Source organism: Curtobacterium sp. VKM Ac-1395, assembly GCF_015350975.1.
Lineage (GTDB): Bacteria > Actinomycetota > Actinomycetes > Actinomycetales > Microbacteriaceae > Curtobacterium.
The window spans coordinates 907-58,311 of sequence record NZ_JADKRX010000011.1; the positions used below are offsets into that span (position 1 = coordinate 907).

A 57,405-nucleotide genomic window follows, 5' to 3' on the forward strand; every position below is an offset into this window, starting at 1 on the left:
TCGTCCGCGTCGTGATGGGGACCGTCCGTTCAACTCGGATCGTCCGCGTCGTGACGGCGATCGTCCGTTCAACTCGGACCGTCCGCGTCGTGACGGCGATCGTCCGTTCAACTCGGACCGTCCGCGTCGTGACGGCGACCGTCAGGAGCGCGGCCAGTTCAGCACGCGCGGCGGCGACGACCGCAAGCGCTTCGGCGACGGCTCTCGTGCGCCCGGTGCCCGCTTCGGCGAGGCCGCGCGCGACGACTGGGAAGACCGCGACCCGTACGGCACCCGCTCGATCCGCCCGCGCCACGAGGACCCGGAGATCCCCGAGGAGGTCCAGGCGCGCGACCTGCACCCGCAGGCTCGCACGGAGCTGAAGACCCTCAGCAAGGACAACGCCGAGTGGGTGGCGCGGCACCTGGTCACCGCGGCGATGTTCATCGACGACGACCCGGAGCTCGCGAACCAGCACGCCCTCAGCGCTGCCCGTCGTGCCGGTCGGGTCGCGGTCGTCCGGGAGACGGCAGCGATCACCGCCTACCGCCTCGGGGACTTCAGCACCGCCCTTCGTGAGCTGCGCACCTACCGACGCATCTCCGGGCGGAACGACCAGCTCCCGATGATGGTGGACTGCGAACGCGGACTCGGTCGTCCGGAGCGGGCGCTCGAGCTCGGCCGGTCGGTCGAACGCTCGGCGCTCGAACCCGGCGTGCAGGTGGAGCTCGCGATCGCGATGTCCGGCGCGCGTCTTGACCTCGGGAATCCCACAGCTGCCCTCGGTGAGCTGGAGATTCCACAGCTCGACCCGTCCACGGCGTACACGTGGTCGCCCGCGCTTTACAGTGCTTACGCGGCCACGCTCGAGGAGCTCGGCCGCCAGGACGAGGCCGACGAGTGGTGGGCCCGTGTCGATCGTGCGGCAGAGGCCCTCGCCGAAGTCGCCGACGAAGACTCTTGGGAGACAGTTGATGTGGTCGAGGAAACGTTCGAAGTCGACGAGCCCGCTGACGAGCTCGAACAGCCCGGAAACGCCGACGAGCTCGAGCAGCCCGGAGACGTCGACGAACCCGGCGAGCCCGACCAGCTCTCGCCCCTCGGGGACCCCGGCTCCGACGACGACCTCGACGACGAGCCCGACGACGACCTCGGCGAGATCGACGACGACAACCCCCGCGACGTCGACGGGTCCGCAGCCGACTGACACCCCGCGTCCGCCGACGGACGGCGTCGACGTGGTCCTCACCGACCTCGACGGCGTCGTCTACCGCGGCCGCAACGCCATCCCGCACGCGGTGGAGGCCCTGACCCAGGCGTCCCGCACCGCACGGGTGGGTTACATCACGAACAACGCCTCGCGCCGTCCGTCCGACGTCGCCGAGCACCTCGAGGGCTACGGGCTGCAGGTCGGCCCGGAGGACGTCGTCACGTCGTCGCAGGCCGGCGTGCGGCTCCTCGAGACCCTCGTGCCGGCGGGTTCCACGGTCCTGGTCATCGGCGGCATCGGCCTGACCAGCATCGTCGAGCAGGCGGGCTTCACCGTGACCGCGAGCGCTGACGACGCACCGGCGGGCGTCATCCAGGGGTTCTCCCCGGACCTCGGGTGGACGCAGCTCGCTGAGGCGTCGTTCGCCCTCGCGGACCCGCAGATCCCCTGGGTCGCGACGAACATGGACTGGTCGATCCCGGTGGAGCGCGGCATCGCGCCGGGCAACGGCACGCTGGTCGCCGCCGTGCACCAGGCGGTCGGTCGGATGCCGGTCGTGGCCGGAAAGCCCGAACGACCGATCTTCGACGCGGCCCTGGCCAGGTTCGGCGGTGAGCGTCCGCTGTTCATCGGGGACCGACTCGACACCGACATCAAGGGCGCCAACGACGCCGGCATCCCGAGCGTGCTCGTGCTGACCGGCATCGACCAGGCCAAGCAGGTGCTGGCGGCCGACGAGCGCTCCCGCCCGACCTACGTGCTGCAGGACCTCCGTGGGCTCTCGGCGCCGTACCCCGTGACGCACCGGCACACCGCGGACGACGGCACCCGCTACGTCAGCGTGGGTGATGCCACCGTGCGGATGCAGCGGAACGTCGTCGGCGTCGAGCAGGCGGGGTCCGACGCGATGGACCTGCTGCGTGCGGGGGCGACGGCGATCTGGGACTCCGGCCTGGCCATCTACGGCCTCGACGTGGACCCGCAGCTGTACGGCGGCGAGTAGCGTGTCAGACGTGCCAGTCGACCAGCAGGAGCAGCCCAGCGACATCGCCGAGCGTGCCCGAGCGGCCGAGGAACTCCCGCTGACCGACCGCGCCGACGTCTTCGCCGGTCTGCACGACGAGCTGCGCACGCGGCTCGAGAGCGGCGGCACCGCGAGTGCCTGACGCCGACATGACGGCCCCGGACTCGGTGCAGACCGACGGTGCCGCGGACACGGGCGAGCGCACGGCCGCCGCGCCGGTCCGGCTCGACGCCGCCGTCGCCGCACGTGGCCTGGCCAGGTCCCGCACCGCTGCCGCCAAGCTCATCCTGGACGGACGGGTCAGCGTCGACGGCGCTCCGGTCGTCAAGGCGTCGACACCGGTCACCGACGACACCCCAATCGTGGTCGACGCCGGCGACGAGTGGGTGTCCCGTGCGGCGCTCAAGCTCGTCGGCGCGCTCGACACCTTCGGCGTGGACCCGTCGGGCCGCGTCGCGCTGGACGTCGGCGCGAGCACGGGCGGCTTCACGCAGGTGCTCCTGGCCCGCGGAGCACGACGAGTGGTCGCGCTCGACGTCGGGCACGGGCAGCTCGACCCGGTGGTGGGGCTCGACGACCGCGTCACCGTGGTCGAGGGCGTCAACGCCAGGAACCTGACGGCCGCCGACTACCTGGCCCTCGACCCCGCCGCGGGGGAGACCAGCCTGGTCGTCGGGGACCTGTCCTTCATCAGCCTGCGGATCGTCCTGCCCGCACTGGTCGAGGCCGTGCCGGCGGACGAGTACGTCCTGCTCGTCAAGCCGCAGTTCGAGGTCGGTCGTGGTGGTGTCCGTGAGGGCATCGTGCACGACGCCGACCTCCGGAACGACGCCCTGATGAACGTGCTGTGGGCAGCGTGGGACCTCGGCTTCGGGACCGCGGGCATCGCGGCGTCGCCGATCCTCGGCACCCACGGCAACCACGAGTACGTCGCGCGTCTCCAGCGGGGCGCAGGGTCGAACCCGACAGAATGGATCGACCGGGCCACGGAACTGGCGGAAGGAACCCCATGAGCGACGACCGGCACATCCTGCTCGTGTCGCACACGGGTCGGCGGGACTCGATCGACGCCGCGGTCGAGGTCTGCGACCTGCTGCACGCGGCCGGCGTCACCCCGGTGATGCCCTTCGACGAGTACGCCGACATCCGCCGGGCCGAGGCGTCCGTGGGCAAGGTCGACATCCTCGGCGTGGACGTCCAGCTCGAGGACCTCGAGATCGTGATCGTCCTCGGCGGCGACGGCACCATCCTCCGCGCGGCGGAACTCGCACGCGGCACCCACGCCCCGCTCGTCGGCGTGAACCTCGGCCACGTCGGGTTCCTCGCCGAGAGCGAGCGGGACGGCCTCGGCGAGACCGTGCAGCGCGCCCTGTCCGGCGACTACAACGTCGAGGAGCGCGTGGCACTGCAGGTCGACGTCGTCGTCGGCAACGAGGTCGTCTACTCGTCGTGGGCACTCAACGAGGCCACCATCGAGAAGGCCTCCCGCGAGCGCATGCTCGAGGTCGTCACCGAGGTCGACGGTCGTCCGCTGTCGTCCTTCGGCTGCGACGGCGTCGTCGTCTCCACCCCCACCGGCTCCACCGCCTACTCGTTCTCGGGTGGCGGCCCCATCGTCTGGCCGAACGTCGACGCCATCCTCATGGTGCCGCTGAGCGCCCACGCGCTGTTCTCGCGGCCGATCGTCGTCGGGCCGGACTGTGTCCTGGCGATCGAGGTCCTCCGCCGCACGAGCGGTGTCGGCGTGCTGTGGTGCGACGGCCGACGCACGCACGACCTCCCCCCGGGAGCCCGCGTCGAGGTCCGTCGTTCGCCGGAGCCCGTCCGGGTCGCACGGCTCAAGGACGCCCCCTTCACGGACCGCCTCGTGGCGAAGTTCCAGCTCCCGGTCGCCGGCTGGCGCGGCCCGCAGCACGACGACGAGGAGACCGGGGGCGACCGGTGATCGAGGAGATCTCCATCGCCGACCTCGGCGTGATCGGCGAGGCCACCCTCGAGCTCGGCCCCGGCTTCACCGTCGTCACGGGTGAGACCGGCGCCGGCAAGACCATGATCGTCACCGCGCTCGGGCTGCTGCTCGGCGCACGTGCCGACGCCGGCTCGGTCCGCCGTGGTGCCTCGAGCGCCGTGGTCGAGGGCCGCTGGCACGTCCCGGACCACGCCACGGTCGTCGACCGCGTCGAGGACGCCGGCGGCGCGGTGGAGGACGGCGAGCTGATCCTCACGCGCACCGTGTCGGCCGAGGGCCGGAGCCGCGCCACGGTCGGTGGCCGCAGTGCCCCCGTCGCCGTGCTCGGGGAGCTCGCCGACCAGCTCGTCACCGTGCACGGGCAGTCCGACCAGATCCGCCTGACGTCGTCCACCGCCCAGCGTGCGGCGCTCGACGGCTTCGGTGGCGCCACGGTCGAGAAGGCACTGCGGAAGTACGTCACCGCGTACGACGCCTGGCAGGAGCACGCCGCCGAGCTCGAGACCCTGACGCGGGACCGCGACGACCGGCTCGCCGAGGCCGCTCGGCTGCGCGCCGCCTCCGACGAGATCGAGGCCGCGGCACCCCAGCCCGGCGAGGACGCCGAGCTCGCGGAACGCGCCGAGCGCCTCGGCAACCTCGAGGAGCTCCGCCTGTCAGCGGGCCTGGCACACGAAGCCATCTCGTCCGAGTCCCTGGACGGTGCCGCGGACGTGATCGGCCTCGTCGAGGCCGCCCGCCGTGCGGTCGAGCGGGTCGTCAGCGCCGACAGCACCCTGCAGCCGGTCCTCGAGCAGCTCACCGAACTCGGGATCCAGGCCAGCGAGGCCTCGGCCAGCCTGTCGAGCTACCTCGGGTCGCTCGAGCCCGAAGCCGGCCACGACCTCGAACTCATCAACGAACGCCGCGCGGTCCTCGCCGCCCTGGCACGGAAGTACGGCGAGACCGTCGACGACGTCATCGCGTTCGGCGAGCGGGCCTCGAACCGACTGCTCGAACTCGACGGTGACGACGACCGCATCGTCGCCCTGCAGCAGGCCGTCGAGCAGGACGAGCAGACCCTCGCCACGGCGGCCTCCGCGCTGACCTCTGCCCGCACGAAGGCCGCGACCGACCTGGCCAAGCGCGTCACCGCGGAGCTGGGGACGCTGGCGATGGGCGGCGCGACCCTGGTGGTCGAGGTCACCGACGCCGGTGAGTACCGACGCCACGGCCGGGACCAGGTCGCGATCCTGCTCCAGCCGCACTCGGGCACCGACCCGCGACCGATCGGGAAGGGCGCATCCGGCGGCGAGCTCTCCCGCGTCATGCTCGCGATCGAGGTCGTCATGGCCGGCAGCACGACGGTGCCGACCTTCGTGTTCGACGAGGTGGACGCCGGGGTCGGGGGTGCTGCCGCGATCGAGATCGGCCGTCGGCTGGCAGCGCTCGCCGAACGCACCCAGGTCATCGTCGTCACGCACCTGGCCCAGGTCGCGGCGTTCGCGAACAACCACCTCAACGTCGTGAAGGACGCCAGCGGCGCGGTGACGTCGTCGAGCGTGCGGCGCCTGGAGGGCGACGACCGGCTGCAGGAGATGGCCCGGCTGCTCTCCGGCCTCGGCGACAGCGCCAGCGGCATGGATCACGCCCGCGAACTGCTCGAGGTCGCGGGCCGCTCCGCCTGACCAAGGTGAGACGCGCCCGGCGAACGCGAGTCGCGCCTCCCGGCACTTCTGACGTACGATGGAACCCCGTGGCGGACACTCTCAGCAGCGGTACCCAGGCAAGCATCCCGACCCCGAAGGTGACGAAGCAGATCTTCGTGACCGGCGGGGTCGTCTCGTCTCTCGGCAAGGGCCTGACGGCGGCCAGCCTCGGCAACCTCCTCACGGCTCGCGGCCTCCGGGTCGTCATGCAGAAGCTCGACCCGTACCTCAACGTGGACCCGGGCACCATGAACCCGTTCCAGCACGGCGAGGTCTTCGTGACCGACGACGGCGCCGAGACGGACCTCGACATCGGGCACTACGAGCGCTTCCTCGACATCAACCTGTCGCAGTCGGCGAACGTCACGACCGGTCAGGTGTACTCGACGGTCATCGCCAAGGAACGCCGCGGCGAGTACCTCGGCGACACCGTGCAGGTCATCCCGCACATCACCGACGAGATCAAGCGTCGGATGCGCGAGCAGGCCGGCAACGACCCGCAGCCCGACGTCATCATCACCGAGGTCGGTGGGACCGTCGGCGACATCGAGTCCCAGCCGTTCCTCGAGTCCGCGCGCCAGGTGCGTCACGAGCTCGGCCGCAACAACGTGTTCTTCGTGCACGTGTCGCTGGTGCCGTTCATGAACGCGTCCGGTGAGCAGAAGACGAAGCCGACGCAGCACTCCGTCGCCGCGCTCCGCTCGATCGGCATCCAGCCCGACGCCCTCGTGCTCCGCTCGGACCGCCCGGTGTCTGACTCGAACAAGCGCAAGATCGCGCTCATGTGCGACGTGGACGAGGACGCCGTGGTCAACGCCGTGGACGTCCCGTCGATCTACGACCTGCCGACGCTGCTGAACAGCCAGGGCCTTGACCAGGTCATCGTCGACGCCCTGCACCTCGAGGCCGGCGCCGTGGACTGGACCTCGTGGAACCCGGTGCTGCGCGCGGTACACGAGCCGAAGAAGGACGTCACCATCGCCCTGGTCGGCAAGTACATCGACCTGCCGGACGCCTACCTGTCGGTCACCGAGGCGCTCCGTGCGGGTGGCTTCGCGCACAACGCCAAGGTCACGCTGAAGTGGGTCGTGTCCGATGACTGCACCACGCCCGAGGGCGCGGCCAAGCAGCTCGGCGACGTCGACGGCATCTGCGTCCCCGGCGGCTTCGGCGTGCGCGGGATCGAGGGCAAGCTCGGTGCGCTGAAGTTCGCGCGCGAGAACCAGATCCCCACGCTCGGCCTGTGCCTCGGCCTGCAGTGCATGGTCATCGAGTACGCCCGGCACGAGGCCGGCCTGGTCGACGCCTCGAGCTCCGAGTTCGACCCGGAGACCTCGACCCCCGTCATCGCGACGATGGCCGAGCAGGTGGACATCATCGCCGGTGGCGACCTCGGCGGCACGATGCGCCTGGGCCTCTACCCCGCCCACTTCACCGAGGGCTCGCTCGCCGCGTCGCTCTACGGAGCCCCCGAGGCCTCCGAGCGGCACCGCCACCGCTACGAGGTCAACAACACGTACCGCCAGCAGATCGCGGACGCCGGCCTGGTGTTCTCGGGCACCTCGCCCGACGGCACGCTCGTCGAGTACGTCGAGCTGGACCGTGCGGAGCACCCGTTCTACATCGGCACGCAGGCGCACCCCGAGCTGCGCTCGCGGCCGAACAACGCGCACCCGCTCTTCGCCGGCCTGGTCGAGGCCGCGATCGCGCGGAACGAGGCGTCGCGCCTCTTCGACCCGGAGTCGGAGCAGGTCGCGTAGCCAGCGTCACCAGCAGACAGACGGGAGGCTCCCCACCGGACCGGTGGGGAGCCTCCCGTCCGTCGTCTGGTCGGGTCCCGAGAAGCGGTGACGGTGGCCGCTGGTTTGATGGGGCCGTGACCGACGAACCGATCTCTGACGAACCCGCTTCCTTCGACGTGACCGACTCCGCGCTCGTGTACGAGGGCGCCGTGTGGAACGTCCGCCGCGACACCGTGGCGTACGGCGACGGCAGCATGGTGCGCGAGTACATCGACCACACCGGCGCGGTCGCCGTGTACGCCGAGGACGACGAGGGCCGCGTGCTCGTCATCCAGCAGTACCGGCACCCCGTGCACCTGCGCGACTGGGAGCTGCCGGCCGGCCTGCTCGACAAGCCGGGGGAGGACCACCTCGTCGCCGCGCAGCGGGAGCTCGCGGAAGAGGCCGACGTGCAGGCGGAGACGTGGGAGCCGCTGGTGCACTACAACACCTCGTCCGGTGGCAGCAACGAGTTCATCGAGGTCTTCCGGGCCCGTGGCGTCACGGCGACGTCGTCGGCCTTCGAGCGGGAGGCCGAGGAAGCCGACATCGTGGTGCGCTGGGTCCCGCGGGCCGAGGTGCTCGAGGGCATCTTCGACGGCCGCATCCACAACTCGGCGCTGATCGTGGCGGCGCTCGCCGTGGACGCGCTCGAACGCGGTTGACGGGCTGGGCGGGCGCTAGCCTCGTCGGGTGATCCCGCTCGACCGTGCCACCGAGACCTACCTGCGGCACGTCGCAATCGAGCGGGGACTCTCCGAGCACACGCTGTCGGCCTACCGGCGGGACCTGGCGACGTTCGCCGAGTGGATCGCCACGCAGCCGGAGGTGTCGTCGGCGGGTGCTGACCGAGCCGGTGGTGCGTCGGTGGCGACCGACGTGGGGCGCTTGGCTCGGGCGGACCTCGCCGGGTTCGTGACGCACCTGGCGACGCGTGAGCCGGCTCCGCTCGCGCCGCGCTCCGTCGCGCGGATGCTCAGCTCCGTTCGGTCGTTCAGCGCGTTCGCCGCGGGGGAGGGCTGGCTGCCGCTCGATCCCGGCGCTTCCGTCCGTCCGCCGAAGGCCCCGATGCGGCTGCCGAAGGCGATCTCGGTGCACGACATGGAGCGGCTGCTCGGAGCGGTCGACGGCGACGACCCCGTGCAGCTCCGGGACCGGGCGCTGCTCGAGCTCCTCTACGCCACGGGTGCGCGCATCTCCGAGGCCGTCGGGTTGTCCGTGGACGACGTCACGACACTGTCCGGGGTGGACGAGGCCGCGGACGCCGACACCGACGTCTCCGTGGTGCGGGTCACCGGCAAGGGCAACAAGCAGCGCATCGTGCCGCTCGGCAGCTACGCCCGGGCCGCGGTCGAGGCCTACCTGGTGCGGGCGCGGCCGCTGTTCGCCACACGGGGGAGCTCGACGCCGGCGCTCTTCCTCGGAGCCCGGGGTGCGCGGCTGTCCCGCCAGAGCGCCTGGCTCGTGATCCAGGCTGCTGCCGCCGGTGCCGACCTCGCCGAGCACGTGTCGCCGCACACGTTCCGGCACTCGTTCGCGACGCACCTGCTCGAGGGCGGGGCGGACGTGCGCGTGGTCCAGGAGCTCCTGGGGCACGCGAGCGTCGCGACGACGCAGATCTACACGATGGTGACGGCGGACATGCTGCGGGACGTGTACCAGACGGCGCACCCGCGGGCGCGGCGGTAGCGCGGGCGCGACGGACGCGCGGGCGCGACGGTCGCGCGGGGCGCGTGCGCGGCGTCCGCGCTGGTGTGGGGGTGTCGCGTCAGAACATGTGGGACACGGCGACGACGCCCGTCGCCAGCGCCACGACCATCGCCGAGGCCGACAGGCTCCGGGCCACCGGACGCCAACCGCCCGTGGCGTTCGGGTGCACGAGGCCGGCCACGCCAGCCGCGAACCCGAGCACACTGCAGGCGCCCCAGGGGTTCAGCGCCACGGAGACGACCGCCAGCACGACGGCCAGACACGTCATCACGCAGAACCGCTGCGCGGCCCCGGCACCGTAGGCCACCGTGCGGCTGTCGGCCGGGCGGGCGAGCACGGAGAACGCCGGCCCGGTGGGCGTCACGACGATGGGCCGGACCGCCTCGACCGGACGGCTCGGGAGCGGCCTGGTGGCGTCACCCCAGGCGCGGCCGTCCCACCATCGGAGACGGGCGGGTTCCCGGGGGTCCGGGAACCAGCCTGCGGCCGGCAGCGTCACGGGGAGCTCCTGAGAACGGGTGGAAGGTGCTCTCTGACGCTAGGACGACGCTGCCGCCTGCCCCAGTCCCAACCCGGGTGTCGGCAGGAAGGGGGACAGGCGGCGAGCGGGGGTCAGGCCGGGACGGGCGCGGCGTCCACCTCGCGCATGACCGCTGCGACCGCAGCCAGCTGCCGGGCGTTGAAGTCGACGCCGAGCTGGTTCGGCACGGTGACGAGCACCGTGTCCGCGGCCCGCACGGCTGCGTCTGCGGCGAGCTCCGCGACGAGGTCCTCCGGCGACCCGATGTACGAGCGACCGAACCGGGCGAGGCCGCCGTCGAGGTAGCCGACCTGGTCAGCGCCCTCGGCCTGTGCACGGAGGCCGAAGTAGTGCTGCGACTCGTCGTCGATGATCGGGATGATGCTGCGCGAGACCGAGACGCGGGGTGTGCGCTCCCAGCCCGACTCCGCCCAGACGCGACGGAAGCGTTCGATCTGCTCGGCCTGCAGCTCGTCGAACGGCACGCCGGTGTCCTCGGTGAGGAGCGTCGAGGACATCAGGTTCATGCCCTGCTCGGCCGTCCACTCCGCGGTGGCGCGGGTGCCGGCGCCCCACCAGATGCGGTCGCCGAGTCCGTCGGAGAGCGGCAGGACCGGCAGCGAGCCCTCGGCGCCGGTCATCTGCGGGTTCGCGTTCGCCATCGGCTCGCCGGCGATCGCGCGCCGGAAGACGCTGGTGTGCGCTCGGGCCAGGTCGGCGCCGTTCGGGTCGGAGGCCTCGGGCACGTAGCCGAAGGACTGGTACCCGGCCTGCGCGGTCTCGGGTGACCCACGGCTCACGCCGAGCTGCAGTCGGCCGCCGGAGATGAGGTCGGTCGCTGCCGCCTCCTCCGCCATGTAGAGCGGGTTCTCGTAGCGCATGTCGATCACGCCGGTGCCGATCTCGATGCGGCTGGTCCGGGCGGCGATCGCGGACAGGAGCGGGAAGGGCGCCGCCTGCTGCTGGGCGAAGTGGTGGACGCGGAAGTACGCGCCGTCCACGCCGGCCTCCTCGGCAGCCACCGCGAGGTCGATGCCCTGCACCAGGGCCTCACGACCGCTGCGCACCCTCGACCCCGGCACGTCGCGCCAGTGTCCGAACGACAGGAATCCGATCTTGGTCATGTCGATGCGAACGCATCCGCACGGACGGCCATTCCGCACGACTACGGTCGGCTCCATGGAGTTCGACCCGCGGAGCGCGCTGACCGACGAACGGGCACGGTCCGAGAAGCTGCTGGCCGACGTCGAGCGGAGCATGCGGGACGTCAGCGACGCCCGCGACGGCGCGAACACGGACGACGAGCACGACCCCGAGGGCGCGACGCTCGCCTGGGAACGCGGCTCGCTCGGCGCGGTGCGGGACGACGCCCGCCGCCGGATCGGGCTGGTCGACGCGTCGCTGGCCCGGCTCGACGCGGGCACGTACGGCACGTGCGCCGTCGGCGGCGAGCCGATCCCGCAGGCACGGTTGGCGGCGGTCCCGTGGGCCGCGACGTGCGTCGCGCACGCGTGAGGAGCCTCCCGTCCGCCGCCTGGTGACGTGACCCGGCCTGGAGGCTCGGCCACCGTCCACGACGGAGGCGACGGTCACCCGCTGCGCCGGTGATTCTCAGCCGCGGGCCCTACCGTTCCCGCATGGAGACGGACCGGGACCACCTCACTGCGAGCGCAGCGGATGCTGCACGGCCGCAGCGGTTCCGGTGGTTCCACGACATGCGCGCCTGGATCCACGCCCGGCCGCACGTGCACCTGTTCTGGAAGGTGCTGATCGGCATCGTCGGCGGGCTCGTGGTCATCATCGGGCTGATCCTGGTGCCGCTGCCCGGGCCCGGGTGGCTCGTGGTGTTCATCGGGCTGACGATCCTGGCCAGCGAGTTCCACTTCTTCCACCGGATCATCACGTGGCTCCGGGCGCAGCTCCACCGGTTCTGGGACTGGGCGAAGGCCCGCGGTCCTCGGTGGCTGCGCCGGATGGCCGACCGGAACAAGGCGGACGTCGACGCCGCCCACGAGGACGCCCACCGGACCATGGGCCGACAGGCCCGGCCCGGGCACTAGCGCTCGGTCAGTCTGCTGCCGCGGTCCGGATCGAGCCGGTGGCGGTGCGCTCGAGGACCTCGGACGCGTGCTCCTCGACCACGGCGGCGTCCTTCGACACGAGCTGCAGCACGAGGGCGACCCCCGCGGCGAGGACGATGAAGGCGCCGTACCCGGCGATGACCGGTACGAGGCCGACCGTCGGCTCGAGCAGGCCCCCGATCACGGCCGGCACGCCGAACGCCAGGTAGCTGACGACGTAGATCGTCGAGAGCAGACCGGCACGGTGCGTCGGGGCGGCGGTGGCGAGCAGCATCCGGAGCGGCGCCTGGAACCCCGCGCCGAACCCGACGCCGGCGATCGCGCTGCCGACGACGAGCCCCGGCAGGGAGTGCGCGAACACGAAGCCGACCGTGACGACCGGCCCGAGGATCAGTGCGACCAGGCCGATGAGCACGCCGACCCGGGCGTCGAGCCGCTGGATCGCGATGCCCGTCGCTGCACCGACACCCGTGACGACGGCGATGAGGGCCCCGGCGGCGAAGTGGTTGTCGATGCCGAAGACCGCGCCGAGCGCCGAGGGCACGAGCGAGAGGAACAGGCCGCCGAGTGCCCAGCTCGCCACGAGGGAGCCCGCGACGCCGCGGAACAGCCGTCGTGAGGACCGCGGCACGGCGATCGTGGGGCGGAGGGAACGCAGGGCTCCCGGACGTCGGGTGCCCTGCTCGGGGACGACGACGAGCGCGACGAGCATGAGCACGAGGAGCACGCCGAAGAGCAGGTAGACGAACTGCTCGGGCGCTGGGCCCCACTCGACCAGGGCGCCGCTCGACAGGGCGCCGGTGGCGAGCGCGATCGGCGGGACGGCGCCGTTCAGCACGCCGGCGAGGGTGGGGTGGCGCTCGAGCGAGTTGTCGATGAGCGCGGCGCCGAGTGCGCCGATGAGCAGCCCGACGGAGACGCCCTGCAGCACACGGTCGAGGATGAGCGCCCCGAGGCCGTCCGCGACCGCGAACAGCCCGAGTGACACGGCCAGCCCGATGCCGCCGGCCACGAGCACCGGCTTCCGCCCGACGTGGTCGGACAGGCGCCCGGCGACGAGCAGGCTCGCGAGCAGCCCGGCGACGTAGATCGCGAACACCGCGGTGAGCATGAGCGGGGTCAGGTGCCACTCGGCGGCGTACACCGGGTAGATCGGCGACGGGACGGCCGAGGACGCCAGTGACACGAGCAGCAGCGCCGCGATGATCCAGAACCCGGCGACCGAGCGAGTGGACTGCATGAGCGACCCTTCCGTTGTGCGAGGCCCGTCGTACGCGAGCCGCTGTGCCAGACCCGCTGTACGAGTCTGTTCGTACCGCATTGGTACAGCACGATCGTTGTACGACGCAAGTCGTACTGGGAGGGGAACCCTGGTAGCGTCCCGTCCATGCCCGAGCGCGTCGATGCCCCCGAACGGCTGCCGCAGCCGTCCCCGGCCGAGATGGACCTCCCCGTCGTGTTGGACGCCCTGTCGGATCCGATCCGACTCGCGATCCTGCACCGGTACCTCGTCGACGCCGCCGGTGGTGAGCGCTCCTGCGGGTGGGTCGGCATCGACCGGCCGAAGTCCACGTTGACGCACCACTTCCGTGTGCTGCGTGAGGCCGGGCTCCTCGAGCAGCACCTGGAGGGCCTCACCCGGATCAGCCGCGTGCGCGTCGAGGACGTGCAGCAGCGGTTCCCCGGCCTGCTCGACCTGGTCATGGCGTGGCAGGTCCCCGCGGCGCTGATGCGGGCGGACCTGGTCGCATGAGCACTCACACGCTGCCCGAGGTCGTCGCCGACCCGGTCGTCACCTCGGCGCTCGCCGCGGACCTGACGGCCGCGGGCTTCACCGTCGACGGGGTCGACGCACTCTGGGGCGCGGACGCCGCCGAAGCGCTGCACCGCGGCAACCGGGTGCCCGCGCTCCGTGCCCTCGCCGCGCGGGACACGTCCCCGCTCGGCACCCTGGCCACGCTGTTCGTGCTCGGGCTGCCGGTCGCGCGGACCGCGGCCGACGCGGCCTTCCCCTCCGTGCGCGTCGACGAGCTCGTGCGCGCCGGGATCGTGCGTGTGGAGGAGGTCGACGCCCCCGACGTGGACGCGGTCGACGACGCCGACCTGGTGCGGCCCGCGGTGGACCTGCGCCCGTACGCGTTCGTCGACGACGCGGGTGCCGGCAGCTGGTGGATCGTCTCGGACCTCGGGGAGCTCGCACTCGGCGCCGCGCTCGACGAGGAGCACGTGCTCGGCATCGGCGGGGCCACCACCACGCTGAGCGGGCTGCAGGTCCCCGTGCCCGTCCGTCGGGTGCTCGACCTCGGCACCGGCTGCGGCATCCAGGCCATGCACGCCCGACGGTTCGCCGACCAGGTGGTCGCGACCGACATCTCCCGTCGCGCGCTCGACATCGCCCGCTTCAACGCCGAGCTCAACGGCCTGGACGGCATCGAGTTCCGTCTCGGGTCGCTGTTCGAGCCGGTGGCGGGGGAGCGCTTCGACCGCATCGTCTCGAACCCGCCCTTCGTCATCACACCCCGCACCGAGGGTGTGCCGTCCTACGAGTACCGCGACGGCGGCATGGTCGGCGACGCGCTCGTCGAGACCGTGCTGCGCGGTCTCGCCGACCACCTGGAGCCCGGCGGCACCGCGCAGCTGCTCGGCAACTGGGAACACCACTGGGGCGTGGACGGCCTGGACCGCGTCCGCGGGTGGTTCGCCGACACCGACCTGGACGTCTGGGTCGTCGAGCGCGAACGACAGGACCCGAACCGCTACGCCGAGACCTGGATCCGCGACGGCGGCACCAAGCCCGGCACACCGACGTTCGACCGCCTGGTCGGCGCCTGGCTCGACGACTTCCAGGAACGCCGGGTCATCGGGGTCGGCTTCGGCTACGTCGTGGTCCGGAAGCCCCGGACGGGAGGCCCGGCTGCGCTCCGGCGGTTCGAGCGCGTCCCCGAGACGCTCGGCTCCAACCCCGCTGGCCTCGGTGCCACGGTGGCGCGGGTCCTCGACGCGGCCGAGTGGCTGGCCGCGCACGACGACGTCGCGCTCGCGACGGCGCACCTGCGGGTCGCGGGGGACGTCACTGAGGAGCGCTTCTACTGGCCGGGCAACGACGACCCGACCGTGATGACGCTCGTGCAGGGCGGCGGCTTCGGTCGTCGCGTCGACGCCGACACCGCGCTCGCCGCGTTCGTCGGGGCCTGCGACGGGGAGCTGTCCGTGGCCGCGATCGTCGGCGCGCTCGCGCAGATCACCGGCGTGGACGAGCAGGCGCTCGCCGCGGACCTGCTGCCGGCCGCACGCGAACTGGTCCTCGACGGGCTGCTGTCCCCGGCCTGACCGCTGGGCGCGATCGTCTCCGGACGCACGTGACCCCGGGCGCGGTCAACGACGCCCGGGGTCACGTGGTGGCGCTCAGGAGCGGTGGTCGCGCCAGGAGTGCTGCGGGTCGTAGCCCAGCAGCTCGCGGGCCTTCTCCGACGACAGCAGGGAGCTGACGCCGTCGATGTCCGAGCGGCGCTCGATGTCGGGCACGAAGCGCTCGACGAGCTCGAGGGTCGGGGTGTCCATCACCGTGTCGGGGCTGGCGATCACGAAGGCCTCGAAGCCGGTGAGCTCGCTCTCGACGGCCTTGCGCACGGCCTGGGCGCCGTCGCGGGAGTCGATGTAGGACCACAGGTTGAAGGTCTTCGCCTCGGGCGTCGCGTCCCACGGGTACGACGGGTAGTCGGTCTCGTCCATGACGTTCGAGAACCGCAGCCCGATCATCTTCAGCGTCGGGTCCCAGCGGGTGAAGTGCCGGGCCATCTCCTCCTCCACGGCCTTGCCGAGGGAGTACGAGGACTGCGGGCGCACCGGGAAGTCCTCGTCGACGGGCAGGTAGGGCGGGTGGTGCTCGCCCATCGGGATGCCGAGCAGGGTCTCGCTCGACGCCCAGACCACGTTCCGGATCTTCGCCGCGCGAGCCGCGTGGAACACGTTGATCGACGAGGTGACGTTGTTCGTGATGAGCGCCACGTCCGGCACCTGCCCGGGAGCGGGGACGGCCGCCAGGTGCACGACCGCGTCGACGTGGTCGTAGCGGTCGTCGACGCCGATGAACGCGTTCAGCACCTGCCCGTAGTCGGTCAGGTCGATGCGGACGAACTGCACCCGTTCGGGCTTGTCGGGCGAGGGGACCCGGTCGAGGAGGACGACGTCGTACCCGTGTTCGTCGAGGTCGCGCACCACCGCTCGTCCGAGCTTGCCGCTGCCGCCGGTCACCACTACGCGAGTCATCGCGCCTCCGCTCATCGTCGAGTTGCTGTCCACCCATCCTGCCGTGCGGGGGTGGACGCAGGCAGGTACTGACGGTGCCCTGCTGTGCCGGGGGTGCGCCGAGCCTCCTGGCCGGTCGTCAGGAGGCGGACACGGCAGCGACCTCGGCGATCGCGAGCCGGGTGACCAGCTCGACGTGCGCGGCCATGTCGCGGCTCGGGTCGAAGAGCCACTGGATCTGCATGCCGTCGGAGACGGCGAGCAGGACGCTCGTGAGCTTCTCGGGGTCGATGTCGGCGCGCAGCCGGCCGTCCTCCTGCATGCGGCGGAAGTCGGCGGCCATGACCCGACGGAACTTCTCGTAGCGCTCGCGGAACCAGGCGTGCGCGGGGTGCTCCGGGTCGGTCGCCGCCGCGGCGGACAGGTTGACGAACATCTGCACGAGACCGGGGACCTCGGCGTTGTGCCGGACGATCGCTGCGAGGAGCTCCGCCGGGTCGTGGGCGTCCCAGTCGGCGGCGTCGTCGATCGCGTCGCGCCGCCGGAGGACCTCGACCCAGAGTTCGTCCTTGGACTCGAAGTAGTGCAGGAGTCCGGCCTGTGTGAGCCCGACGGCTTCGGAGATGTCCCGGATGCTGGTGCGTCGGAAGCCCTGGCGGGCGACGAGTTCGAGCGCGACGGTGAGGATCTGCTCGCGCTTGGCGATGCCCTTCGCGTAGGAACCCCGTCGTGTCATGGCAGGACTGTACCGCCGACGACAGGGGACCATTCGCAGGCACCTGAGCACCCGTCCATCCGCTTTCCGTGCCATCACCAGATCCATTCACTAGCATGGACGCCAGCGTCAGGCGGCTGGTTACCGTCGACGCGCGCACCGCCAAGGGATCGCCGTGTGAGCGACGCGGCCTCCTGATCCGGCCGATGGAGCCCCGGCGGTCCCGGTGCGTCAGATGCGCCCTCGCGTTCTCGCGGGGGCGCATCGTCGTTCCCTGTCCTGGTGGTTCCGGTCCTGGATGACTTCTGCCGTTGTCGGACAAAGTGATGACGCTTCATCACGATTCCCTGGGAGCAGGACCGCGTGATTGTGACAAACCAGGCGGTAGGTGGAACGATGAGGGCGCCATCTCGGGCGGATCAGGGTCGAGATGGTCATCCGGCTGGGGGCGCCGGGTCGCACCACCCCGAGTGCGCTCCCGCCGGATGTCCTCGTCAGCGGACCAGGTGCGGCGCGACCTGTTCGGCGATCACGGTCAGGATCCGCTCGTGCGACGCGGCGTCGCCGTTGGCCGGCAGCGTGATCACGAGTTCGTCCGTCGCGGTGACGGCCGGGTCGGCGCGCAGGGCCTCGACGATCGCGGCGGGTTCGCCGGAGACGACCTTGCTGAAGCGGAACGGCGGGGTGCCGGACAGGGGGCGTCCCTCGTCGTCCATGCCGGAGGCGTAGCTGGTCAGGAACTCCTCGTGGACCTCGCGGTCGTGGTCGTCCAGCAGCGGGACGACGATCCGGCCGACGGCGACCTTCGGGGTGCGCCCGACGTGCGTGCCGGCTGCCTGGAGTTCGGCGAAGCGGGCGCGGTAGGCCTCGATCTGCGCCGCCTGTGCCACGGCGAAGGACTCGCCCGTGTCCTCGGTGTTGAGGGTCGAGCAGTGCAGCAGGAGGCCCTTCTCGGCCGTGCGAACCGCGGTGCCCATGCTGCCGCCGCCCCACCACACCCGGTGGCGGAGCTCGGGGCTCAGCGGCTGCAGCGTCAGGTCGGTGCCCTCCGGGATGCTCTCGTAGCCCTTGCCCGAGGTGCCGAGCGGCTGGCCGTCGAGGACCTCGAGGAGCCGGGAGGCGCGTGCCTCGGCCTCCTCGCGGAAGCTCCGCTCCACGCTGCCGAACACCGGGTCGAGGATCGGGCCGTAGCCGGCGATCCCCGTGCTGATGCCGAGCTGCACGCGACCGCCGCTGAGCAGGTCGACCGTGCTGGCGTCCTCGGCGAGACGGACCGGGTCCTCGTAGCGCATCCCGAGGACGGCGGTGCCGAAGCCGATCGTGCTGGTCCGCTGCGCGGCGGCGGCGAAGAACGTCATCGGGCTCGTCAGGAACGGCTCGAAGTGCCGACCGCGGACCCACCCGGTGCCGTACCCGAGCCGCTCGGCGGTCTCGAAGAGGCGGAGGCCGTCCTCCAGGGCGGCGGCCGCGCCGGCGGCACCCCCGTGGTTGGGGACGAAGGACAGGAAGCCGAGTTCACGCACGAGTCGAGTGTATGCGGGTGCATGGATCTGTGGAAGGTGCGGTGGCTGTCCACGGATGTCGAGCCTCCCGACCGTCCGCCGGTGCCGGGCTGGGAGGATGGGTGCATGACCGACGTCACCACTGCTGCTCCGCTCGTCGCCGCGATGCCGGCGGCCCCCGGCGGTGTCGTCGACCCCGACGCCGTCTACCAGGCCTTCGCCGACTGGGCTGAGTCGAGCGGCCGACCGCTCTACCCGGCGCAGGACGAAGCCGTCATCGAGCTGGTGTCCGGGGCGAACGTCGTCCTCAGCACGCCCACCGGCACCGGCAAGTCGCTCGTCGCGGCCGGCGCGCACTTCGCAGCGCTCGCCGAGGGCAAGCGCAGCTGGTACACCGCGCCGATCAAGGCCCTGGTGTCGGAGAAGTTCTTCCAGCTCGTCGACCTGTTCGGCGCCCACAACGTCGGCATGGTCACGGGGGACTCCAGCGTCAACGCGGACGCCCCGATCATGTGCTGCACGGCGGAGATCCTCGCCAACCTCGCACTCCGTCAAGGACCCGACGCGGACGTGGACGTCGTGGTCATGGACGAGTTCCACTTCTACGGCGACGCCGACCGCGGCTGGGCGTGGCAGGTGCCGCTGCTCGTGCTCGAGCATGCGCAGTTCCTGCTCATGTCGGCCACGCTCGGGGACGTCACCACGATCGCGGACGACCTGTCGCGGCGGACGGGCCGGCCGACCGCTCGGGTGACCGGCGTCTCGCGTCCGGTGCCGCTCGAGTACGAGTACGTGATGACCCCGGTGCAGGAGACCGTCGAGCGCCTGCTGGAAGAGGGCAAGGCGCCCGTCTACATCGTGCACTTCGCCCAGGCCGCCGCACTCGAGCGGGCGCAGGCGCTCATGTCCGCCAAGGTCGCCTCGCGTGAACGCCGTGACCAGATCGCCGAGGCGATCGCCACGTTCCGCTTCAGCGCCGGGTTCGGGCAGACGCTCTCCCGCCTGATCCGTGCCGGCATCGGAGTGCACCACGCGGGGATGCTGCCGAAGTACCGACGGCTCGTCGAGCAGCTGGCACAACGTGGGCTGCTCCCCGTCATCTGCGGCACGGACACCCTCGGCGTCGGGATCAACGTGCCGATCCGATCGGTGCTGCTGACCGGCCTGACCAAGTTCGACGGCACCCGGATGCGCCAGCTGTCTGCACGCGAGTTCCACCAGATCGCCGGACGAGCGGGTCGTGCCGGGTACGACACCGAGGGCGACGTCGTCGCCGAGGCACCCGAGCACGAGATCGAGAACGCCCGTTCGGTGGCCAAGGCGGGGGACGACCCGAAGAAGAAGAACAAGATCAAGCGCAAGAAGGCGCCCGAGGGCTTCGTCTCGTGGGGGCAGGCGTCCTTCGAACGGCTCATCAACGCCGAGCCCGAGCCGATGGTGTCGCGGATGCGGATCACGCACGCGATGGTGCTCGCCGTCGTGGGCCGCGGGGGCGATGCGTTCGAGGACGTCCGGTCGCTCGTGTTCGACAACCACGAGCCGCGGTCCCGCCAGCTCGACATGGCCCGTCGCGCCCTGACGATCGCCCGCACGCTCATCAACGCCCGGGTGATCGAGAAGGTGGACGGCGCGTACCGCGTGACCGTCGACCTGCAGGCCAACTTCGCGCTGAACCAGCCCCTGTCGCCGTTCGCGCTCGCCGCGTTCGAGCTGCTGGACCCCGACTCGCCGACGTACGCGCTCGACATGGTGTCCATCGTGGAGGCCACCCTCGACGACCCCCGCGCGATCCTGTCGCAGCAGCAGTTCAAGGAGCGCGGGGAAGCCGTCGCGCGGATGAAGCAGGAGGGCATCGAGTACGAGGAGCGCATGGAGCTGCTCGAGGAAGTGACCCACCCGAAGCCGCTCGACGAACTCCTGACCGCCGCGTACGAGGCCTACGCCGCCGAACAGCCGTGGGTGCTCGACTTCACGCTGTCACCCAAGGCCGTCGTCCGTGACATGTACGAGCGAGCGATGACCTTCGGCGACTTCGTGCGGTTCTACCAGCTCACTCGGTCCGAGGGGCTCGTGCTGCGCTACCTCTCCGACGCCTACCGCACGATGCGGCAGACCATCGCGGACGAGCAGCGCACGCAGGAGCTCGACGACCTGATCGAGTGGCTCGGGGAACTCGTGCGCCAGGTCGACTCCTCGCTGGTCGACGAGTGGGAGGCCCTGATGAACGGGGACGTGGCGCTCGCCGAGGCCGAACACGCGGAGATCGCGCCGCCCCAGCCCGCGCGGCTCACCGGCAACGTGCGGGCGTTCCGCGTGCTCGTGCGCAACGCCCTGTTCCAGCGGGTGCTGCTCGCCGCGAACGACGACATCGACGGTCTCGGCGAGCTCGACGCCACTGCCGGCTTCGACCGCGCCGCCTGGGACCTGGTGCTCGAGGAGTACTACGACGAGCACGACACCATCGGGATCGACGCCGACGCCCGGTCGATGCAGTTCCTCGACCTGTCCGAGCAGGGGCGGACGTGGCGTGCGCGGCAGATCTTCGCGGACCCGGCCGGCGACAAGGACTTCGGCTTCTCGGCGACGATCGACCTCGACGCCTCGGACGAAGCGGGCGAGGCCGTCGTGCGGGTCACGGAGATCGGTCGCTTCGACGGCTGGACCGAGGTCGACGTCGACTGACGCGCGGTCCGGCGCACCCTGGTGTGCGGGCGTCCGGCCGTTCGGGGGTGTGCCGGACTTCCGGCGGACGAGTAGCGTCTCCCGCGCCACCTACCGGAAGGAATGCGACATGCGCATCGGATCCAGCATCGCCCTGATCGTCATCGGCGCGATCGTCGCCTTCGCGCTGAACGTGCAGCTCGCCGGCATCGATCTCCGCCTCATCGGCTACATCCTGATGGCCGCGGGCGTCGTCCTGCTCATCATCAGCCTGGCGGTGGCCTTCGGCGGCCGTCGCACCACCACGACCACGCGCTCGGGCGTCGACCCGGCCTCGGGGGAGCAGATCACGCGGCAGGACCGCCGCGACGGCACCTACTGAACCACCTGACTGACTGACGGGTCCGGGCTCTCGAGTCCGGGCCCGTCGTCGTGTGTCCGGGGCCGGGTCTGGGTCCGGTTCTGATTCTGGTTCCGGTTCCGGTTCCGGTTCCGGTGGCGGTGCACCGGATTCCGTCCGCGGCGCTGACGAATCCGGTCAGCGAAACCCGGCGCTGACGAATCCGGTCAGCGAAACCCGGCGCTGACGGACCGGATCCGTCACGGCGATTCCGGAACTCCGTCGCGCGGAGCCGCGGAGGCGCGGGTCTTCACGCCGCGGAACCCGTGGGCGTCCGAGCTCCGACGACGTCGGCTCAGAACCGGGTCGCGGGCAGAGTCGCCTCGGGGTGCGCTGCCGGCTCCGCGACCGCGACGCGCTTCCGAGTCGGGGGTGCGCTGCCGGCTCCGCGACCTCGACGCGCTTCCGAGTCCGAGCCCGTCGGTGTGTCTCCGGGGCCAGTTCTGGGAGCGGTGCACCGGATTCCGTCCGCGGCGCTGACGGATCCGGTCGACGGAGCCCGGCGCTGACGAACCGGATCCGTCACGGCGATTCCGGAACTCCGTCGCGCGGAGCCGCGGAGGCGCGAGTCGTCAGGCCGTGGAGCCCGTGGGGCTCCGCGCTCCGACGACGTCGGCTCAGAACAGGGTCGCGGGCGGGGTGGCCTCGGGGAGCGCTGCCGGCTCCGCGACCTCGACGCCCGGCCAGCCCGGACCCGTCGGCACGTCGGCACGGTTCTGGTACGCCGTGGCAGCACCTCGGGCGCGGACGTCGGCGGCCTCGTTCATCTCGTGGCCCATGTGCCCGCGGACCCACTCGAAGGTGACCTTGCGGCCCTGCAGCTCGGCGTCGAGCTCCTTGATGATCTCGACGTTCAGGACGGGCTTGCCGTCGGCCTTGCGCCAGTTCTTCCGCTTCCAGCCGGCGAGCCACTCGGTGCAGGCCTTGATGGCGTACTGGCTGTCGCAGAGGATGTGCAGCGGCTCGCCGGTGTCCTTCGTGGCGCGGAGCAGCTGCAGCACGGCGGTCAGCTCGCCTTGGTTGTTCGTCCCACGCGGCCACCCACCGGCGGCCCAGCGGTCGTCGTCGACGTACCAGGCCCAGCCGGCCGGGCCGGGGTTGCCGAGGGCGGAGCCGTCAGCTGCTGCGACGATCGTCACGGGGGACCTCCTGAGGTGGGGCGAGTGCCCGACAACGGTAGCGGACCCGGGGAGGTGCTCCCTCAGCGGACGGAGGCGCCGTCGAGCGCCGAGACCAGCGCGTCGCCGTCGGGGACGTCCCAGAACGCGGTGGTCCTCGGGCCGAAGAAGCCGTCGAGCCCGGTGTTCGCGTAGATCGTCTGCACGCTGTTGCCGCCGAAGAACGCCCGTGCGCCGGAGTTGCCCGTCTCCCACTGCACCGAGCAGTGGGTTCGGTCGCGCGTCCACTGCACGTTGCGGTCGGTGCGACGGACGTCGGTCTCCCGGGTGCTGCGGCCGTTCGTGATGAAGACTCGTCGGTCGGTGACGGCGTACACCTCGGTGCGCTTGCGGTGCCGTTTGACGAGGAAGCGGCCGACCAGCAGGTGCAGGCCGACGAGCACGAAGACGCTGCCGAGGACCCAGGCGAACGACGGCCCGTCCGCGATCGTGGCGGGGATCATCATGGACGTCAGGAGCCCGCACCAGAGCAGGCTGAACGGGATGAGGAAGCCGTCCCGCCCGGTGAACAGCTTGCGGGGGTCGCTCTGCCCCACCCACAGCAGGTGTTCGCCGCTGCGGAGTTGGTCGGAGGCCAGGGCACGAGGATCCATCACGCCATGACGCTACCGATCCGAGCGTCCCCCGTCCGACCCCCAGAACTGGGAACGCTGGACCCTGGCCCGCCTAGCGTCGGCGGGGACGAGAGGAACACCCATGAGCAACGACATCGCAGGCCCCGAGCACTCCGACGACCGTGACCGCTCCGAGGCACTGACGAACGCCGCACACTCCGACGACGTCGACGGGGTGGACGAGCGCGAGCAGCGGGCGGCCGACACGTCCTACAGCCCCTCGAGCGAGCGGGAGATGGACGCGTCGCAGACCCTGCAGCGCGACGACGACGACCTGCGCGAGGACGGCATCGACCCCTCGCGGATCGTCGCGGCCCCCGGGACCGGCGGCGCGGACGACGCGGGCGACGTCGAGCCCGAGCCCGGTGACCTGCACCTGCCTTGGCAGTCGGAGAGCAACTGACCCTCGCCGCTACGACACCGAGTCCGGGTGGGAGCCCGTCCGCTGCCCGGACTCGAGCGTCGCGATCGCGGCCAGGTCGTCGTCGCTGAGCACGAAGCCCTCGACGGCGAGGTTCGTGCGGATCCGCGACGGCGTCACCGACTTCGGCAGGACGACGACGCCCTGCTGCACGTTCCACCGCACGAGGACCTGCGCCACGCTCACCCCGTGGGCGTCGGCGATGCGCGTCAGCACCGGGTCCTCCACCAGGCGCCCCCGCCCGAGCGGCGACCACGCTCCTGTCACGATGTCGTGCTGCGCGTGGAACGCCATGAGTTCGTGCTGGGGCAGCCACGGGTGCCGCTCCACCTGGTTCAGCGCCGGCACCTCGCCCGTCTCCGCGATGACGCGTTCGAGGTGCGGCACCTGGAAGTTGGAGACGCCCACGCTCCGGGCACGCCCGCTCGCACGGAGCTCGACGAGGGTGCGCCAGGTCTCGACGTAGCGGTCGTTCGCCGCGGCCGGCCAGTGGATCAGGTAGAGGTCGACCGCGTCGAGCCCGAGCCGGTCGAGGCTGGCGTCGAACGCCCGCAGGGTCGCGTCGCGCCCCTGGTGGTCGTTCCACACCTTGGTGGTCACGAAGACGTCGTCACGGTCCAGTCCGGAGGCCCGGATCGCCTTCCCGACGCCGCGTTCGTTGCCGTACATCTCGGCCGTGTCGACGTGGCGGTAGCCGGCATCGAGCGCGATGCCGACCGCGGTCTCGGCATCCGCGTCGTCGACCTTGTACACACCGAAGCCGACGGCTGGGACGGAGCGGCCGTCGCGGAGGGGGATGGAGGTGACCATGCGTCCATCCTGCCGGGCGGGGCGGAGGTGGGGCGGGCCTCCCGGCCGGATCTGTGGAGAGCGCGCTCGCCGGGGCGTCCTCAGGTGGGGAGGTTGACCGGCTCGGTGTCGGGGATGGGGCTGGCGTCGCGACCGCGCAGGTCGGGGAGCCAGCGCTTCGCGACCAGCGGCAGGAGCACCCCGACGAACGCTGCTGCTGCACCGACCGCCAGGCCGCCCGTGGCGCCGTGCTGGTCGATGAGGAAGCCGGCGACTGCCGACCCACCCGCGGCGCCGATGAGCTGCCCGGTGCCCATCCAGCCGTAGGCCTCGGCGGTGTCGGAGAACTTCACCGTGGCGGACACGGAACCGAACATCACGGCGAGGGCCGGTGCGATGCCGCCGCCGGCGATGAGGAGTGCGAACGACAGCCACCAGAACCCGGTGCCGAACGTGGCGAGCCCCAGGCCGATGAAGACGATGAGCATGCGGGTCCAGAGCGTGCTCGGCGAGATCGGACGGTGGCCGAACGCCAGACCGCCGACGAGCGAGCCGACCGCGAAGATCGCGAGGACGATGCCGGCGTTCGGGCTGCCCTCGCCGAAGGCGCTGGTGACGCCGGCCTCCACCGCGGCGCACGCCCCGATGAGGAGCAGGCCGGTCAGGGTGGCCACGACGACGGACGGACGCTTCATCACGACGCCGAACGCGCGCTTGGACCGGGGGATGCGCACGCGGCCGAGCTCGGGGGAGGCGATGAACCAGACGCCGCCGACGACGAGGAACACCATCGCCACGACGATGGCCTCGACCGTGCCGATCTGCGTCGCGACGAACGTGGTGATGACCGGGCCGGCGACCCAGATGAGCTCCTGGGCGCTGGCGTCGAGCGAGAACAGGGGCGTGAGCTGCGCTGAGGTCACCATCTTCGGGTAGATGGTGCGCACGGCCGGCTGCACGGGCGGAACCGCCAGCCCGCCGAGGAACCCGATGACGACGTACGCCCACAGGGGCATCAGCACGAACGCGATGACCGCCATGCTCGCGAGCGCGACGATGCTGGTCAGGATCAGCACCGGCCGCATGCCCCAGCTGCCCATCCAGCGGCTGGTGAGCGGGCCGGCGATGGCCTGGCCGACGCTCGTGGTGGCGAGCACGAGACCCGCGGAGCCGTACGAGCCGAAGATGTGCTCGACGTGCAGCAGGTAGGCGAGCGAGAGCATCCCGAACGGGAACCGCGCGGTGAGCTGGGCGGCGATCACACGGCCGACGCCGGGGGTCTTCAACAGGTTGCCGTACGCGCTCACGCAACGAGTGTACGGACCGGACGGGGCGGTGCGGGGCGTGTGTCACCCGACCGGGGGAGGGTGCCCTGGACGGGGTCCGGGACCTGCTTCTCAGACACGCCGACGAGGGGGTACGAACGGGCCGTTTCCACACCTCGGGACAACCCCCTCCACAGGCTGTTGGCAGTGTCGGTGGTGCGGGGCAGACTGGCGGAAATCCGGGGCTGTGGGGAATCCACAGACTGTGGATGGCGTTGTGGAAACTACAGGGGTGTAACACTTCCTCTAGTGGTCCACCCGGGCATCGGGCACAACATGTAGTAGCGTCGTGCTCAGCACAGCACCAGAACTTCGGGCTCCGAACGGGGTCCAGAACAAGGGGAGAACATGGCCGTCATCGTCTACACCAAGCCGTCCTGCGTCCAGTGCACCGCCACGTACCGGGCCCTCGACAACAAGGGCATCCAGTACGAGGTGCACGACGTCTCGACGGACGACGCCGCCCTCGAGCACGTCAAGAGCCTCGGCTACATGCAGGCCCCCGTCGTCGTGACCGACGACGACCACTGGTCGGGCTTCCGTCCCGACAAGATCGCGACGCTCAGCGCCGAACTGGCGTAGGGCTCCACCGTCCGGCGGACGGTGGGTCGAACTCGATCAGGAGGCTCGACTCACCACCCGCCGGACACCCCCGGTCCGTCTGTCCGCACCTCACAAGGAGCGACACCATGAGCCGAATCGTCTACTTCTCGAGCGTGTCCGGGTACACCGCGCGCTTCATCGAGAAGCTCGGCCGCGACGCGGACCGGATCCCGCTCTACCCGGGCGAGCCGTTCCTGCACGTGGACGAACCGTACGTCCTCGTCCTTCCCACCTACGGTGGCGGCAACGGCGAGGGAGCGGTCCCCAAGCAGGTCATCAAGTTCCTGAACGACGAGCACAACCGGTCACTGATCCGGGGCGTCATCGTCGGCGGGAACACGAACTTCGGTGAGGCCTACGGCCTGGCGGGCGACGTCGTGTCGCGCAAGTGCCACGTGCCCGTGCTCTACCGCTTCGAACTCTTCGGCACGCCGGACGACGTGTCCGCGGTCAACTCAGGATTGGATGCATTTTGGACGCAGCAGTTGCAGACGTCGATCTGACGTCGCCGACGACGGGGATGGACTACCACTCCCTCAACGCGATGCTCAACCTCTACGACGCGGACGGCAAGATCCAGTTCGATAAGGACCGCGAAGCCGCCAAGCAGTTCTTCCTGCAGCACGTCAACCAGAACACCGTCTTCTTCCACAACCTGAAGGAGCGGCTGGACTACCTGGTCGAGAACGAGTACTACGAGCAGGCGACGATCGACCTGTACTCGATGGACTTCATCCAGCGCCTCAACGACCTGGCGTACTCGAAGAAGTTCCGCTTCCAGACGTTCCTCGGCGCGTTCAAGTACTACACGAGCTACACGCTCAAGACGTTCGACGGCAAGCGCTACCTCGAGCGCTTCGAGGACCGCGTCGTGATGACCGCCCTCGGCCTGGCCCAGGGCAACGAGCAGCTCGCGATCGACCTCGTCGAGGAGATCGTCGCCGGCCGCTTCCAGCCCGCCACCCCGACGTTCCTCAACACCGCGAAGGCCCAGCGCGGCGAGCTCGTCTCCTGCTTCCTCCTCCGCATCGAGGACAACATGGAGTCGATCTCCCGCGGGATCAACTCCTCGCTGCAGCTCTCGAAGCGCGGCGGCGGCGTGGCCCTGCTGCTCTCCAACATCCGCGAGGCCGGCGCCCCGATCAAGCAGATCGAGAACCAGTCCTCGGGCATCATCCCCGTGATGAAGCTGCTGGAAGACTCCTTCTCCTACGCGAACCAGCTCGGTGCGCGTCAGGGTGCCGGCGCGGTCTACCTCAGCGCCCACCACCCGGACATCATGAAGTTCCTCGACACCAAGCGCGAGAACGCCGACGAGAAGATCCGCATCAAGACGCTGTCCCTCGGCGTCGTCGTGCCGGACATCACGTTCGAGCTCGCGAAGAACAACGAGGACATGTACCTGTTCTCGCCGTACGACGTCGAGAAGGTCTACGGCGTCCCGTTCGGCGACGTCCCGATCTCCGAGAACTACCGCGCGATGGTCGACGACTCGCGCATCAAGAAGACGAAGATCAAGGCGCGCGAGTTCTTCCAGACCATCGCGGAGATCCAGTTCGAGTCGGGCTACCCGTACATCGTGTTCGAGGACACGGTGAACAAGGCCAACCCGATCAAGGGCCGGATCAACATGTCGAACCTGTGCTCGGAGATCCTGCAGGTCAACACCCCGACCACCTTCAACGAGGACCTCTCGTACAAGGAGATCGGCAAGGACATCTCCTGCAACCTCGGCTCGCTGAACATCGCGCTGACGATGGACTCGCCGGACTTCGGCAAGACCATCGAGACCGCCATCCGCGGCCTGACCTCGGTCTCGCAGATGTCCCACATCACGTCGGTCCGCTCCGTCGAGGACGGCAACGACAAGTCGCACGCCATCGGCCTCGGCCAGATGAACCTGCACGGCTACCTTGCTCGTGAGCGCGTGTTCTACGGCTCCGACGAGGGCATCGACTTCACGAACATCTACTTCTACACGGTGCTGTTCCACGCCCTGCGCGCCTCGAACAACATCGCGATCGAGACCGGGGAGACCTTCGACGGCTTCCGCGACTCGAAGTACGCGTCGGGTGAGTTCTTCGACAAGTACACCGACCAGGTCTGGACGCCGGCGACCCCCCGCGTCGCGTCGCTGTTCGACAACGCGAACATCACCATCCCGACGCAGGACGACTGGAAGGCGCTGAAGGCGTCCATCCAGGAGCACGGCATCTACAACCAGAACCTGCAGGCCGTCCCGCCGACCGGTTCGATCTCGTACATCAACCACTCGACGTCGTCGATCCACCCGATCGCGTCGAAGATCGAGATCCGCAAGGAAGGCAAGCTCGGCCGCGTCTACTACCCGGCGCCGTTCATGACGAACGACAACCTGGACTACTACCAGGACGCGTACGAGATCGGTGCCGAGAAGATCATCGACACGTACGCCGCGGCGACGCAGCACGTGGACCAGGGCCTGTCGCTGACGCTGTTCTTCAAGGACACCGCCACCACGCGTGACATCAACAAGGCGCAGATCTACGCATGGCGCAAGGGCATCAAGACGATCTACTACATCCGTCTGCGCCAGCTCGCCCTCGAGGGCACCGAGGTCGAGGGCTGCGTTTCGTGCATGTTGTGACGCCTCCGGCGTCGTGCATGCTGCGTCGTCTCGGTCGCTGACGCGACCACCCCCGGCCTGGAGGCGCGGTGCCAGCCCGCACCGCGCCTCCCGGCCTTCGATTCGTCACCATCTCAATTCCGGAAGAAGCAATGACTCTCACCGACCCGGTCCACGCCACCGGCAAAGCCGTCCCGCTGATCCGTTCGGTCAGCGCGATCAACTGGAACCGCATCCAGGACGAGAAGGACGTCGAGGTCTGGAACCGCCTCGTCAACAACTTCTGGCTGCCCGAGAAGGTGCCGCTGTCGAACGACGTGCAGTCGTGGAACACCCTCACGCCCGAGGAACAGCAGCTCACCATGCGCGTGTTCACCGGGCTGACGCTCCTCGACACCATCCAGGGCACCGTCGGCGCGATCAGCTTGATCCCCGACGCGATCACCCCGCACGAGGAGTCCGTCTACACGAACATCGCGTTCATGGAGTCGGTGCACGCCAAGAGCTACTCGTCGATCTTCTCGACCCTGGCGTCGACGCCCGAGATCGACGACGCCTTCCGCTGGTCCACCGAGAACGTGAACCTGCAGAAGAAGGCCCAGATCGTCCTCGACTACTACACCGGTGACGACCCCCTCAAGCGCAAGGTCGCGTCGACCCTGCTCGAGTCGTTCCTGTTCTACTCCGGCTTCTACCTGCCGATGTACTGGTCCTCGCGCGCGAAGCTCACGAACACTGCTGACCTGATCCGCCTGATCATTCGCGACGAAGCCGTCCACGGGTACTACATCGGGTACAAGTTCCAGAAGGGGCTCGAGGGCGCCTCGGAAGAGCGCAAGCAGGAGATCAAGGACTACACGTTCAGCCTGCTGTTCGAGCTGTACGAGAACGAGATCCAGTACACGCAGGACCTCTACGACCAGGTCGGGCTGACCGAGGACGTCAAGAAGTTCCTGCACTACAACGCCAACAAGGCGCTGATGAACCTGGGCTACGAGCCGATGTTCCCCAAGGAGACGACGGATGTGAACCCGGCGATCCTGTCGGCGCTGTCGCCCAACGCGGACGAGAACCACGACTTCTTCTCGGGGTCGGGCTCGTCGTACGTCATCGGCAAGGCGGAGAGCACTGAGGACGAGGACTGGGACTTCTGAGTCTGACTTGATTCGTGGGGACGCCCCGCTGGCTTTGGCCGGCGTGATCCGCCCCTGTCAAATTGGCGCGTGCACTGCTGAATCTGGCGCAGGTCCAAGTCTTATTGGTTCGCCACTGTCATGAGTTGGAACTCATCGCTGTGAGGGGCGTCTGTCTGTGCTCGTCCCGTTCTACGATCAAACTCGGTTCCCGAGTGCAGCTCTGTTGAGAGGGTCGTGGTTCGGGCCGCGCGAGTCGTCGTACTCCGGTCGAGCTTTCCCCGGGCCCTTGGCCGGAGGTGCGCAGTTCTGATCCGGTCGTGGACCTTGCTCGTCAGTTGGCGTTTAGCTTAAGTAGCGCGATCGGGGACGAAAGCCTGCGTTTTGTGGCCGTCCGTGCTGGTCTGAACCACGTCACTCTGCTCAACGTGCTGGCGGGGAAGGTGTGACCAGATTGGCGACGTTCTCGCGCCTCCACTTCGCTTTCGGGGGCACATCACGGTTCTGGTTTTTTGATTGACCGACAGCTCGCCGACGTCAACATAGGACAGAGCCCCAAGGGTAACGAACGGCCGCGCTGGCACCGTTCGCCCCGACGTTCCACCAGTTCCGACGCCTCGGCGACAGATCGACCTCGCTGTTCGTGTCAGAGGCACCGCAGGACGGCACGGGCGTCACGCACGTCTAAAGGTGCTGTCGACAGCGTCTGATCGGGGGTTGTGGGTCTCCTTCCCGATGACCCTCGAATCGAGCCACCGCCGGCGGCCACGGCGGTTACGCTCGCCGCATGGATCAAATCGCTACGCACGTGCACATCAACCGGGACGTCCCTGCGGGCGCCGGCGCAGGTGTCTGGAAGCTCACGCTATACACGGACACCGGGTACGTCGTCGACGCCGTCGCGCTCCGCACGCGGGACCGCAAGGCCGACCCGCTCGAGGAAGCCATGGCGGCCCTCCGCGAACGGCAGTACGACGTTGGCGATTGGGTGCAGCCCGATGAAGGTGAGTGGAACGCCGAGGTTGCACGGTTCGGGGAGAAGGACACGATCACCGTGCACTTCGTCGACAAGAACCTGCACCTGTCGGGCACGGTGAAGTCGTACGGCACGCCCCGCTTTGTCGAGCTCGCAATCGAGGGACAGGACTACCACCCGTGGTGGACCCTCGCCGACCTGCGCGAGCTCGGTAGCGCTGACGCGCACTACCGGCCCTACGAAGGACTCGAGACTGAGGGTGACCTGCCCCTGTGCACGGACGCGAGCTGAAGCCGCTCAGCCCTCGACGATGACGCGCTGGCTGATCCATAGCTTTGGAATGCTCGCCCGAGACGCGGTGATCGTAGCCACGTAGTCGTGTCTGGTGGCCTGGTGCAGCTACATCCCGTTCAGCACGACAGCATCGAACCCCCGCCATGAAGGAACGCCCGATGATCCTCGTGCTTGACGCGAACGCTGTCCTGCCAAATCCCGAGCTGCGGGGCAGCGCTTGGAGGGATATCGCGACCGCGATCGGCGACAGTGCCCTCGCCGTGATCGTGCCGCGCATCGTCGCAGCGGAGATCACTGCGAAGGTGCAAAAGAACCGTCGCGATCAGCGACCGAAAAGCGATGTCCACCGGGCGCCAGAAGCCGTGCAGCGCGCGGTGCAGGAGGCTGCCGAAGAGGTTGAGCGCTGGGCCGCCCGATACGACGCAACGATCTACCTCGAGGCCGAAGGCGTGATTATCCGGGACACCCCGACCGTCTCACACGACGTGGTCGCACAACGAGCCATCGACCGAGGGCGCCCTTTCAACGAAAACGGGGGAGGCTACCGCGACGCCTTGCACTGGTACACAGTCCTCGACGTCGCGCGAGATCATCCCGACGAGGAGATTGTATTCGTCTCGAAGGACCTCGCCTACCGGAACAGCAGTCGCGACGATCTCCACCCCGAGCTCCGCGACGAAGCCGAGGCCAACCTGACCACCGGCAGCATCCGGCTCTGCACCGAGCTCCGGGAGTTCGTCCCGCCACAGAGGTACGCCTCTGACGAGATCCGAGCTTTCCCAGGGCACAAGCATCTGGACAAGCTGGTGACCGCGCTGTTCCGCGGCGGCAAGCTCCACGCACCCGAACTCTGGGTCGCGTTGGACCTCGAGGATCCCGTCGACGCCGATGTGAGCGAGCCCGGAGCGCCCGAACTCGTGTGGGCGTTCGTTCGTGAGCTTGTCGGTGGTGGTCGCGCCTACAGGACGAGGATCCGCTTCACTGCGCGTGTGGCTTTCGACTGGATCGACTGGCCAGATGAAGACGACGGCAGCTCGAACCAAGAGCTCGACGTCACCGCCTGGTACACGGTCGACGACGACGAGTTCCACGTCGACGAGGACCGCACCCACCTGTTCCCGGCTCCGGTGTTTACTCCGGCGAAATCCCTTCACCTCGCCCCAGCGTGGACGCGCACTGCAGGTCTGTTCGACGGCTGGCGCTCCCGAGAGCTCGTGTCAGCCATCAGCAGCGACTTCTTCGACGCGAACACCGCGCTTCTGGGGAAGATCGAGCTGCCGCCGGGGATCACCGACATGGTCGAGAACCTGCGCATGCTCGGCATCACCCGGAACGTTGCGGTGGCCTCGTTCGTATCGGGTATTGCGAAGCAAGAGCTCCGGAACCCGGTCGCGAACGTAGCCGCCGAGCTCGCGGCAAACGCCGCGTACCCGACGGGACCCGTCGCGGAGGTCGCCAACCAACTCGCTCGCAAGGGTCTCTCCGAGATCCCCTACGGAGCCATCGCAGCCGCGGTTGCCGCGGCTGCGAACTCAGCCTCGGATCAAACGGACAACACCGAAGAAGACACCGACACCGGCACCGGCACCGGCACCGGCACCGGCACCGGCACCGGCACCGGTATCGAGACCGAGACCGAGACCGAGACCGAGACCGAGACCGAGACCGAGACCGAGACCGAGACCGACAATGCCCTTGGGTTAGCTGCGACTGCCACCGACAACGAGAACCCCGACGCCGACATGCCTCCTGACGGCGACCACGCGGGCGCCTGAGGAGCGCTATTGCAACGCAGTACGGGTGTAATACCTGGGTACGGTCGAACGCCTCGCCGTAGCCCGCGCTCCACGAAGGACATCAAGGGTGACGTCCCCGTGTGACCGTCGCCATCAGGACCGCCTACTCGTACTCGTCGAGCGAGTCGTAGAACCGGTCGAAGCCTTTGCCCTCGTACTCGACCGTCCACTGGCTCACCTGTTATTGCTCAGCAAAAAAGGGGGGGGGGTCATGCTTGCCATCGGCGCAGGCTATGGCTGTGGTGGGCGAATCGGTTCCACTTCGTCTGCGGCAAGCCAGATCGCATCCAGCCGCCCCCGAAGATCCGCAGTGGCTTCGGTAGACAGTTCCACCGCGGTCGGTGCGCTGTCCCACCCGCCATGAGCGGCGATCCGCTGTACGGCGACGGAGCCGACGAATGGTCCGCAGGTTAACGACTCAGCCCAGTACTGGGCGCATCCCGCAGTCGTTACGGTTCGCAGGGCCTGCAGAATTCGGCTAGTGAGGCCGGTGCGGGACGGCGTCACGATCGCAACCGTGGAGTTACAGGCACGCGACTCAGGGTTGAAAATTTGCCGCTTAGATGATTGGCTGGCATTGTCCACCAAAAGGGGGACAACCTTACGAGGGGGCGGCGAGTGGACCTGTCGACACACATTGTGAGAAACGATCTCGTGAAGGCAGGCGCCGACACTGGCGAATGGGACTCGATCGTTACCGCACCAGCGGTCAAAAATCGGCTGATCCGCTCCGTGCTGCTCGGCTTGCAGCTCCGAGGCAAGCTTTCGTTCCATGTCAGCGCGTTGCACGGTCTCGCACTCATCATCGGACCACCCGGCACTGGGAAATCCACGATTGTCCGTGGCCTCGCCGGACAAATTGCCAACCTCGTCACCCAGAAACAGTGCAGGCTCATCGAGATTAACCCGCACGGATTGATGAGCGGAGAGCACGGCAAGAGCCAGCAGCAGGTCCACATCCTGCTAACCGAGCAGATTCCGACCCTCGCCGACGACGGGCTGCCCACGATCCTGATGCTCGATGAAGTCGAGTCGCTCGCAGTCGCCCGAAGCGAAGCCTCCCTCGCAGCGAACCCGGCGGACGTTCACCGCGCGACCGACGCGGTCCTGACCTCCCTCGACGAGATCGCACAGAAACACCCGAACATCGTCGTCGTCGCCACAAGCAACTTCACCGGCGCACTCGACGAAGCGTTCCGATCTAGAGCAGATGTGCTCATCGAGATGCCATTCCCGGACGCGACCGCAATCGAAGGCATCCTGCGACGGGTTCTCATCGATTTCAGTCACGCCTACCCGACCCTTGCGGAGGTCGCGGCGGCCCCAGAACTTTCGCGGGTCGCCCGCGCGCTCGTCGGACGAGACGGCAGGGCGATCCGAAAGAGCGTCACGGAAGCGATGCTTCTCCGTCTGGAAGTGACCATCGACCCTGCACAGCTGACTCTCGATGACCTCCTTGAGTCAGCTGGCGCCGGAACGACGGCAGGGACGGAGCGGCCCCATGCGACGCTCTAGAATCATTGCTGGGACGCCGTGCCGGTCTGCAACAGAAGCATGGGCCACGGTTGTTGCGCTGATCGGCGACAGCATCGAACGCAGTAATGACGTTCCAGACGGCTCGTGTGCGAAGGCGCTACGACCGCTCGACGGACTCATGGCGGCGATGATCAGTAGCGGCAGCTTCGACGACCGGCCCATCGTCGTCACCGCTGGGCCGTTCCAGGTTGCGGTGACGATCGCGACCGGGGACGCGGCATTCACGGTCGAGGAGAACCTTGCACCAGTGCCAGGCGGCGCATCCGCAGTCGCGGCCTGGAAGATGTACATCCCCGCTCGCGGAAGCCTCGGCGCCGCTCTCGAAGCCGCGGCGGCTGCGCTCGACCACGTGTCAACGGGGACAGCGCCGGAGCCATCCGAGAAGGCATCGACCGGCAGCAGCGCGATTGACGCGGCAGCGCTTCGCGCCCTCGGAGGTCGATAATGACCAGCACCTCGACCTCGACAACGACGTACACAAGAACGCAGACAGCAACGCATCTCGCGGACGTACTCATGTCCACCGTTGCCGAAATTCTAATAATCCTCGGAATTGATACGACTCGCTACTTTAATCAGCTTGCGACCGACCAGCGAGCGATCCAGGCATGGATCACGGAAGGGTCCCTAAAAGCACTCAACGTCGAGTGCGTGTCCCCAGCGGGCGACCTCATCGCCAAGTTCGAGTTCACTGTCAGCTACGCGCCGGCGAACGCCGGTGCAACGGCGTTCACCACAACTCAGAAGCAGGCCGCACGGTATACAGCGAAGGTCGCAGCGATGCCGCCGGGAACCACGTACCGCCTCGTATGCACCTTCAACTCCGCCCGTACACCACAGCCCGGGTGGGATCCGGCGACGCTCGCTTCAACCGCGCACCTCTCAGGGCGCACTATCGGCACTCTCGCATCCGCGCCACATGCGTCAACCTCCACCCGCATCTACACCTGAAGGACGAGCCAATGGGAGCAGTCGACGATGCGTTCGCACGTCTGAAGGCCACGCTTGAAATCACCGATGTGGAAGCATCGACGGCAGCGAAGCGCCACCGTCTCATCCGAGACCACATCCGCGAACGGTGGGACCTCGAAGACGATTTCCTGACGGGAAGCTACGACCGCCACACGAAAACGAAAAAACTCAAAGACGTCGACGTGTTCGTCGTCATCGACCCAGACGGTCCACAAGGAAGCCTCGCCGATGGCACCGGGTATGCGGCTATCGCAGCATTGCGAGACATCCTCGCGCCACGGTGGGAGGTGGAAACCGACGACGTTGTCGCACGCATCGTTTACTCAGCCGAGGAGGTCGCTTCGTATGAGATCGCCCCGGCATTCGCGACGACCGACGGTTACCTCATCCCGAACGGGAACGAATGGATGGAGACCAACCCGTCCATCCATGCAGACCTGGTCACCGCCAAGAACCAGGAGTTCGGCGGAATATTCGTGCCGCTGGTGAAGATGCTGAAGGGGATCAACCGTGAGTACGACGAGCCGATCCAACCTTCTTTCCTGCTCGAAGTGATGGCGCTCGATCTGTGCATTGCGCCGGCACAGAACTACGCCAACGAGGTACAGTTCTTCCTCGCAGGGGCGGCTGACGCAGTCCGCGACGACTGGGCGGACCCCGCGCATCTGGGGGACGACGTGAACAAGCACATGAGTCCCGCCGACCGGGAGAGCGCATCCCGCATGTTCACCGAGTGGAACCTGATCGCGGAGAACGCGATTGCGCTCGACGAAGCTGGACACTCATCCGAGGCCGTCAACGAGTGGCGCAGCCTGTTCGGCAACCGAATGCCGAAGCGCTGATGCCGCTCGAATCGCAAGATCTGTACACCACGCAGCAGGGGTCGAAATACATCCACCTCCTGGCAGCGTCCACGGTCGCGAGTAGTTGGACGCAAATGTGGGACGCTTGGCGATTCGGGATCGCCTGCGCGGCCGCTGCTATAGGGGTAGCGGCGGCCTTCTTGCCCGAGCTCCGTCCGTGGTCCAGTGTCATCGGCGTCGTCGCAACGATCGTTACGACCTTCGTGTTGACACGGTACCGGACCGCCGCAGCGAGGCGGAGTGCCGTCGTCCAAGACCAATTCGACCGCGGTCTATTCGGGCTCGTATGGCCGAGCATAAATCCGCTGGCGCTCACCGCCGCAGACCTCAACGACCTCGCGCGACGCAACACCCAGGCGCAAAATTCTCCTTGGTACGCAAACGTTACTGACATTCCAAGCCCCGCCGCTGAAACGTACTGCCAGCGCGAAGCTCTGCTGTGGGATTCGGAGCTTCGCACGAGGTGGACACGGATATGTGTGGGCGTCCTCATCGCAGTGTCGGCCGTCGAGCTAACCGCGGGAGTCGGGATGCAACTGCTGTTGTGGCAGTTCATCCTCTTGCTTGTCGTCCCGACCTCGTCGCTGCTGACGCTGCTTGCAACGAACGTGTATCACCAACAGAGGAACGTCGCCCGAAAGAAGGAGCTTGCCGTCGGCGCGACGAAGAGCCTGAAACAGCTTTACGACGATCGTTCGGAGCAAAGGGTCGGCTTAGTGCGCGACGCTCTCGAGGCTCGACAGCAGGAAATCTTCGCACTGCGATCGGAAGGCGTTCGCGTGCCGTCATGGTTCTACAGACTGCATCAGACGGTGTTCGAGTCCAACCATGAGTTCGACGCGGCCGCGGAGCGGGCACGATGGGCCGGGTGGTCGCGGGTATAACGACAACCCCAGCCAAGCCTCCTCCGAAAACCGCGACTGCGTTGGAGGTTGCTCGTTCTAATTTAAGAGCCCAGACCGACGCGCCACGTCCAGATTCCTGAGGAGGGCAGGGCGGCGACGGTGCAGGACGAGCGCGCAGTGGTAACCGCTTGAAGCTGCAAACTTGCGGATATTTGTACCACAATACCCGTCAGCCGGGTCTCCCCGGCCGCGACTTCGGCAGCACAAGCTCCCAGCCATCGACAGGGGACAAGCAGTACTGACTACCCTGATCCAAGTACGAGTGAGAGCGATCTGACAAGGTCCCGAAGGTGCTCCAGTCGACAACGCGCAAACGAGGGGTCGTCGTAGAGAGTCGCGTACCTGCGATGTCGATGCCTTCGGATCTTCGAATTGATACGGATCCAGCCGGCTGAGGGAAAGATCGAACCCGCTGCTGGGCCTGGCGCGCGAGGTCCCGGCTGTCGTGAGTCGACCAGCCTCGAGCGTCATGACCGCGGGTTTCTCCGACTGGTAACTCATACCAGCGCATGATCTCCAGCAGTCGTCATACTCAGCGCTCCGGCTCACCGTTGTCACTATGGATTCGCGGGTAGTCGCCGAACGACGCGATGGCCGCCGCGCGAATCTCCCGCACGGAGAAGCAGCGGGAAGGTGGACGTGAGTGAACAGCAGCGAGGGCACGGAAGCGTGGGCATCGCGACGACAGCCGCGGGGTACGCGATAGGATCGACGAATCCAACGACCCGGGCAGGTGATCTTGAGCGACTCGATCCTCAGCACGGGGTACCCGGAGGTCCTTGATGCAGGTGGCTACAGGATGACAGACCTCGACTTTGAATTCGTGGGCGTGACCGTCCCAGTAGCGATTGACTGCCACAGCCAGCGAGTGCCCCTTGGTATGACGGCTCCGCAGTACCAACAGTTCTTGCAGACGCTCGAAGTAGCGTTGAGTGCGGATGGCTTGGACGACGCCGATGTGCGGCTACAGGGGAGCGCTGGGCAATTCTTCTCCAGCCCGGCGAAGCGTCTTCCCAAGGACAAGGGTGAACTTCTCAATGTGTTCATGGACGAATTTGGCCGTCGCTGGGAGGCTGAAGAGGGTGACCGCATCTTCGCGGCATATAAGAAACAATGGCCGAAGGACTCGCCCGATCAACGCCCGTTCGACTCGCTTTACCGCCTTGGAGTAGCCAAACACCCGAGTGACGTTGACGTCCAGATATCAAGCGATGCGGCGCTAGCGGTGGTGCGGACCGATTTGCGCGAGCATGGCGGAGTCGATCCAGGCAGCGTAACCATGGCGGATGTGAAGTACTCGTTCCTGCAAAAAGCGCTCACCGATTTTCTGTTCCTGTATGTGCAACAGTGGGCCGAAAGGTGGAGGCGACATCTAAATCGCGACGTCAACGTGGTGTTTTTTGGCCGCAGCGGCCCGCCCAGCAACGGTAAATTGTTCTCTAGCCACTTCAGGGACACGGACTGGATCGTTCGAGCAGCGCCAGAATGGAGCCATCTATGAACCCCGCATTCAGGCCTCATCAAGCGATGCGGCACACGCATACGAGCGCTTCAGCTTCGCAGCCAAGTGCGGCAACGATCGCGAAGCTGCTCACAGATCGGTCGCTCCGGATTCCTGAGTCTGAAATTCCCGCGCTATCACGCCACGTGCGCAAGATCTCCCACCTGGTCCGAAACGAGAGCCACGCCAGTCGAAAAGAGGTCGCTCGACTCCTTGAATCCGACGACCTTGCTCAACGGTTATTTCAAGACCTTGCTCCAGGCCTTAGGAATCGCGGTCAAGAATTGCAAGTCCGCCGCCCCGTGAATGCTCGACGCTCGTTCAAGGCTCGAGCAGACCGTACGGTGACGGTGCAACTCGTCTTCGTTCCAAGCCAACGCGCGATTGTCAAGCGAGACGGTGGCGAAAGGTTGGTGAAGCGCGAGTCTGACGTACGTGGGCCGAAAAAAAACGCGATTCATGCCGACGTGCTCGGCACGTTCTCTGCCGAGAGTCTCGACGAGCTAGAGGCCGGCCTCGCCGCACTCGACCTGCCGGTATATGGGTACAACGATCGCACGCGCGCTGTTCTCGCCTCTCGTAATCTGCGCGAAGCGCCTGCGTCGCCGGCAATCTTACAGCTGAGTCGCACTCAGGAAGAGAAGCGGTACGAACTCGCGATTCGTTGGCTTGACCCTGAACCGGACATTACTCCGGAAATCCGCGAGACGATTAGCCGCCTGGTGGGTCCTCACGGCGGGGCCGCCCGGTAGAGCTTCCCGCGATTCCACAGGCCCTATCTGCAACGGCGCGGGGAGCAGCCGCAGCTAGACTCAGCACTTGGTACGGCTTCCCTGGCGCCGGGCACACCTGTGACCTCGTCTACAACGGCAATGCGAGCCTCACCCGGTTCGAAATGACGGCGACTGGACAAATATGCAAACTTACACGTGGCGGATACTTGAGGAATCGACGGCGGTATCTCTCTCGTAGCCGACTGTCATCACAACCCCACCCGGAGTGTTCGAACACTCGACGTTGGTCGCGTATCTCAGGCTTCCGCCGTGAAGAGGCTTGCTAGGGTGAAGAAAAGTGTGCCCAGTTCGAATGCGCCTGTCGTTTCCTGTTTCGGAGCGTCCCCGCTTAGCCGCGGTACGGTGGGCGGTCGTCTGAGACGAAGCACGCTACGCGAATGAGGAGATTGCGTCTTCGCCTAGGCGAAAGTGCCCGCCGCGCATGAGGCGAGCAGGATCAAAAGATCAGCGGTTGAGCACAAGAATATTACGCGCAACCCCCATCAGCATCAGTCGTTCACGGTTTAGGACACCGACTTCCGGCGTTGCCTACTTGTCGCTGACGGTCTTGTCGTAGTTGCGGCGACGTTCCGTTGCGCGGTCCAACAGCGTTGGTCCGAAGTCGAAAGATCGGAACCGCAATCCATGGTCCAACCAGGCGTTCAAATCGTCGTCCGCGTCGGCCTCGTCGGCGTTCAGAATCAGCTTCCGAAACGCTTCCGCGAGCCGCGGATGGGCTTGCTCTAGGGATGCCGACGTTTCATGTGCCAGCATCGTTGCGACCTCCTCCAGCGCGCGGGCACGGGCAGTGTGGTCCGCGGATGCGGTTTCGCCTCGCTGCATGCTAGTGAGCAGGTCTCGGGCAGCTTCGTGTCGGGAACGAGCTTGCGTGTGACTGAACTCGCCGAGGGCGCGGTTGAACGCGGACAGCCGCCCCCAACCAGCGGCGTCGAGCCACCGGTGCGGTGTTGTCGCGGCTCCGCGGAGTTCCATGGTGGCGGCGCGTTCTGGTTTCAGCCGGTGCGTACGTGCTCGAGCAGTGTTCTCCAGCACGGTGCGCATGCAGATCAGCGACTCGTCGACGTCTTGAAGCCACAGCACCCACGACGATTCCAACGCGGAAGCCGCTGCCTGCAGCGCATCGGTTCGGGTGCTCGGCTCTGATGTCCTGGCGAGCAGTTCCGTCATCTCGGTGATGCAACGGTAGAACAGGATAAGCGCGTCAAGGGTGACCGGGGAGAACGCGTCCCCGAGCATGCTCTGCTCTTCGCGGAAAGACTGCCTCGCATGATCGATTGCCCGTGCCCACCGCTCCTCGATCGCCATCCACGCGAACGTGAGCATGTTGACTGGGTCTTTGCTGCGGTTTGCAACAATCCGTCGATACGTTGCTCCCCAATCGGAAATCGTGTCGGCGAGGTCCGATGTGACGAAGCTGTAGTCGAGTGGGGGAGCGGTGACCGTCAGGAACTCCGGTGGCGTCGTCGGAGGGAATTGTTCAACTCGAAGTTGGAGGGACCCGTGGCTGATCGGGGTGACCGCTGCCGTACTGGCGTGGGCCGTGTCGATTGCGCCCCGCACCTGTCGAAGGGCCATCTCCGCAGCTTGGACGACAAGCTGATGCACCTCAGCTCGGTCCACAGCGTCGATACTCAAGTTGATAGTGATGGTGCGTCCGGCTCTCGTGATGCTTCGCCCGTGGAGGAGTTCCGAGAGGTCTGCCCATTCTTGCCCGAAGTCACGACCGTCAACCATCGCTGGGTACACCGACCAAACCCGGCGGAGGAAGTCAGCGTACTCCTCTCCGTCGTCCGGCCAGATGTTCCGGGTTGAGCTGAGGTTGTAGGTCCACCGTTCGATGAACTGCCGGGCGAGCGCGACAGCGCCGGCCGTGTACCCGAATCGGAGGAACCAACACACTTTGGAGAACGTGTCGAGACCTTTTCGCAGTTCCTGCAGCCACGCTGCCTCCTCCGTTGCAGGCGGTGCCCAATGCCACGGAGCACCGAGCGCCTCAAGAATGTCATCAGCCGCTGCGATCGCTCCTGCGGTCTGCCACGCAAGATCGGGAAGTAGGCCCTCCAACGATGCATGATCGGCGGCGCGGAGTTCGGAGATTTGCTGCAACGGCCCGGCGAGGCTGACCGGCTCAACCGAACTCAGCTCCTGTAACCGTGCCAGCAGTTGTCTAGCAGCGGTGCGTTCGTCATCCACGCACGTAACGGTAGAACAAACCGGTGCAATCGCGCCGACGCGCCACGTCAATAGCGCGAATCCTTTCCACCTGTGACGCAGCCTCCGGGAGACCAGGATTGTCAGAGCTCTCTGTCACGACTGGCAGTCTGCACGCTGCATGCAACCTGACGCAGCGAGCGTGGCTGCCGCCGGTCGGCCTAGGAAGGTGCTCCGAGGGATGGCGGCGAACTGCCACCCAGGAGGTGCACATCGGCAAAGTTCGCTCGGCGGGCCTGGATCCGCGAATTGACGAGCTCCCTGTCGGGTCGCCGCTCCTTGACTCCCAATATTCTGGTATCGCCCTGAGATACTGACGCTCCGCTGCTCCGGTCAGACCAGCATTGCTTGCCGTGACCGAGGCCGTGGTTCCCACGCGTCAAGCAGGGCAGCTCGTTCCGAATCGATGTAGCGGAAGCTCTGCGGAGGTTCGATGAGCACCTGGCTGCGGAGCTCGGACAGTGGCATGGGGACTTCCCATCGCACTGGCGAACGGACTTGCAGGATTGCCGGCACCGGAACGTCGCCTAGGTAGGCGTCTAGGGATTGCCTGGCGATGGCAATGACGTGGCCGTATGCGTCCCACACATCTGATGCGTTTGGCCGGTCTGCGGAGTCAAGAGACGCGGTCCCGATGACTGCGCGTTCTGGTGAGCTGGAGTACAGGTAGATCTTCGTGCCGGCGGGCTGGTCGGGGAACCGGCGTCGAACTTCGGCGGTTTTCGTGCCTGCGAGGATCGCTGCAGCGAATGGGTACGGCCGGGCTCGACTGGGTGATCGAACAAGCAACCGGGTACGACCACGGGACTCTGCTGCAGGCGCACCGCCTAAACACCCGCGCCCATCGCTAGTACAAGCGGTCAGGCTTTGTCCAAGCCGGTGAGACGAACACGCATTACCTCGGGTGGAGTTTTCGTGGTGGACGTGGTGTGGGCTCGTGGTCATCCTGCTCGCAGGGTGTGGGCTGATCGGACGTGCCCTCGTCATCGCGGTTCGCAGGGATGGGATTGGCCGGGCCAGAGCAGAGCGCGGGACCAGTGCCCCTTGGTTCTGGTCGGGAATCGGAGTGTGCGCCGTCGCGGGTTTGCTGCTGATCCTGTGGGTCATCGCACCCGACAGCTGACCGTCGAAACAGCGACTTCTCCAAGAGGCCGAGCCTTCCTCGGAAGCGAATCGCATACCGAAGGCAACCGCGGCGGGATACTCATCCCATGAGCAAGGCCGCCAAGCGCTCTGACGACGGGCCGCGACGATTCCGGACGCTGCGGCCGAACGCCCTCCGCGACGTCCTTCCACGCTGCTTGGTGAGCGCATCAGATCACCTCTGTTACCTTCGAGCACGTGGAGCAGCCCGCTTTGATCATCATGAAGACCAACGGGTCTGTCAGCAGCGTCCTGAACGACACCTTCCGCTCGATCCCCGACCAGATCCGTCGCAGCCTCGGCCTGCTCGACAACGACGACCACTTCGCGTGGCTGATTTTCTCCGCACTGATCGACGACGAGACCTGGCGCTCCGGCCCGCAGTCGGTCATCGATGAGTACGGCAACTCCTACCTTCAGGCCGGCGGCACCGCGGAGAAGATGAGCGTCGAACTCCGCCGACGTGAGGACGACGGCGAGTACCGCTTCTACATCGTCGGCCGTGACCACGACCTCGCGGAACCGCTCGCGGAGACCATCGACGTGCAGGCTGCGCACGAGCCTCGGCACCCGTCAGAGCTCTTCACCGCCGACCAGGCAGCGCCGGTGTTCATGCACTACGTCGAACACCAGACGGTCCCCGACGGCTACACGCTCCGTCTCATCGCCGACATGTGACAGGTGGCGGCGCCGCCGCCGTCCGTCCGCGACCCTGCTCCGGACTGGAGGCGCGGTGCCAGCTGGCACCGAGCCTCCAGGCTGACCAAGTGGGGACCTGGCTCAGGCGGACTGCGCCGGGTGGCTGGCGAGCACCTTGCCGAGCAGGCCGATGAGGGCCTTGCGCTCGTCGGGGGAGAGCGCGGTCAGGAGCTCCGCCTGCACCGCCCGCGCGTGGTCCAGGAGTTCTGACGACCTCGCACGGCCCTCGGTCGTGATGGTGACGACGTTCCGCCGCCGGTCCTCCGGGTCCGGCTGCCGGCTCGCGAACCCGTCGGTCTCGAGGCGGACGACGATGCCGTTGACGTTGTTCCGGTCGAGACCGAGGATCCGCCCGATGTCGGCCTGGCTGAGCGGGCCGTTCTCCTCGAGGAGGGACAGGACCGCGAAGTCGGACCGTGCTTCGAGCGGCATCCTCGCGCCTGTCAGACGCGCCCCGATCGTCGCGACGCGGCCGGCCTGCCAGCTCACCAGGGTTCGGAGTGCCTCGGGCGGCGTCGGCGCTTCATGCATGGCAGCACGATACCAGTTGGCGCGACCAACGATCGGTGCTACCGTTGGCAACACCAACATTGGTTTGACCAAGGAGTTCCGCCATGAACGAAGTACCGTCCACCCACGACCTCTCCGGCCGCCGCGTCCTCGTGCCCGGCGGCACCGGTGGCGTTGGGAAAGGCATCGTCCGCGCGTACATCGACGCGGGCGCCGACGTCGTCGTACCCACCCGGTCTGAGGCGCGCGGAGTCGAGTTGCGCGCTGCACTCGGCGCCGTCGGGACATCCCCGCTGCTGCACCTGCCGACGCACGACTACACCTCCTTCGCCGGGGCCGAGGCACTCGGTCGCGAGATGACCGAGCGGATGGGTGGCATCGACGATGTCATCGTCCCCGTGGGGGGCTGGTGGCAGGGCGGACCGCTGACCGGCATCGCCGAGGACGACTGGGCCGCTGCCTTCACGGGACTCGCCACGGTGCACATGGCGGTGGCGCGGGCGATCGTGCCTCGGCTCAGCGGCCTGGGCGCGTACACGGTGATCGTCGGTCAGTCAGCCGAGTTCCCGGTGCCCAACAGCGGACTGGTGAGCATGGAGCAGGCCGCGGTGCTCATGATGCAGCGCGTTCTGGCCGCGGAGTCGCCGGACGAGCGGATCCACGCGCTGGTGCTCGGGCCTGTCCGGACCCGGTTCGTCGAGGGTGACCCCGAGTGGGTCTCCACGGCCGAGGTCGGCGCGGTCGCCATCGCGCTGTCCCTGGCGACCGGCGTCGGTAGCCGCACCGTGCCGCTCGGGTCGAGTGCCGAAGCCCGTACGACGATCGAAGCCCTCGTGCCCGCGGTGTGACCGCACAGGCCGCGATGGACGTGCCCGCTACCGGCTGAGTTCGTCCTCGACGAACGTCGGACGGCCGAGTGTGACCGCCGGGATCCCTGCCGCGAGCGTGACGGCGAGGAGGAAGAGCAGCGGCAGCGTCCAGCCGCCGCTCGCGTCGTGGAGCAGCCCGACCAGCAGCGGGCCGAGCGCGCCGAGGGCGTACGCGGTGCCCTGGGCGAAGCCGCTCAACGCCACGGTTCCGCCGTGTGTCCGGGTGCGGACGTTGATGAGCACCAGGCAGACGGGGAACAGGATCGAGCCGCAGCCGATCAGGAGCACCCAGAGCAGGGTGAGCGGCGCGGGCGCGAGCAGCAGGCCGAGGTATCCGAGTGCGAAGCTCAGGACTCCCGCGGCGATCAGCAAGCCGACGTTGCGGAGCCGAGGCACGAGCAGGGGAGCGATCAGTGCGCCGGGGACACTGATCACGCCGGTGACAGCGAGGAGCACGCCAGCTTCGGTCGGCGTCGATCCGGCGACGTCCTGCAGGATCTCCGGCAGCCAGGCGAAGGCCGCGTAGGTGCAGATCGCGCTCGAGGAGAAGAGCGCGGTGATCGACAGTGCGGCGCGGGATCGCCACAGACGGGTGACGACCTCGGTGGGTGCGGGGCTGACGAGACCGGCGTCTGTGCGGCGGAGTTGGCGCTGCTGTGCGAGGACGATGAGCCAGGGGACGAGTGCTGCCGCCGAGGAGACTGCCCAGACGGCGAGCGAGGTCCGCCACCCGGCGTACTGCGCGATCGGTGCCGCCAGGGCAGCCGGCACCGCGGTGCTGACTCCGACGATGCACGCGTAGACCGCGGTCAGCAGGGCCACCCGGTCGGGGAAGTAGCGACGGACGACGGACGGCAGCAGCACGTTGCCGACACCGGTGCCGGCGAACGCCAGGATGCTGCCGACCAGCAACATCGCGACGCCCGGTGCCACCGCGCGGACGAGGTGGCCGACGGTGATGAGGGCCAGCGCGAGGACGATCCCGCCGTCGAGCCCGAGCCGCCGCGCGACGCGTGGTGCCGTGAACCCCGAGGCCGCGAACAGCAGCGGCGGCAGGGTGCCGAGCAGGCCGACGTCGAGGTTCGAGACGGGGAAGTCGGCCCGGATGTCACCGATGATCGGCGAGACCGCAGCGACTGCTTGGCGAAGGGTGAACGCCACGAGCACGATGCCCAGCAGCGCGGCCGTGCGACCCGCCCACAGGGGAAGGCGACGGCTCTCGAGCATCTGCCGAGTCTAGGGGTGAGGTTGGTTCGTCTCGGGCTCGGCTTCAGCGCCCAGACGGTCTGCTCAGCGGCGCGGGCTCTCGGCGGGCGGGTCCTCGGTCGGAGTCACCAGGAGGGCGGCGGCGATGTTCGCGGCATCGAGCACGACGCGAGTCAGGGGCTCGATGTCGAGATGGCCGCGGTTCATCTCGAGGAGCTTCGCGGCAGCGTGCGCGTAGGCCACGTACCAGTCCTCTGGCGGAAGCTCCCCCGCGGGGATCGCGAAGGTCCGGAGTCCGAACCCCACTGCTTCGCGTGGCATCCAGCGGGCGCTCGTCCCGGGTGCGAACCGCGGGACGTCGAACTCGGGGGTCCCCATCGTCACGCTGCTGTGGTGGCGGATGTCCTCTGCGGTGGGTGCGATCCGCCCGGCGTCGACGAGCGGCGCGGTGACGATCGCGTACACCGATGCTGGCGCCACGAACAGCGGGTACTCGGTCGCATCGCCCACCGCGAAGCGCTCACCGTCCGGCCCCTGCCCCATCCTGTTGACGCGGCCCTGGTACTCCGGGGAAGCGTTCTCGACACCGCGGAGCGCAGCCACCTGCGCCGCCCGTCCCGCGAGCGACCCGAGGACGGTCAACACGGTCTCGGCGTGCAGACCTTGCGGGTCCTCGAACACCGCTGCTGCGTGCGCGAGGATGCCGTCGCCCACGGCTCGCGCGCGGGCGAACCGGTCGTCGGCGATCGTCATCGGCGGGGTGGTTGCCGCGCTGGGGGACGCTGCTGCTCCGTCCGGTGCTGCTGCCTGAGGCTCTGTTCCCTCCCGCGGAGGCATGTACTTCGCCATCGCGTTCGCGCTGTCGAGCGCCACCCGGGTCAGGCTCGCGAGGACGGCTGGCTCCGCCCGGTACTGATCGAGGATCGTCTTCACCGCGAGCGCGTAGGCGACGTACCACTGCGTCACGGGCAGCCGTCTGGAGTGCTGGATGGCGAGGGCCCGACCGCAGTGCTCGAGCGCTTCGCGGGGGAGCCACCGCACACTCGTGCCCGGTTCGAGCCGCGGGACCACGAACGCGTCCGTCCCGATGGCCTGCGCGGCACGCACGGTCAGGTCCTCGGCCGACGGCGCCGTCCCGCCGACGGACCGCAGCGGTGTGGTGACGATGTTCCAGACGCTGTACTGAGCGTCGAAGAGCGGGAAGGCGATGGCGTCGCCCATGAGCGCCCGAGCGCCGTTCGCGCCGTCGATCACGAGGTCCGTGCGCGAGGTGTAGTCCGGGTCGCCGGACCGCTTGCCCATCACGAGCGCGGCCTGGGTACCGAGGCCGGTCATCGCACCGAGCACGGTCACGGCGCTCTGCGGATCGAGGTCGGCTCCGTCGGTGAACGACGTCGTCGTCAGTGCGGCGAGCCGCCGGCCCATGAGCGTCGCGTACGCCAGCGGATTGGTCGTCGCTTCGGCATCGGCCTGCGCGAGCCACCGGTCGAGCTCGGTGTCCTGCCCGGCGCCGTCGCCCGTCGTCGCTGCTGCGCCGTCAGCCTGCGCGCGCCGTTTCCGTCCGAACACGATTCCCCCTTCGCTCGGTCCATCGTGGCCTGGGCCGCGCGGCGGATCGAGCCCGCATCTGGGGGGCTTGTGGTCGCTCCGGTGCTGTCCCCGCGACCGCATTCCGGACTGGAGGCGCGGTGCCAGCTGGCACCGCGCCTCCAGTCCGACTCGGACGCAAGCCTGTCCGCCACCTGCCACGTCAGCGCTGGTGAGTGCGTCGGCCCCTCCGCGCTTCCAAGACGAACTTGGCACCGAGGCCGGCCCCGATCACGACGACGGGGGTGCCGATGACGAAGACCGCCGATGATGCCTCGGGGGCGCTGGAGGCGATCGCGAGCAGTGCTGCGAGCGCAGCGATGACGATCAGCAGGTACAGCAGCCATGCGCGCATGAGGATTGTCCTTTCCTGCTTCGGGTCAGAAGGGCTCGACAGTTCTAGACTGGTACTGCAGTATGTCAAACAACACCACGACTCTTGCGGCGCGAGGGTCGCAGCTCGGCCCCAGAGGGAGGCACCAAGTGCGGAATCCGATGGAGCGCTCCGGGCATTGGCGCGCGAGTGTTCGCACTGCCGACGGCTGGCGGACCGTCCGCGGGCCCCGCGGGCCGTACGCCGCCGCTTCGATGCTCGAGTGGGGGAGCATCACGAAGGGGCTCGTGGGTACGACCGCCTGTCTCACGCTCGGGGTCGAGCGGCCGGTCGTGCACTACCTCCCCGGTGTGCCCGACGCCGAGATGACCGTTGCTGATCTCATCCACCACACCTCGGGTCTGCCGCGGCTTCCAGCCACGATGCGCGACCGCCTGTTCGCTGACCCCTACCGAGAGGCTGTCGGGGTTCCTCTGGACCTGGCAGCGGCGGTACCGGTCACTTCCCGAGGCCAGTTCGTGTACTCGAACCTCGGGTACGCCCTCCTCGGTGCAGTGCTCGACGAGGTGCACGGCGACTGGTTCGCCGCTGTACGCCAACACGTCTTCGAGCCAGCGGGGATCAGCTCTGCGGTACTCGTGCCTGCCCCGGCAGAGCGCGTGGTGCCGAAGTTCCTCGGTCGTGCGATCACGCCGTGGGCGCTCGGGGAGTCGTCGTTCGCGGCGGCAGGCGGCGTCTGGTCGACGTTCGACGACCTCTGTCGCTACGCCGACTGGGCGCTCGAGGCTGGCGCTGGGGGCGCTCGCACGGTGAGCTGGCAGCGGCGAGGGGCATCGACCTGGATCAACGGCGAGGTGCGAGCGGCAGGAGCGGTCATCGCCAACGCGGCAGGAGCCACCGCGGTCGTGCACGCGCTTGCGAAGGCTCCGCATGCAGCCGACAGGATCGCCACGGAGCTCATCAAGCACGAGGTGCGGCGCCGGTGAGACGGCCGACCAGCTGCCTGAGTGTCACACGCACACCGGCGGGTGGAGTCAAGCCGGTACGACCTCCGCCACGACGCTGCGGACGTGCGCGAGGACGTCGGCGGCTGCGGAGACGGGCCGGCGGGCGGCGATGTAGCCGTCCGGGCGGATGAGCGCGACCGCGTCGTGCGCGGGCGCGTACCGGGATGCGGCATGGCCCTGCGAGTCCTCGATCGCGCCGGCGCCGATCCGGTGGACGTGGACGTCTGCAGGCGCGGCTTCGAGCGCACGCATGTCCTCGGGGTCGTCCGAGAAGACGAAGACCGTCCAGTGGGGGCCTCGGAGGAGGTCGAAGGTCGAGCCGGCGAAGCCGTGGCCCCGGAGACCCGTCGCGTACGGTGCGCGAACGGCGGGCTGGTCGTCGAGGGACAGGGGGTTCGGGGCGTAGCGCAGGGACAGTCCGGTCGTGTCGTCACCGCCCATGCCGTCGAGTCCGCGGTCGACTCCTTCCGCGCCACCGGTCGCGCCGGCGCGGAACGTGTGCATCTTGTCCGTGCTCATCTCGAGGACGGAGGCGGCGATCGGACGGCGCTCCAGTTCGTACGTGTCGAGGAGAGCGGGGTCCGCACCCTGGACGACTGCGGCGAGCTTCCACCCGAGGTTCCAGCTGTCCTGGATCCCGGTGTTCATGCCCTGCCCTCCCGCCGGCGAGTGCGCGTGGGCTGCATCGCCGGCCAGGAACACCCGCCCGACGCGGTAGTGGTCCGCGAGACGGACGTTGGCGCGGTAGAGCGAGAGCCAGGTCGCTTCCTTCAGGGTCACCCGGTCCTTCCCGAGGTGGTCGTCGAGCAGCTGCTGGTACAGCTCGAGCGACGGCGGTTCCGCGTCGTCGCCGGCTTCGGTCGTCGACTGCCACTGCCAGAGGTCCGTCGTCGGGAGCGGGGTGAGCCCGATCATGCCGTGACTGGTCGGCAGGATGTACTGCCGCCCGTGGTCGAGCCCTTCGAGACGGACGTCGCCGAGGTACCAGCGATCGTGCATCGTGAAGCCGTCGAACGCCACGCCGAGTGCGTGACGGATCGTGCTCCTGCCTCCGTCCGCGCCGACGACCCAGCGAGCGCGGATCGTCTCCGGGCCGTCCGGTCCGTCGACCCGCACGTCCACGAAGTCGGCCTGCTGCTCGATGTCGATGGCGGCGGTGCCGAACTCGACGTGGACACCGTCGAGCGCCAGCCGGTCCCGGAGCGGGCCCTCGACGTCGAACTCGCTGATCCAGAGGGTCTCCGGGTACGCGGTCGTGGTCGGGTCGGACACCGGAACGGTGATGGGTTCTCGGTCGATCACGGTGCCGTCGTCGGTGATCATCCGGACCGGCAGCTTCGTGACACCACGCGTCAGGACCTCGTCGGCGACGCCGAGGTCGTCGAGCACCTCGAGACTCCGTGGTTGCAGGCCCTTCCCGCGCGAGGCGACGCTCGGCACGTCGAACCGCTCGATCACGCGGACACAGGTTCCGCGCCGGGCGAGGTCGCAGGCGAGCGTGAGCCCCGTGGGGCCAGCCCCGACGATCACGACGTCCGTCACGGTGGTCGGGCTGGGGCTCGGGGTGGTGGGGGTGGTGTGCGGCATGACGCTGCCTTCCGGTTCGGAGCACGGGGTTGTGCCGGAGTTTTCACACTACACCGTGTAGTTCCAAAACTGGATGGCTACAGTCGGGGTATGGCCGTTCCCACCCGTGCTCTCCGCCCGAGCTCCGAACGGAAGCGGGCGGCGATGCTCGACGCTGCCCGGGACCGCTTCCTGGTGGACGGCTACGACCGCACGTCCGTCGATGCCGTCGCCGCGCAGGCGGGCGTCTCGAAGCGGACGGTCTACGACCACTTCACGGACAAGGACGGACTGTTCGCCAGCGTCGTGGAGCAGGCGTCCGCGGCGTTGCTGTCGTCCGTCGAGGAGGCTGCCGACCAGGAGCTCCGAGTGGACCGCGATCTCACCACCGCACTCCTGGCGTTCACACGACGGATCGCCACCCAGACGCTGCAGTCGTCCGACTACGCCGTCGTGAAGATGCTCCTCGAGTCGGGGCGGTCGGTCCCCGCGTCCGGGGCGGATCTGGCACGTGACCCCGAGCAGCTCATCGCGGACCGGTTCCGCGAGCTGGCCGACGCCGGCGTGATCCGCGCGGCGAACCCGCGGCGGGCCTCCGAGCACTTCACCGCCCTGACGTTCCTCCTCGCACTGAACGCACCGGGACTCGACGCCGCCGCCGTCGACGCGGTCTTCGTCGACGGCGTGGACGCCTTCGTCCGTGCGTACGGCGCCGAGCGCGCGGCTTCGTGAGCTGAGCGCTGCAGTCCGCTCAGCGTCGGGCTAGCGTCCCGACGGGACCGCGGTGCCGACGAGCTCCGCCCGGACGATGTCGGCTCCGGCCGACAACGCACCGAGCTTGTCGAGCGCGGCACCACGCGCGAGGGGAGCCATGCCGCAGTTGGAGCTCGGGATGAGCTTGTCGGCGTCGACGAACTCCAGGGCGCGACGGAGCACCTCCGCGACTTCCTCCGGGGTCTCGACGGCCTCGGTCGCGACGTCGATCGCGCCGAGCATGACCTTCTTCCCGCGGATGAGCTCGACGAGTTCGAGCGGGACATGGGAGTGGATGCACTCGAGCGAGACGATGTCGATCGACGACTGCTGGAGGAGTGGGAAGGACTGCTCGTACTGGCGCCACTCGGCCCCGAGCGTCTCCTTCCACCTGTTGTTGGCCTCGATGCCGTAGCCGTAACAGATGTGCACGGCGGTCTCGGCGCGGAGGCCCTCGGCAGCGCGTTCGAGCGCGGCGACGCCCCAGTCCTGCACCTCGTCGTGGAAGACGGTGAAGGCGGGCTCGTCGAACTGGATGACGTCGACGCCGGCGGCTTCGAGTTCGCGCGCTTCCTCGTTGAGGATCGTGGCGAACTCCCACGCCAGCTTCTCGCGGCTCTTGTAGTGCTGGTCGGAGAGCGTGTCGATCATGGTCATCGGGCCGGGGAGCGCCCACTTGATCGGGCGGTCGGTCTGGCTCCGCAGGAACGCAGCGTCCTCGACGAACACGGGCGCCCGGCGGCTCACGGCACCGACGACGGTCGGGACGGCAGCGTCGTACCGGTCACGGATCCGGACGGTCTCCTTGCGGTCGAGGTCGACCCCGTCGAGGTGCTCGATGAACGTGGTGACGAAGTGCTGGCGGGTCTGCTCGCCGTCGCTGACGATGTCGATGCCGTGGCGTTCCTGCTCGTGGACGGCGGACCGGAGTGCGTCCTGCTTGCCCTCGGTCAGTGCCGTCCCTTCCAGCAGCCAGGGGGACCAGAGCCGCTCGGGCTCGGCGAGCCAGGACGGTTTCGGCAGGCTGCCGACGATGGAGGTGGGCAGGAGGGTGCTCATGTGCAGGTGGTTCCTGTCGTTGGGGGAGGTCAGTGGGTGAGAGCGGCCTGAGCTGTGGGCGACAAGGCCCACTGCTCGAGGAGTGCTCGGTGCGGCTCGACGAGGTGCTCCTCGGTGTACCGGCCCTGGGTGATCGCGAGGCGGCTCCGTTCCTCCCGGTCGTAGGTGACGGACGGCGTGGAGAAGTCCGTGTGCGCCAGGCTCGGGCGGTAGGTGCTCGGAGCGGCGGTGTTCGCGTTGTAGATCTCCGGTCGGTAGATCTTCTGGAACGTCTCCATGGTGCTGATCGTGCCGATGAGCTGCAGGTCCGAGTAGTCGTTCGCCACGTCGCCGCGGGAGTAGAACGCGAGGGGCGCCTTCCCGCCGGCGGGCATGAAGTAGCGGACCTGCATGCCCATCCGACCGAAGTAGTCGTCGGTGAGGGAGGAGTGCTCGTGCTCGTACTCGGCACCGAGGACCGGGTGGACGTACTCCGTCTGTCGGTAGGTCTGGCTCGTCGAGACGCTGATGCACACGACGGGCTCGACGCTGAAGTTCGACCGGAACGCCGAGGACTCCAGGAAGCGCTGGAAGAGCTGTCCGTGGAGCTCGCCGAAGTCGGACGGGACCGAGGACAGCGACGGCAGCAGGACGGCGAAGTCGTAGTCGCGCAGGTACGAGGAGAAGTTGTTGCCGAGGATCCCCTGGTGGCGCTCGCCGGTGTGCTGGTCGAGGATCGCGACGTCGAGCATCTCGAGCAAGGGGAACTCGCCGGCAGAACCCTGGTCGACGAAGTGCGCGGTGACCGAGACGATGTCGAGCTCGACCCGGAAGCGGTCGCCAGCCGAACCGGCAGACCCGTCCGACCCGGCCGGGATGCCCGACGCGAGCTCGTTGCAGCGCCGGTCGATCATGCCGATGGCCGTGCGGAGGTTCTGCTGACGGTGCTCACCGCGCGCCAGGTTGGCGAAGTTCGTGGTCAACCGGGAGCTGTCCGCGGGGGAGTAGTCCTCGTCGAACCGCGTCCGCGTGATGCTGAAGGTCAGGTCATTCGCCATCCCCCGAGCATGACGGGACGAGCGGGTCATCGGGTAATCCCGAATCGCTATGCGCTGGTATAGCCTCCGCCTATGGCCCGGGTCTCGAACGACATCACGCTGCAGCAACTCCGGTACTTCATCGAGGTCGCGACGGAGGGCTCGATCAGCGCAGCCGCCGATCTGCTGTACGTCGCGCAACCGACCCTGTCCGCGGCGATGAAGGACCTCGAGACGCGGATCGGGCGCCCGCTGTTCGTCCGGTCGGCCCGCGGGGTGGTGCTCACCGTCGACGGCGTCGAGTTCCTCGGGTACGCCCGACAGGTCGTCGAGCAGGTCTCCCTCCTCGAACAGCGCTACGTCGGTGGGCAACCGTCGCGTCGGCTGCTCGGGGTGTCGGCGCAGCACTACTCGTTCGCCGTGGAGGCCTTCGTCCGCATGGTCGATGCGGCGGCCGCGGACGAGTACGAGTTCTCCCTCCGCGAGACCCGCACCTGGGACATCATCGAGGACGTCCGCACGCTCCGGAGCGAGGTGGGCATCCTCTACCGCAACGACTTCAACCGGCAGGTCCTCGGGAAGCTGCTCCGGGACGCCGGCGTCGTGTTCACCCCGCTGTTCATCGCGGAGCCGCACATCTTCGTCGCCAAGCGGAACCCGCTCGCGTCCCGGAAACGTGCGACCCTCGCCGAAATCGCGGACCTGCCTCGGCTCACGTTCGACCAGGGCGCGAACAACTCCTTCTACCTGGCCGAGGAGATCCTGTCGACGATGTCGAGCAAACGGGAGATCCGCGTCTCGGACCGGGCGACGATCTTCAACCTCATGATCGGCCTCGGTGGGTACACGATCTCGACGGGGCTCATCAGCGACGACCTGGACCCCGAGATCGTCGCCATCCCGCTCGACGTCGACGAACGCATCGAGATCGGGTGGATCGCCCACGCCTCGGTCCCGCTGACCGTGCAGGCGCAGGCGTACTTGGAGGAGCTACGCGCGGTGGTCACCAGCTACGGCGTCGAGCCGCTGGGGTGAGCAGGCGGGCATCGGACGGGAGGCTCGTGGCGGGCCCGCCACGAGCCTCCCGTCCGTCCGGTGTCCTGCCCGCTTCTGCCAGGTCCGAGCAGTTACCCTGAGCCCGCCAGGACCTCGGTCGTGAGCGACAACCCGAACCGCATGCGGAGGCACCGTGCTCGACCGAACACGACGACGACCATCTCGAACGGCAACGCGTGTGGTCGCCGGGCTGCTCGTCGCCCTGGTCGCGACCGTCGCGACGGGGTGCGCCTCGACGAAGCCCGCGGAGCGCGAGCCCCTCGCCGCGTGGAACGCCGCCGTGGCCGACCGGTCTGATGCACCCGCCAAGTGGGTCGCTCTCGGGGACTCGATCACCGAGGGCCAGGGTGCCTCCGCTCGTTCCACGCGCTGGATGGACCTGACGCTGGACCAGCTGCGGACGCGTCACGCGACGTCGGGGGCCCGCGGGGGTGCCGGGTACCTCCCCGCGCAGTTCGCGGTCTACGCGCCGGACTCGACCTGGGGCGACTGGGCGACGTCGAAGACGGGGTCGAGCCAGTACGACGTGACCGTCCCCGACCTCGGCTACCGGGCGGTCGCCATGCAGGGGGGCGCTTCGCGGACCTACCCGTTCACCGGGACCGGCATCGACATCTGGTGGACGCGCTACGACGGCTCGGGCGACTTCACCTACAGCATCGACGGCGGCGCACCGACGACGGTGTCGACGACGGGGAAGGCCAGCACCGGGACCGTCACGAAGGTGGACGGCCTCCGGCGGGGGGAGCACGCCATCACCGTCACCGCAGTGAACCCGTTCTCGCTGCAGGGCTTCACGGTCTACGACGGCGATCGGGACAAGGGCATCCAGCTGTACGACTCGGCGCACTCCGGGGCGACGATCGCGACCTTCACCGAGGACCAGGCCGGATTCCTGCGGGCCATGCGCCGTGCGGGGCCGAACCTGATCACCATCACGCTGGGCGGCAACGACTCGCAGCACGTCACGCCCGCGGAGCTCGGACGGCAGTACCAGGCGTTCCTCGAGGCGCTCGCCGCACTGCCCACCAAGCCCTCACTGCTCGTGATCGGCGAGTTCACGCCGGCTCCTGCGATGACGAACAACATGTCGAGCCCCTGGTCGAGCTACCTCTCCGCCACGAAGAAGGCCGCTGCGGCTGCCGGGGCTGCGTACGTGAGCATGGACGACACCTTCCCGAAGGCCACGTACTCCGGCACCGGGATCTACTCGACGGACGGCCTGCACCCGAACGACAAGGGCCAGCGCCGGATCGCGAAGCTCGTGTTGTCCACGCTCGCCGCGCACGAGGACTGACCGACCGAACCGTGCCGCGGGCGGTCCGCACGAGCTACGGAGTCGCTCCGTCCGGGTGCGCCTGCCGGGTGCGCTGCCGGCGGTCGACGGCGATGATGCCGGCGCCGAGGAGGCCGGCGAGCACGGCACCGACCGTGTTCATGAACCAGTCGTTGGTGTCGCACGCCCTGCCGAGGTTCGGCAGCAGTGCCTGGACGAGCTCGATGGCGGCGGACAGCCCGGACGCCGCAGCCACGGCCCAGACCGGTCGGCTCGTGAGCAGCGCGGCGAAGAGCGTCACCGGGAACAGGAGCGCGACGTTGGCGAGCGTGTCGATGCCCTGGAACGGGACGGAGAACTGCACCGTGCAGAAGGTCCCGTTGCCCCCGTCGCCCGCCGGGGTCATCGTCAACGCGAGCACCCCCACCGCGCTGATGACGGCGAGCGTCACGAGCGTCCGCCGAGCCTGCCGGCGGTGCGTCCACCATCCCAGGGCCGTGAACGCGACCAGGACGACCCAGAAGAGCACCTTCACGGCCGATGCGTGGTTGACGAGGAAGGTCGTGATCACGAGGAGATCCTCCCATCGCTCGTGCAGGCCGGCGGTACCGCTGCGCTCGTCGCTATGGTGTCTGCGTGCGAGACCTCGTGTGGGACGGGTACCTGAACGCCCGAGACCTGGGCGGCCTCCCGACGCCCCTGTCCGCGACCGGGGCGACCCGCTTCGGCAGGGTGGCACGAGGGCCGCGCCGCGAGCTGTTGACCGAGACCGGGTGGCGGGACGCCCACGGCTGGGGCCTCGCAGCGGTGGTCGATCTCCGGTGCGCACACGAGGTCGGCGTCCGCGACGGGGACCCCGTCGTCGCTCCCGAGACGCTCGACGCTGTCCCGGTGGTGCACGCGCCGACCGAGGACCAGGACGACCCCGAGTTCCGGGAGACGTGCTTCCCGATCCTGGACTCGCCCGAGTACTGGCGACACAACTGGCGCATCTTGCCGCACCTCGTCCTCGGCACGCTGACGGCGATCGCGGACGCGCCGCACGGACTCCTGGTGCACTGCAGCGCTGGCCGCGACCGAACGGGCATGATCAGCGCGCTCCTGCTCAGCAATGCGGGGGTTGCGCCAGCGGTGGTCGCTGCCGACTACGCGGAGTCGGTCCGGGTGATGGCAGGGGCGAAGTCGCACGCGCCCCACGACCGGCAGGCCACCTGGGGGACGGACGAGGTCGACGAGTGGATCGCGCTGACTGCTCCGATCGTCGAAGACGTGGCTGCCGACGTCGACGCCGCCTTCGCGACCATCGGGGCTGACGCCGAG

At 68.5% G+C, this 57,405-nt stretch carries 53 protein-coding genes and 1 pseudogene (1 of these 54 only partly in view); 35 read left to right on the forward strand and 19 right to left on the reverse strand.

What is annotated here, in order from left to right:
• The 9 genes and pseudogenes from ITJ68_RS18050 to ITJ68_RS18090 form a co-directional block, all read left to right on the forward strand.
• Positions 1-1,186: pseudogene (locus tag ITJ68_RS18050) on the forward strand (hypothetical protein); the annotation flags it as partial.
• 31 nt (positions 1,187-1,217) lie between these two features.
• Positions 1,218-2,192 carry an HAD-IIA family hydrolase gene (locus ITJ68_RS18055; protein ID WP_194663443.1) on the forward strand — a complete coding sequence of 325 codons (975 nt, stop codon included), beginning with the start codon at positions 1,218-1,220 and terminating at the stop codon, positions 2,190-2,192.
• Positions 2,193-2,202: 10 nt separating this feature from the next.
• Positions 2,203-2,355 carry a hypothetical protein gene (locus ITJ68_RS18060; protein ID WP_175481374.1) on the forward strand — a complete coding sequence of 51 codons (153 nt, stop codon included), beginning with the start codon at positions 2,203-2,205 and terminating at the stop codon, positions 2,353-2,355.
• Entirely contained in the window at positions 2,348-3,226 is an 879-nt protein-coding gene (locus ITJ68_RS18065; protein WP_323743375.1) for a TlyA family RNA methyltransferase, read from the forward strand. Before ITJ68_RS18060 ends, ITJ68_RS18065 begins: the two co-directional genes overlap by 8 nt.
• Positions 3,223-4,158: an NAD kinase gene (locus ITJ68_RS18070; protein WP_194663445.1), complete on the forward strand. Its 936-nt coding sequence runs from the start codon at positions 3,223-3,225 to the stop codon at positions 4,156-4,158. The genes ITJ68_RS18065 and ITJ68_RS18070 overlap by 4 nt, the downstream gene beginning before the upstream one ends.
• Entirely contained in the window at positions 4,155-5,849 is a 1,695-nt protein-coding gene (gene recN / locus ITJ68_RS18075; protein WP_194663447.1) for a DNA repair protein RecN, read from the forward strand. Before ITJ68_RS18070 ends, recN begins: the two co-directional genes overlap by 4 nt.
• A gap of 68 nt (positions 5,850-5,917) precedes the next feature.
• Complete coding sequence (locus tag ITJ68_RS18080; RefSeq protein ID WP_416354661.1) at positions 5,918-7,630, forward strand: CTP synthase; 1,713 nt, start codon at positions 5,918-5,920, stop codon at positions 7,628-7,630.
• Positions 7,631-7,746: 116 nt separating this feature from the next.
• Entirely contained in the window at positions 7,747-8,316 is a 570-nt protein-coding gene (locus ITJ68_RS18085; RefSeq protein WP_194663449.1) for an NUDIX domain-containing protein, read from the forward strand.
• Between the two features lie 31 nt (positions 8,317-8,347).
• A complete protein-coding gene (locus tag ITJ68_RS18090; RefSeq protein ID WP_194663537.1) occupies positions 8,348-9,340 on the forward strand; it encodes a site-specific tyrosine recombinase XerD in 993 nt (330 codons plus the stop codon).
• Positions 9,341-9,419: 79 nt separating this feature from the next.
• On the opposite strand, the gene ITJ68_RS18095 is transcribed toward ITJ68_RS18090, so the two are convergent.
• Together ITJ68_RS18095 and ITJ68_RS18100 are read right to left on the reverse strand one after the other, a co-directional pair.
• Positions 9,420-9,860 carry a DUF2510 domain-containing protein gene (locus ITJ68_RS18095; RefSeq protein WP_194663451.1) on the reverse strand — a complete coding sequence of 147 codons (441 nt, stop codon included), beginning with the start codon at positions 9,858-9,860 and terminating at the stop codon, positions 9,420-9,422.
• Between the two features lie 113 nt (positions 9,861-9,973).
• Positions 9,974-11,005 carry an LLM class flavin-dependent oxidoreductase gene (locus ITJ68_RS18100; RefSeq protein ID WP_194663453.1) on the reverse strand — a complete coding sequence of 344 codons (1,032 nt, stop codon included), beginning with the start codon at positions 11,003-11,005 and terminating at the stop codon, positions 9,974-9,976.
• A 55-nt stretch (positions 11,006-11,060) separates the two neighbouring features.
• Here ITJ68_RS18100 and ITJ68_RS18105 point away from each other — a divergent pair, with 55 nt between their 5' ends.
• Both ITJ68_RS18105 and ITJ68_RS18110 read left to right on the forward strand, forming a co-directional pair.
• Complete coding sequence (locus ITJ68_RS18105) at positions 11,061-11,396, forward strand: TraR/DksA family transcriptional regulator (RefSeq protein ID WP_194663455.1); 336 nt, start codon at positions 11,061-11,063, stop codon at positions 11,394-11,396.
• Positions 11,397-11,518: 122 nt separating this feature from the next.
• The gene (locus ITJ68_RS18110; protein WP_228506079.1) at positions 11,519-11,941 is read left to right on the forward strand and encodes a TIGR02611 family protein; all 423 of its coding nucleotides are present in this window, start codon (positions 11,519-11,521) and stop codon (positions 11,939-11,941) included.
• Positions 11,942-11,948: 7 nt separating this feature from the next.
• Here ITJ68_RS18110 and ITJ68_RS18115 read toward each other — a convergent pair whose 3' ends face one another.
• Positions 11,949-13,202: an MFS transporter gene (locus tag ITJ68_RS18115; protein ID WP_194663456.1), complete on the reverse strand. Its 1,254-nt coding sequence runs from the start codon at positions 13,200-13,202 to the stop codon at positions 11,949-11,951.
• 147 nt (positions 13,203-13,349) lie between these two features.
• On the opposite strand from ITJ68_RS18115, the gene ITJ68_RS18120 reads away from it, so the two are divergent.
• Complete coding sequence (locus ITJ68_RS18120) at positions 13,350-13,715, forward strand: ArsR/SmtB family transcription factor (RefSeq protein ID WP_194663457.1); 366 nt, start codon at positions 13,350-13,352, stop codon at positions 13,713-13,715.
• Positions 13,712-15,292 (forward strand): methyltransferase, encoded by a 1,581-nt coding sequence (locus tag ITJ68_RS18125; protein WP_194663458.1) that lies wholly within the window; start codon positions 13,712-13,714, stop codon positions 15,290-15,292. Before ITJ68_RS18120 ends, ITJ68_RS18125 begins: the two co-directional genes overlap by 4 nt.
• A gap of 75 nt (positions 15,293-15,367) precedes the next feature.
• Here ITJ68_RS18125 and ITJ68_RS18130 read toward each other — a convergent pair whose 3' ends face one another.
• From ITJ68_RS18130 to ITJ68_RS18140, 3 genes are all read right to left on the reverse strand, one after another.
• Positions 15,368-16,231 (reverse strand): NAD-dependent epimerase/dehydratase family protein, encoded by an 864-nt coding sequence (locus ITJ68_RS18130; RefSeq protein WP_194663459.1) that lies wholly within the window; start codon positions 16,229-16,231, stop codon positions 15,368-15,370.
• Positions 16,232-16,349: 118 nt separating this feature from the next.
• Positions 16,350-16,946 carry a TetR/AcrR family transcriptional regulator gene (locus ITJ68_RS18135; RefSeq protein ID WP_194663460.1) on the reverse strand — a complete coding sequence of 199 codons (597 nt, stop codon included), beginning with the start codon at positions 16,944-16,946 and terminating at the stop codon, positions 16,350-16,352.
• A 473-nt stretch (positions 16,947-17,419) separates the two neighbouring features.
• Complete coding sequence (locus ITJ68_RS18140) at positions 17,420-18,448, reverse strand: LLM class flavin-dependent oxidoreductase (protein ID WP_194663461.1); 1,029 nt, start codon at positions 18,446-18,448, stop codon at positions 17,420-17,422.
• A gap of 105 nt (positions 18,449-18,553) precedes the next feature.
• Here ITJ68_RS18140 and ITJ68_RS18145 point away from each other — a divergent pair, with 105 nt between their 5' ends.
• Positions 18,554-21,109, forward strand: a complete 2,556-nt coding sequence (locus ITJ68_RS18145; protein ID WP_194663462.1) for a DEAD/DEAH box helicase — start codon at positions 18,554-18,556, stop codon at positions 21,107-21,109.
• A gap of 109 nt (positions 21,110-21,218) precedes the next feature.
• On the forward strand, positions 21,219-21,470 hold the full coding sequence (locus ITJ68_RS18150; protein WP_194663464.1) for a DUF6458 family protein: 252 nt from the start codon (positions 21,219-21,221) through the stop codon (positions 21,468-21,470).
• Between the two features lie 635 nt (positions 21,471-22,105).
• Here the strand turns inward: ITJ68_RS18150 and ITJ68_RS18155 are convergent.
• Positions 22,106-22,627 (reverse strand): ribonuclease H family protein, encoded by a 522-nt coding sequence (locus ITJ68_RS18155; RefSeq protein ID WP_194663466.1) that lies wholly within the window; start codon positions 22,625-22,627, stop codon positions 22,106-22,108.
• Positions 22,628-22,689: 62 nt separating this feature from the next.
• Positions 22,690-23,262 (reverse strand): hypothetical protein, encoded by a 573-nt coding sequence (locus tag ITJ68_RS18160; RefSeq protein ID WP_194663468.1) that lies wholly within the window; start codon positions 23,260-23,262, stop codon positions 22,690-22,692.
• 100 nt (positions 23,263-23,362) lie between these two features.
• On the opposite strand from ITJ68_RS18160, the gene ITJ68_RS18165 reads away from it, so the two are divergent.
• Entirely contained in the window at positions 23,363-23,683 is a 321-nt protein-coding gene (locus ITJ68_RS18165; protein ID WP_194663470.1) for a hypothetical protein, read from the forward strand.
• A 9-nt stretch (positions 23,684-23,692) separates the two neighbouring features.
• On the opposite strand, the gene ITJ68_RS18170 is transcribed toward ITJ68_RS18165, so the two are convergent.
• Positions 23,693-24,511: an aldo/keto reductase gene (locus ITJ68_RS18170; protein WP_194663472.1), complete on the reverse strand. Its 819-nt coding sequence runs from the start codon at positions 24,509-24,511 to the stop codon at positions 23,693-23,695.
• A gap of 80 nt (positions 24,512-24,591) precedes the next feature.
• Entirely contained in the window at positions 24,592-25,797 is a 1,206-nt protein-coding gene (locus ITJ68_RS18175; protein WP_194663474.1) for an MFS transporter, read from the reverse strand.
• 366 nt (positions 25,798-26,163) lie between these two features.
• Between ITJ68_RS18175 and nrdH the strand changes: the two genes are divergently transcribed.
• The 12 genes from nrdH to ITJ68_RS18235 all read left to right on the forward strand — a co-directional run bounded on the left by nrdH (position 26,164) and on the right by ITJ68_RS18235 (position 39,751).
• Positions 26,164-26,397, forward strand: coding sequence for a glutaredoxin-like protein NrdH (gene nrdH / locus ITJ68_RS18180; RefSeq protein ID WP_071277742.1), 234 nt, complete (start codon positions 26,164-26,166; stop codon positions 26,395-26,397).
• A 107-nt stretch (positions 26,398-26,504) separates the two neighbouring features.
• The gene (nrdI, locus tag ITJ68_RS18185; protein ID WP_194663476.1) at positions 26,505-26,921 is read left to right on the forward strand and encodes a class Ib ribonucleoside-diphosphate reductase assembly flavoprotein NrdI; all 417 of its coding nucleotides are present in this window, start codon (positions 26,505-26,507) and stop codon (positions 26,919-26,921) included.
• A gap of 17 nt (positions 26,922-26,938) precedes the next feature.
• Complete coding sequence (gene nrdE, locus ITJ68_RS18190; protein WP_194663478.1) at positions 26,939-29,044, forward strand: class 1b ribonucleoside-diphosphate reductase subunit alpha; 2,106 nt, start codon at positions 26,939-26,941, stop codon at positions 29,042-29,044.
• Positions 29,045-29,175: 131 nt separating this feature from the next.
• The gene (gene nrdF / locus ITJ68_RS18195) at positions 29,176-30,177 is read left to right on the forward strand and encodes a class 1b ribonucleoside-diphosphate reductase subunit beta (RefSeq protein WP_056119980.1); all 1,002 of its coding nucleotides are present in this window, start codon (positions 29,176-29,178) and stop codon (positions 30,175-30,177) included.
• Between the two features lie 766 nt (positions 30,178-30,943).
• Positions 30,944-31,423: a hypothetical protein gene (locus ITJ68_RS18200; RefSeq protein WP_194663480.1), complete on the forward strand. Its 480-nt coding sequence runs from the start codon at positions 30,944-30,946 to the stop codon at positions 31,421-31,423.
• A gap of 161 nt (positions 31,424-31,584) precedes the next feature.
• The gene (locus ITJ68_RS18205) at positions 31,585-33,201 is read left to right on the forward strand and encodes a PIN domain-containing protein (RefSeq protein WP_194663482.1); all 1,617 of its coding nucleotides are present in this window, start codon (positions 31,585-31,587) and stop codon (positions 33,199-33,201) included.
• A gap of 639 nt (positions 33,202-33,840) precedes the next feature.
• Positions 33,841-34,737: an AAA family ATPase gene (locus ITJ68_RS18210; RefSeq protein ID WP_194663484.1), complete on the forward strand. Its 897-nt coding sequence runs from the start codon at positions 33,841-33,843 to the stop codon at positions 34,735-34,737.
• Positions 34,738-35,202: 465 nt separating this feature from the next.
• A complete protein-coding gene (locus ITJ68_RS18215; RefSeq protein WP_194663486.1) occupies positions 35,203-35,709 on the forward strand; it encodes a hypothetical protein in 507 nt (168 codons plus the stop codon).
• Positions 35,710-35,720: 11 nt separating this feature from the next.
• The gene (locus ITJ68_RS18220; RefSeq protein ID WP_194663488.1) at positions 35,721-36,572 is read left to right on the forward strand and encodes a CBASS oligonucleotide cyclase; all 852 of its coding nucleotides are present in this window, start codon (positions 35,721-35,723) and stop codon (positions 36,570-36,572) included.
• The gene (locus ITJ68_RS18225) at positions 36,572-37,477 is read left to right on the forward strand and encodes an S-4TM family putative pore-forming effector (RefSeq protein WP_194663490.1); all 906 of its coding nucleotides are present in this window, start codon (positions 36,572-36,574) and stop codon (positions 37,475-37,477) included. The genes ITJ68_RS18220 and ITJ68_RS18225 overlap by 1 nt, the downstream gene beginning before the upstream one ends.
• A gap of 820 nt (positions 37,478-38,297) precedes the next feature.
• Positions 38,298-38,999 carry a hypothetical protein gene (locus ITJ68_RS18230; protein ID WP_194663492.1) on the forward strand — a complete coding sequence of 234 codons (702 nt, stop codon included), beginning with the start codon at positions 38,298-38,300 and terminating at the stop codon, positions 38,997-38,999.
• Positions 38,996-39,751 (forward strand): hypothetical protein, encoded by a 756-nt coding sequence (locus tag ITJ68_RS18235; protein ID WP_194663494.1) that lies wholly within the window; start codon positions 38,996-38,998, stop codon positions 39,749-39,751. Before ITJ68_RS18230 ends, ITJ68_RS18235 begins: the two co-directional genes overlap by 4 nt.
• 570 nt (positions 39,752-40,321) lie before the next feature.
• On the opposite strand, the gene ITJ68_RS18240 is transcribed toward ITJ68_RS18235, so the two are convergent.
• Positions 40,322-41,986: a hypothetical protein gene (locus ITJ68_RS18240; protein ID WP_194663495.1), complete on the reverse strand. Its 1,665-nt coding sequence runs from the start codon at positions 41,984-41,986 to the stop codon at positions 40,322-40,324.
• 1,359 nt (positions 41,987-43,345) lie between these two features.
• Here ITJ68_RS18240 and ITJ68_RS18245 point away from each other — a divergent pair.
• Entirely contained in the window at positions 43,346-43,825 is a 480-nt protein-coding gene (locus ITJ68_RS18245) for a hypothetical protein (RefSeq protein WP_194663497.1), read from the forward strand.
• Between the two features lie 102 nt (positions 43,826-43,927).
• Here the strand turns inward: ITJ68_RS18245 and ITJ68_RS18250 are convergent, their stop codons facing one another.
• On the reverse strand, positions 43,928-44,377 hold the full coding sequence (locus ITJ68_RS18250) for a MarR family winged helix-turn-helix transcriptional regulator (RefSeq protein WP_194663499.1): 450 nt from the start codon (positions 44,375-44,377) through the stop codon (positions 43,928-43,930).
• A gap of 83 nt (positions 44,378-44,460) precedes the next feature.
• Here ITJ68_RS18250 and ITJ68_RS18255 point away from each other — a divergent pair, with 83 nt between their 5' ends.
• A complete protein-coding gene (locus tag ITJ68_RS18255) occupies positions 44,461-45,204 on the forward strand; it encodes an SDR family oxidoreductase (RefSeq protein ID WP_194663501.1) in 744 nt (247 codons plus the stop codon).
• Positions 45,205-45,231: 27 nt separating this feature from the next.
• Here ITJ68_RS18255 and ITJ68_RS18260 read toward each other — a convergent pair whose 3' ends face one another.
• From ITJ68_RS18260 to ITJ68_RS18270, 3 genes are all read right to left on the reverse strand, one after another.
• On the reverse strand, positions 45,232-46,452 hold the full coding sequence (locus ITJ68_RS18260) for a CynX/NimT family MFS transporter (RefSeq protein ID WP_194663503.1): 1,221 nt from the start codon (positions 46,450-46,452) through the stop codon (positions 45,232-45,234).
• A gap of 63 nt (positions 46,453-46,515) precedes the next feature.
• A complete protein-coding gene (locus ITJ68_RS18265) occupies positions 46,516-48,000 on the reverse strand; it encodes a hypothetical protein (RefSeq protein WP_194663505.1) in 1,485 nt (494 codons plus the stop codon).
• 181 nt (positions 48,001-48,181) lie between these two features.
• The gene (locus ITJ68_RS18270) at positions 48,182-48,373 is read right to left on the reverse strand and encodes a hypothetical protein (RefSeq protein ID WP_194663510.1); all 192 of its coding nucleotides are present in this window, start codon (positions 48,371-48,373) and stop codon (positions 48,182-48,184) included.
• A 140-nt stretch (positions 48,374-48,513) separates the two neighbouring features.
• On the opposite strand from ITJ68_RS18270, the gene ITJ68_RS18275 reads away from it, so the two are divergent.
• Positions 48,514-49,338, forward strand: coding sequence for a serine hydrolase domain-containing protein (locus ITJ68_RS18275; RefSeq protein WP_194663511.1), 825 nt, complete (start codon positions 48,514-48,516; stop codon positions 49,336-49,338).
• A gap of 48 nt (positions 49,339-49,386) precedes the next feature.
• Here ITJ68_RS18275 and ITJ68_RS18280 read toward each other — a convergent pair whose 3' ends face one another.
• Entirely contained in the window at positions 49,387-50,946 is a 1,560-nt protein-coding gene (locus tag ITJ68_RS18280) for an FAD-dependent oxidoreductase (RefSeq protein ID WP_194663512.1), read from the reverse strand.
• A gap of 90 nt (positions 50,947-51,036) precedes the next feature.
• Here ITJ68_RS18280 and ITJ68_RS18285 point away from each other — a divergent pair, with 90 nt between their 5' ends.
• The gene (locus ITJ68_RS18285; protein WP_194663513.1) at positions 51,037-51,657 is read left to right on the forward strand and encodes a TetR/AcrR family transcriptional regulator; all 621 of its coding nucleotides are present in this window, start codon (positions 51,037-51,039) and stop codon (positions 51,655-51,657) included.
• Between the two features lie 30 nt (positions 51,658-51,687).
• Here the strand turns inward: ITJ68_RS18285 and ITJ68_RS18290 are convergent, their stop codons facing one another.
• Positions 51,688-52,737: a methionine synthase gene (locus tag ITJ68_RS18290; RefSeq protein ID WP_194663514.1), complete on the reverse strand. Its 1,050-nt coding sequence runs from the start codon at positions 52,735-52,737 to the stop codon at positions 51,688-51,690.
• A gap of 29 nt (positions 52,738-52,766) precedes the next feature.
• Positions 52,767-53,774, reverse strand: coding sequence for a putative oxygenase MesX (locus ITJ68_RS18295; RefSeq protein ID WP_194663516.1), 1,008 nt, complete (start codon positions 53,772-53,774; stop codon positions 52,767-52,769).
• 72 nt (positions 53,775-53,846) lie between these two features.
• Here ITJ68_RS18295 and ITJ68_RS18300 point away from each other — a divergent pair, with 72 nt between their 5' ends.
• Both ITJ68_RS18300 and ITJ68_RS18305 read left to right on the forward strand, forming a co-directional pair.
• On the forward strand, positions 53,847-54,788 hold the full coding sequence (locus ITJ68_RS18300) for a LysR family transcriptional regulator (RefSeq protein WP_194663517.1): 942 nt from the start codon (positions 53,847-53,849) through the stop codon (positions 54,786-54,788).
• Positions 54,789-54,987: 199 nt separating this feature from the next.
• Positions 54,988-56,106, forward strand: a complete 1,119-nt coding sequence (locus tag ITJ68_RS18305) for a GDSL-type esterase/lipase family protein (RefSeq protein ID WP_194663518.1) — start codon at positions 54,988-54,990, stop codon at positions 56,104-56,106.
• 34 nt (positions 56,107-56,140) lie between these two features.
• On the opposite strand, the gene ITJ68_RS18310 is transcribed toward ITJ68_RS18305, so the two are convergent.
• Positions 56,141-56,656: a VanZ family protein gene (locus ITJ68_RS18310; protein ID WP_194663519.1), complete on the reverse strand. Its 516-nt coding sequence runs from the start codon at positions 56,654-56,656 to the stop codon at positions 56,141-56,143.
• Between the two features lie 65 nt (positions 56,657-56,721).
• Here ITJ68_RS18310 and ITJ68_RS18315 point away from each other — a divergent pair, with 65 nt between their 5' ends.
• A protein-coding gene (locus ITJ68_RS18315) for a tyrosine-protein phosphatase (protein WP_194663520.1) crosses the window boundary here: on the forward strand, positions 56,722-57,405 show its 5' portion. It continues 39 nt past the right edge of the window; only the first 684 of its 723 coding nucleotides appear in the window; the start codon lies at positions 56,722-56,724; its stop codon lies beyond the right edge, outside the window.

Coding starts and splice junctions, on each gene's coding strand:
- ITJ68_RS18255 (WP_194663501.1), top strand. CDS start 44,461: ATGAACGAAGTACCGTCCACCCACGACCTCTCCGGCCGCCGCGTCCTC.
- ITJ68_RS18250 (WP_194663499.1), bottom strand. CDS start 44,377: ATGCATGAAGCGCCGACGCCGCCCGAGGCACTCCGAACCCTGGTGAGC.
- ITJ68_RS18230 (WP_194663492.1), top strand. CDS start 38,298: ATGACAGACCTCGACTTTGAATTCGTGGGCGTGACCGTCCCAGTAGCG.
- ITJ68_RS18200 (WP_194663480.1), top strand. CDS start 30,944: ATGGATCAAATCGCTACGCACGTGCACATCAACCGGGACGTCCCTGCG.
- ITJ68_RS18275 (WP_194663511.1), top strand. CDS start 48,514: ATGGAGCGCTCCGGGCATTGGCGCGCGAGTGTTCGCACTGCCGACGGC.
- nrdE (WP_194663478.1), top strand. CDS start 26,939: ATGGACTACCACTCCCTCAACGCGATGCTCAACCTCTACGACGCGGAC.
- ITJ68_RS18300 (WP_194663517.1), top strand. CDS start 53,847: ATGGCCCGGGTCTCGAACGACATCACGCTGCAGCAACTCCGGTACTTC.
- ITJ68_RS18280 (WP_194663512.1), bottom strand. CDS start 50,946: ATGCCGCACACCACCCCCACCACCCCGAGCCCCAGCCCGACCACCGTG.
- ITJ68_RS18290 (WP_194663514.1), bottom strand. CDS start 52,737: ATGAGCACCCTCCTGCCCACCTCCATCGTCGGCAGCCTGCCGAAACCG.
- ITJ68_RS18100 (WP_194663453.1), bottom strand. CDS start 11,005: ATGACCAAGATCGGATTCCTGTCGTTCGGACACTGGCGCGACGTGCCG.
- ITJ68_RS18205 (WP_194663482.1), top strand. CDS start 31,585: ATGATCCTCGTGCTTGACGCGAACGCTGTCCTGCCAAATCCCGAGCTG.
- ITJ68_RS18270 (WP_194663510.1), bottom strand. CDS start 48,373: ATGCGCGCATGGCTGCTGTACCTGCTGATCGTCATCGCTGCGCTCGCA.
- ITJ68_RS18295 (WP_194663516.1), bottom strand. CDS start 53,774: ATGGCGAATGACCTGACCTTCAGCATCACGCGGACGCGGTTCGACGAG.
- ITJ68_RS18105 (WP_194663455.1), top strand. CDS start 11,061: ATGGAGTTCGACCCGCGGAGCGCGCTGACCGACGAACGGGCACGGTCC.
- ITJ68_RS18120 (WP_194663457.1), top strand. CDS start 13,350: ATGCCCGAGCGCGTCGATGCCCCCGAACGGCTGCCGCAGCCGTCCCCG.
- nrdF (WP_056119980.1), top strand. CDS start 29,176: ATGACTCTCACCGACCCGGTCCACGCCACCGGCAAAGCCGTCCCGCTG.
- ITJ68_RS18225 (WP_194663490.1), top strand. CDS start 36,572: ATGCCGCTCGAATCGCAAGATCTGTACACCACGCAGCAGGGGTCGAAA.
- nrdH (WP_071277742.1), top strand. CDS start 26,164: ATGGCCGTCATCGTCTACACCAAGCCGTCCTGCGTCCAGTGCACCGCC.
- ITJ68_RS18110 (WP_228506079.1), top strand. CDS start 11,519: ATGGAGACGGACCGGGACCACCTCACTGCGAGCGCAGCGGATGCTGCA.
- ITJ68_RS18220 (WP_194663488.1), top strand. CDS start 35,721: ATGGGAGCAGTCGACGATGCGTTCGCACGTCTGAAGGCCACGCTTGAA.
- ITJ68_RS18125 (WP_194663458.1), top strand. CDS start 13,712: ATGAGCACTCACACGCTGCCCGAGGTCGTCGCCGACCCGGTCGTCACC.
- ITJ68_RS18165 (WP_194663470.1), top strand. CDS start 23,363: ATGAGCAACGACATCGCAGGCCCCGAGCACTCCGACGACCGTGACCGC.
- ITJ68_RS18145 (WP_194663462.1), top strand. CDS start 18,554: ATGACCGACGTCACCACTGCTGCTCCGCTCGTCGCCGCGATGCCGGCG.
- ITJ68_RS18285 (WP_194663513.1), top strand. CDS start 51,037: ATGGCCGTTCCCACCCGTGCTCTCCGCCCGAGCTCCGAACGGAAGCGG.
- nrdI (WP_194663476.1), top strand. CDS start 26,505: ATGAGCCGAATCGTCTACTTCTCGAGCGTGTCCGGGTACACCGCGCGC.
- ITJ68_RS18170 (WP_194663472.1), bottom strand. CDS start 24,511: ATGGTCACCTCCATCCCCCTCCGCGACGGCCGCTCCGTCCCAGCCGTC.
- ITJ68_RS18215 (WP_194663486.1), top strand. CDS start 35,203: ATGACCAGCACCTCGACCTCGACAACGACGTACACAAGAACGCAGACA.
- ITJ68_RS18070 (WP_194663445.1), top strand. CDS start 3,223: ATGAGCGACGACCGGCACATCCTGCTCGTGTCGCACACGGGTCGGCGG.
- ITJ68_RS18150 (WP_194663464.1), top strand. CDS start 21,219: ATGCGCATCGGATCCAGCATCGCCCTGATCGTCATCGGCGCGATCGTC.
- ITJ68_RS18130 (WP_194663459.1), bottom strand. CDS start 16,231: ATGACTCGCGTAGTGGTGACCGGCGGCAGCGGCAAGCTCGGACGAGCG.
- ITJ68_RS18115 (WP_194663456.1), bottom strand. CDS start 13,202: ATGCAGTCCACTCGCTCGGTCGCCGGGTTCTGGATCATCGCGGCGCTG.
- ITJ68_RS18135 (WP_194663460.1), bottom strand. CDS start 16,946: ATGACACGACGGGGTTCCTACGCGAAGGGCATCGCCAAGCGCGAGCAG.
- ITJ68_RS18260 (WP_194663503.1), bottom strand. CDS start 46,452: ATGCTCGAGAGCCGTCGCCTTCCCCTGTGGGCGGGTCGCACGGCCGCG.
- ITJ68_RS18235 (WP_194663494.1), top strand. CDS start 38,996: ATGAACCCCGCATTCAGGCCTCATCAAGCGATGCGGCACACGCATACG.